At 74.7% G+C, this 57,671-nt stretch carries 48 protein-coding genes (2 of these 48 only partly in view); 21 read left to right on the plus strand and 27 right to left on the minus strand.

The window, feature by feature from the left end; genetic code table 11:
- From ACRAKJ_RS22745 to ACRAKJ_RS22755, 3 genes are all read left to right on the plus strand, one after another.
- Positions 1–177 carry the end of a medium chain dehydrogenase/reductase family protein gene (locus ACRAKJ_RS22745; RefSeq protein WP_438923680.1) on the plus strand. 861 nt of this gene lie to the left of the window's left edge, so 177 of the gene's 1,038 nt are visible here — the last part of the coding sequence; the start codon falls outside the window, past its left edge; it ends in the stop codon at positions 175–177.
- A 437-nt stretch (positions 178–614) separates the two neighbouring features.
- Positions 615–1,310, plus strand: a complete 696-nt coding sequence (locus ACRAKJ_RS22750; RefSeq protein WP_438923681.1) for a cyclic nucleotide-binding domain-containing protein — start codon at positions 615–617, stop codon at positions 1,308–1,310.
- Between the two features lie 533 nt (positions 1,311–1,843).
- Positions 1,844–2,083 carry a hypothetical protein gene (locus tag ACRAKJ_RS22755; protein ID WP_438925619.1) on the plus strand — a complete coding sequence of 80 codons (240 nt, stop codon included), beginning with the start codon at positions 1,844–1,846 and terminating at the stop codon, positions 2,081–2,083.
- Here the strand turns inward: ACRAKJ_RS22755 and ACRAKJ_RS22760 are convergent.
- The 5 genes from ACRAKJ_RS22760 to ACRAKJ_RS22780 form a co-directional block, all read right to left on the minus strand.
- Positions 2,073–2,873: a hypothetical protein gene (locus tag ACRAKJ_RS22760; RefSeq protein WP_438925620.1), complete on the minus strand. Its 801-nt coding sequence runs from the start codon at positions 2,871–2,873 to the stop codon at positions 2,073–2,075. The two genes, ACRAKJ_RS22755 and ACRAKJ_RS22760, sit on opposite strands and share 11 nt — an antisense overlap.
- A 60-nt stretch (positions 2,874–2,933) precedes the next feature.
- Positions 2,934–4,364 (minus strand): RICIN domain-containing protein, encoded by a 1,431-nt coding sequence (locus tag ACRAKJ_RS22765; protein ID WP_438925621.1) that lies wholly within the window; start codon positions 4,362–4,364, stop codon positions 2,934–2,936.
- A gap of 92 nt (positions 4,365–4,456) precedes the next feature.
- Positions 4,457–6,160: an alpha-glucosidase gene (locus tag ACRAKJ_RS22770; RefSeq protein ID WP_438925622.1), complete on the minus strand. Its 1,704-nt coding sequence runs from the start codon at positions 6,158–6,160 to the stop codon at positions 4,457–4,459.
- 101 nt (positions 6,161–6,261) lie between these two features.
- Positions 6,262–7,251 carry a polyphosphate kinase 2 gene (gene ppk2, locus ACRAKJ_RS22775; RefSeq protein WP_438925623.1) on the minus strand — a complete coding sequence of 330 codons (990 nt, stop codon included), beginning with the start codon at positions 7,249–7,251 and terminating at the stop codon, positions 6,262–6,264.
- Between the two features lie 43 nt (positions 7,252–7,294).
- Entirely contained in the window at positions 7,295–8,098 is an 804-nt protein-coding gene (locus tag ACRAKJ_RS22780; RefSeq protein ID WP_438925624.1) for a GNAT family N-acetyltransferase, read from the minus strand.
- A gap of 161 nt (positions 8,099–8,259) precedes the next feature.
- Between ACRAKJ_RS22780 and ACRAKJ_RS22785 the strand changes: the two genes are divergently transcribed.
- Genes ACRAKJ_RS22785 through ACRAKJ_RS22805 form a run of 5 tightly spaced genes read left to right on the plus strand, consistent with a single transcriptional unit; the run spans position 8,260 to position 12,565 of the window.
- Entirely contained in the window at positions 8,260–9,276 is a 1,017-nt protein-coding gene (locus ACRAKJ_RS22785) for an adenylate cyclase (RefSeq protein WP_438925625.1), read from the plus strand.
- Positions 9,277–9,278: 2 nt separating this feature from the next.
- Positions 9,279–10,262, plus strand: a complete 984-nt coding sequence (locus tag ACRAKJ_RS22790; RefSeq protein WP_438925626.1) for a hypothetical protein — start codon at positions 9,279–9,281, stop codon at positions 10,260–10,262.
- Complete coding sequence (locus ACRAKJ_RS22795; protein WP_438925627.1) at positions 10,259–11,464, plus strand: adenylosuccinate synthetase; 1,206 nt, start codon at positions 10,259–10,261, stop codon at positions 11,462–11,464. Before ACRAKJ_RS22790 ends, ACRAKJ_RS22795 begins: the two co-directional genes overlap by 4 nt.
- Positions 11,461–12,096 carry an NUDIX domain-containing protein gene (locus ACRAKJ_RS22800; protein WP_438925628.1) on the plus strand — a complete coding sequence of 212 codons (636 nt, stop codon included), beginning with the start codon at positions 11,461–11,463 and terminating at the stop codon, positions 12,094–12,096. Before ACRAKJ_RS22795 ends, ACRAKJ_RS22800 begins: the two co-directional genes overlap by 4 nt.
- A 49-nt stretch (positions 12,097–12,145) precedes the next feature.
- Positions 12,146–12,565: a PRC-barrel domain containing protein gene (locus ACRAKJ_RS22805; RefSeq protein WP_438925629.1), complete on the plus strand. Its 420-nt coding sequence runs from the start codon at positions 12,146–12,148 to the stop codon at positions 12,563–12,565.
- A 56-nt stretch (positions 12,566–12,621) separates the two neighbouring features.
- On the opposite strand, the gene ACRAKJ_RS22810 is transcribed toward ACRAKJ_RS22805, so the two are convergent.
- From ACRAKJ_RS22810 to ACRAKJ_RS22835, 6 genes are all read right to left on the minus strand, one after another.
- Entirely contained in the window at positions 12,622–14,226 is a 1,605-nt protein-coding gene (locus ACRAKJ_RS22810) for a trypsin-like peptidase domain-containing protein (protein WP_438925630.1), read from the minus strand.
- 7 nt (positions 14,227–14,233) lie between these two features.
- Positions 14,234–15,157, minus strand: a complete 924-nt coding sequence (locus ACRAKJ_RS22815; protein WP_438925631.1) for a hypothetical protein — start codon at positions 15,155–15,157, stop codon at positions 14,234–14,236.
- Between the two features lie 111 nt (positions 15,158–15,268).
- Positions 15,269–16,126: an alpha/beta fold hydrolase gene (locus ACRAKJ_RS22820; RefSeq protein WP_438925632.1), complete on the minus strand. Its 858-nt coding sequence runs from the start codon at positions 16,124–16,126 to the stop codon at positions 15,269–15,271.
- Between the two features lie 77 nt (positions 16,127–16,203).
- Positions 16,204–17,409, minus strand: a complete 1,206-nt coding sequence (locus tag ACRAKJ_RS22825; RefSeq protein ID WP_438925633.1) for a glycoside hydrolase family 3 N-terminal domain-containing protein — start codon at positions 17,407–17,409, stop codon at positions 16,204–16,206.
- A 10-nt stretch (positions 17,410–17,419) separates the two neighbouring features.
- Positions 17,420–18,154: a hypothetical protein gene (locus ACRAKJ_RS22830; protein WP_438925634.1), complete on the minus strand. Its 735-nt coding sequence runs from the start codon at positions 18,152–18,154 to the stop codon at positions 17,420–17,422.
- Positions 18,155–18,163: 9 nt separating this feature from the next.
- Positions 18,164–18,991 carry a peptidoglycan DD-metalloendopeptidase family protein gene (locus ACRAKJ_RS22835; RefSeq protein WP_438925635.1) on the minus strand — a complete coding sequence of 276 codons (828 nt, stop codon included), beginning with the start codon at positions 18,989–18,991 and terminating at the stop codon, positions 18,164–18,166.
- Positions 18,992–19,117: 126 nt separating this feature from the next.
- On the opposite strand from ACRAKJ_RS22835, the gene ACRAKJ_RS22840 reads away from it, so the two are divergent.
- Positions 19,118–21,097: an MFS transporter gene (locus ACRAKJ_RS22840; protein WP_447008648.1), complete on the plus strand. Its 1,980-nt coding sequence runs from the start codon at positions 19,118–19,120 to the stop codon at positions 21,095–21,097.
- Here the strand turns inward: ACRAKJ_RS22840 and ACRAKJ_RS22845 are convergent.
- From ACRAKJ_RS22845 to ACRAKJ_RS22860, 4 genes are all read right to left on the minus strand, one after another.
- Complete coding sequence (locus ACRAKJ_RS22845) at positions 21,087–22,226, minus strand: S1 family peptidase (protein WP_447008649.1); 1,140 nt, start codon at positions 22,224–22,226, stop codon at positions 21,087–21,089. The two genes, ACRAKJ_RS22840 and ACRAKJ_RS22845, sit on opposite strands and share 11 nt — an antisense overlap.
- 190 nt (positions 22,227–22,416) lie before the next feature.
- Positions 22,417–23,598, minus strand: coding sequence for a hypothetical protein (locus ACRAKJ_RS22850; RefSeq protein WP_447008650.1), 1,182 nt, complete (start codon positions 23,596–23,598; stop codon positions 22,417–22,419).
- Positions 23,599–23,881: 283 nt separating this feature from the next.
- On the minus strand, positions 23,882–25,204 hold the full coding sequence (locus tag ACRAKJ_RS22855) for a M20/M25/M40 family metallo-hydrolase (protein ID WP_438925369.1): 1,323 nt from the start codon (positions 25,202–25,204) through the stop codon (positions 23,882–23,884).
- A gap of 97 nt (positions 25,205–25,301) precedes the next feature.
- Positions 25,302–26,834 carry a glycoside hydrolase family 76 protein gene (locus ACRAKJ_RS22860; protein ID WP_438925355.1) on the minus strand — a complete coding sequence of 511 codons (1,533 nt, stop codon included), beginning with the start codon at positions 26,832–26,834 and terminating at the stop codon, positions 25,302–25,304.
- A 135-nt stretch (positions 26,835–26,969) separates the two neighbouring features.
- Here ACRAKJ_RS22860 and ACRAKJ_RS22865 point away from each other — a divergent pair, with 135 nt between their 5' ends.
- On the plus strand, positions 26,970–27,791 hold the full coding sequence (locus tag ACRAKJ_RS22865; RefSeq protein WP_438925356.1) for a GDSL-type esterase/lipase family protein: 822 nt from the start codon (positions 26,970–26,972) through the stop codon (positions 27,789–27,791).
- Here the strand turns inward: ACRAKJ_RS22865 and ACRAKJ_RS22870 are convergent.
- Positions 27,745–28,479 (minus strand): FCD domain-containing protein, encoded by a 735-nt coding sequence (locus tag ACRAKJ_RS22870; RefSeq protein ID WP_438925357.1) that lies wholly within the window; start codon positions 28,477–28,479, stop codon positions 27,745–27,747. The two genes, ACRAKJ_RS22865 and ACRAKJ_RS22870, sit on opposite strands and share 47 nt — an antisense overlap.
- Positions 28,480–28,590: 111 nt before the next feature.
- Between ACRAKJ_RS22870 and ACRAKJ_RS22875 the strand changes: the two genes are divergently transcribed.
- The 7 genes from ACRAKJ_RS22875 (at position 28,591) to ACRAKJ_RS22905 (ending at position 38,218) form a co-directional block, all read left to right on the plus strand.
- On the plus strand, positions 28,591–29,094 hold the full coding sequence (locus ACRAKJ_RS22875) for a gluconokinase, GntK/IdnK-type (protein WP_438925358.1): 504 nt from the start codon (positions 28,591–28,593) through the stop codon (positions 29,092–29,094).
- Positions 29,091–30,446, plus strand: coding sequence for a GntT/GntP/DsdX family permease (locus tag ACRAKJ_RS22880; protein ID WP_438925359.1), 1,356 nt, complete (start codon positions 29,091–29,093; stop codon positions 30,444–30,446). The genes ACRAKJ_RS22875 and ACRAKJ_RS22880 overlap by 4 nt, the downstream gene beginning before the upstream one ends.
- A gap of 118 nt (positions 30,447–30,564) precedes the next feature.
- The gene (locus ACRAKJ_RS22885; RefSeq protein WP_438925360.1) at positions 30,565–32,175 is read left to right on the plus strand and encodes a trypsin-like peptidase domain-containing protein; all 1,611 of its coding nucleotides are present in this window, start codon (positions 30,565–30,567) and stop codon (positions 32,173–32,175) included.
- Positions 32,172–34,388 (plus strand): tetratricopeptide repeat protein, encoded by a 2,217-nt coding sequence (locus ACRAKJ_RS22890; protein WP_438925361.1) that lies wholly within the window; start codon positions 32,172–32,174, stop codon positions 34,386–34,388. The genes ACRAKJ_RS22885 and ACRAKJ_RS22890 overlap by 4 nt, the downstream gene beginning before the upstream one ends.
- 28 nt (positions 34,389–34,416) lie before the next feature.
- Entirely contained in the window at positions 34,417–35,826 is a 1,410-nt protein-coding gene (locus ACRAKJ_RS22895) for a VWA domain-containing protein (RefSeq protein ID WP_438925362.1), read from the plus strand.
- On the plus strand, positions 35,823–36,980 hold the full coding sequence (locus ACRAKJ_RS22900) for a hypothetical protein (RefSeq protein ID WP_438925363.1): 1,158 nt from the start codon (positions 35,823–35,825) through the stop codon (positions 36,978–36,980). The genes ACRAKJ_RS22895 and ACRAKJ_RS22900 overlap by 4 nt, the downstream gene beginning before the upstream one ends.
- Complete coding sequence (locus ACRAKJ_RS22905; RefSeq protein WP_438925364.1) at positions 36,977–38,218, plus strand: carbohydrate ABC transporter substrate-binding protein; 1,242 nt, start codon at positions 36,977–36,979, stop codon at positions 38,216–38,218. The genes ACRAKJ_RS22900 and ACRAKJ_RS22905 overlap by 4 nt, the downstream gene beginning before the upstream one ends.
- On the opposite strand, the gene ACRAKJ_RS22910 is transcribed toward ACRAKJ_RS22905, so the two are convergent.
- From ACRAKJ_RS22910 to msrA, 4 genes are all read right to left on the minus strand, one after another.
- Positions 38,215–41,082 carry a beta-galactosidase gene (locus ACRAKJ_RS22910; protein ID WP_438925365.1) on the minus strand — a complete coding sequence of 956 codons (2,868 nt, stop codon included), beginning with the start codon at positions 41,080–41,082 and terminating at the stop codon, positions 38,215–38,217. The two genes, ACRAKJ_RS22905 and ACRAKJ_RS22910, sit on opposite strands and share 4 nt — an antisense overlap.
- Positions 41,083–41,199: 117 nt before the next feature.
- Positions 41,200–41,376, minus strand: coding sequence for a hypothetical protein (locus ACRAKJ_RS22915; protein WP_438925366.1), 177 nt, complete (start codon positions 41,374–41,376; stop codon positions 41,200–41,202).
- 10 nt (positions 41,377–41,386) lie between these two features.
- Positions 41,387–41,893 (minus strand): MOSC domain-containing protein, encoded by a 507-nt coding sequence (locus ACRAKJ_RS22920; RefSeq protein ID WP_438925367.1) that lies wholly within the window; start codon positions 41,891–41,893, stop codon positions 41,387–41,389.
- Positions 41,894–41,919: 26 nt separating this feature from the next.
- On the minus strand, positions 41,920–42,423 hold the full coding sequence (gene msrA, locus ACRAKJ_RS22925; RefSeq protein ID WP_438925368.1) for a peptide-methionine (S)-S-oxide reductase MsrA: 504 nt from the start codon (positions 42,421–42,423) through the stop codon (positions 41,920–41,922).
- Positions 42,424–43,014: 591 nt separating this feature from the next.
- Here msrA and ACRAKJ_RS22930 point away from each other — a divergent pair.
- On the plus strand, positions 43,015–44,001 hold the full coding sequence (locus ACRAKJ_RS22930) for a glycoside hydrolase domain-containing protein (RefSeq protein ID WP_447009106.1): 987 nt from the start codon (positions 43,015–43,017) through the stop codon (positions 43,999–44,001).
- A gap of 71 nt (positions 44,002–44,072) precedes the next feature.
- On the opposite strand, the gene ACRAKJ_RS22935 is transcribed toward ACRAKJ_RS22930, so the two are convergent.
- Positions 44,073–44,441 (minus strand): anti-sigma factor antagonist, encoded by a 369-nt coding sequence (locus tag ACRAKJ_RS22935; RefSeq protein WP_438927017.1) that lies wholly within the window; start codon positions 44,439–44,441, stop codon positions 44,073–44,075.
- 225 nt (positions 44,442–44,666) lie between these two features.
- Here ACRAKJ_RS22935 and ACRAKJ_RS22940 point away from each other — a divergent pair, with 225 nt between their 5' ends.
- Entirely contained in the window at positions 44,667–47,309 is a 2,643-nt protein-coding gene (locus tag ACRAKJ_RS22940) for an outer membrane protein assembly factor BamB family protein (RefSeq protein ID WP_438927018.1), read from the plus strand.
- 76 nt (positions 47,310–47,385) lie between these two features.
- Here ACRAKJ_RS22940 and lepB read toward each other — a convergent pair whose 3' ends face one another.
- The 3 genes from lepB to ACRAKJ_RS22955 form a co-directional block, all read right to left on the minus strand.
- A complete protein-coding gene (gene lepB / locus ACRAKJ_RS22945; protein WP_438927019.1) occupies positions 47,386–47,937 on the minus strand; it encodes a signal peptidase I in 552 nt (183 codons plus the stop codon).
- 209 nt (positions 47,938–48,146) lie between these two features.
- On the minus strand, positions 48,147–49,148 hold the full coding sequence (locus tag ACRAKJ_RS22950) for an alpha/beta hydrolase (RefSeq protein WP_447008651.1): 1,002 nt from the start codon (positions 49,146–49,148) through the stop codon (positions 48,147–48,149).
- Positions 49,149–49,165: 17 nt separating this feature from the next.
- Positions 49,166–50,515 carry a cytochrome P450 gene (locus tag ACRAKJ_RS22955; RefSeq protein ID WP_438926774.1) on the minus strand — a complete coding sequence of 450 codons (1,350 nt, stop codon included), beginning with the start codon at positions 50,513–50,515 and terminating at the stop codon, positions 49,166–49,168.
- 193 nt (positions 50,516–50,708) lie between these two features.
- Here ACRAKJ_RS22955 and ACRAKJ_RS22960 point away from each other — a divergent pair, with 193 nt between their 5' ends.
- Together ACRAKJ_RS22960 and ACRAKJ_RS22965 are read left to right on the plus strand one after the other, a co-directional pair.
- Complete coding sequence (locus ACRAKJ_RS22960; RefSeq protein WP_438926775.1) at positions 50,709–51,545, plus strand: SAM-dependent methyltransferase; 837 nt, start codon at positions 50,709–50,711, stop codon at positions 51,543–51,545.
- A 14-nt stretch (positions 51,546–51,559) separates the two neighbouring features.
- Positions 51,560–53,659 (plus strand): EAL domain-containing protein, encoded by a 2,100-nt coding sequence (locus tag ACRAKJ_RS22965; protein WP_438926776.1) that lies wholly within the window; start codon positions 51,560–51,562, stop codon positions 53,657–53,659.
- On the opposite strand, the gene ACRAKJ_RS22970 is transcribed toward ACRAKJ_RS22965, so the two are convergent.
- The 3 genes from ACRAKJ_RS22970 to ACRAKJ_RS22980 form a co-directional block, all read right to left on the minus strand.
- On the minus strand, positions 53,649–55,730 hold the full coding sequence (locus tag ACRAKJ_RS22970; RefSeq protein ID WP_438926777.1) for a glycosyl hydrolase: 2,082 nt from the start codon (positions 55,728–55,730) through the stop codon (positions 53,649–53,651). The two genes, ACRAKJ_RS22965 and ACRAKJ_RS22970, sit on opposite strands and share 11 nt — an antisense overlap.
- A 390-nt stretch (positions 55,731–56,120) precedes the next feature.
- Complete coding sequence (locus ACRAKJ_RS22975; RefSeq protein ID WP_447008652.1) at positions 56,121–56,963, minus strand: ABC transporter permease; 843 nt, start codon at positions 56,961–56,963, stop codon at positions 56,121–56,123.
- Positions 56,960–57,671 carry the 3' portion of an ATP-binding cassette domain-containing protein gene (locus tag ACRAKJ_RS22980; protein ID WP_438926992.1) on the minus strand. The gene runs 242 nt beyond the window's last position, so the window shows 712 of its 954 coding nt (coding positions 243–954); its start codon lies beyond the right edge, outside the window; the stop codon is at positions 56,960–56,962. The genes ACRAKJ_RS22975 and ACRAKJ_RS22980 overlap by 4 nt, the downstream gene beginning before the upstream one ends.

Below are 57,671 nucleotides of genomic sequence, written 5' to 3' on the forward strand. Positions count from 1 at the left end.
GACGCGGCGGGCTTCCGCGCGAAGGTCGCCCGCGACCTGGGCGCGGTGCTGGCGCTGGTGGCCGACGGCTCCCTGGCCCCGTTGATCGCCGCCCGCGTGCCGCTGGAGCGGATCGCGGACGCCGTGCGGCTGGCCGAGTCGGGCACGGTCACCGGCAAGGTCGTCGTCGTCCCCTGACGCCGCCCCGACGGCGGGCCGGGGTCTTCCCGAAGCCGGGCACCGGCGCGTGATCACCCGGGACCGGGGGCGGGGGCCCGGGGGAAGGCCGGGTCGAGGCCGTCGAAGGACACCCGCCGCACCAGCGCCGTGCCCAGGTGGCCGACCGGAGCACGGCCGGGCCGGTGTCGGTGGACACCGCGTCGGTGGGCACCGCGTCGGTGGGCACCGCGTCGGCGGGCACCGCGTCGGCGGCCCGCCCGTCCTGCCGCGACGGGGTCCGCTCGACCGGCCCGCGGGCGCCCGTCCGCCGGAGGTGGTGCGAGAGCCGGCTGCGGTTCGCGGGTGCGGTCCGCCGGACTACCCTGGGGTGACCGCACCCGCGACCGCGCGGTGGGATGATCCGGTCGGGAGGTCGTCCGTTCCGACGTGACGAACCCGGACCCTTGGGGGTGGGCATGATCGGCGGTAGGCGGTTTCGCGGTCTGCTGGGGCGCCTGTCGGAGCACACCGCCCAGGCGCTGCTCGACTCGGGCGCGCGGGTGGACTACGCCTCGGACGACGTCCTGCTCCACCGGGGCGACGACGCGGGCCACGTCGTGCTGCTGCTGACCGGCGCGGTCAAGGTGCACGCCGACGCGCCGGACCGGGCGCTGCTGGGGCTGCGGACGGCGGGCGACCTGGTCGGCGAGATGGCCGCGCTGGACGGCGCGCCGCGCAGCGCGACGGTCGTGGCCTGCGCCCCGGTGACCGCGCGGCTGATCGACCGGCGCCGGTTCCGCATCCTGCTCGACCGCCACCACGAGCTGTTCGTGGAGCTGGCCCGCACCGTCGTCGAGCAGATCCGCTGGTCCAACGAGCTGCGCCGGGTCGTGTCCGGGCCTGCTTCCGCCCGCGTCGGCCGGGTGCTGCTGCACCTGGCGCGCAGCCACGGGCACCGCGCGCCGGACGGCACGTGGACGCTGGCCGTCGGGCTGGGCAACGTCGAGCTGGCCTCGATCGCCGGGATGAAGCCCCGCACCGCCGAGAAGGGCTTCGCCGAGCTGCGCGACGCCGGCCTCGTGCGCACCCACACCCGGCGGGTGATCGCCATCCCGGACCTGGAGGGCCTGAACCACCTCGTCGCCGGCGGGGACCCCGCGGCGACGCGCTGACCCGGTCGGTCCCCTCCGCGACCCGGCGGTGCCACTCCCCGGTGGCGCTTCCCCCGGTGTCGCTCCTTTGATGTCGCTCCCCCCGGCCGCGGTGGGCCGCACCCCCCAGGCGGCCCACCGCGGCCATCCGGCCGTTCCCGGCGCGGGCGGCCCCCCAGTTCGGCCGCCCGTGCCAGGCGTGCCCACTGTGTACGGTCGCGTGTGCACACCGCTTGTGCGTTCCTGCAATCCGCAGGTGCGGGGCTTGCGCGGTGAACGTGGTGTGGCGGCGGTCACGCGTGTGATCATCCGGTCGTGATCACGTGGGTGGGTGGGTCGCCGTGCACGGGCAAGAGCACCGCGGCGGCCCGGTCGGGGTTGCCGGTCCACTCGTGCGACGAGCACGTCGAGCGGCACGCCGCCGAGGTGCCGGGCGGGGCGGCGGCGCGGGTGCTCGCCCCGGGCGTGGCCGAGCGGTTGGCGCAGCCGGTGGACGTGCAGGTGCGGCAGGTGCCGGCCGCCTACCGCGAGGAGTTCCCGCTGCTCGTGCGGACGTGCGCGCGCTGGGCGGGCCGGTGGTCGTGGAGGGGGCGGCGCTGCTGCCCGACCTGGAGGCGGCGTTCCGGCGGTGGATGGCGCGGGACGCCCGGTTCGCGCGGGTCGTGGCCCGCCGGGCGCGGGCGCTGGGCTACCGGGTGGAGGTGGCCGACGGGACGCGACCGGTCGTCGGCCTGCCGGTCGGCGCGGGACCGGTCGACCCGGCCCCGGTCGACCCGGACCCGGTCAGCCGGTGACCGGTCGGTCCGGGACGAGGATGCCGAGCGGGTCGCTGACCGGGAACGGGTCGGCGCGCCGGAACCGGTGGAGCACCAGCGCCGCCGCGCAGGTTCCCCACAGGCCGAACAGCGCGCAGGACGTCCCGGCGACGACCGCCACCCACGCCGGGAGGACCTCGCCGGTCATCCGCGCCACCGGGTAGGAGCCCGGCACCAGCAGGAGCGGCATCAGCAGGTGGAACGCCCTCGTCAGGAGCGGGGAGCCGGGCCGCAGCGACTGGAGGTCCGGCCGGCGGGGCTGCCGGTTCTCGTCGAGCAGCGACGTCCACCAGCGCGCGCGGTGCACCGGCACGACGTCCGCGCCGGCCCGGTCGACCCAGTCGAGCGCCCTCGCCTCGCCGGCCAGGCCGACCAGCTCCAGCAGGTGCCGCAGCCGGAGCAGGCCGCGGCCCTGCGCGCGGGCCAGGGCGGCGCGCAGGTCGTCCACGCGGAGCACCGCGGCCAGGTCGTCCAGCACGTCGTCGGGCGCGGTGGCGGCGAGTGCGCACCGCCGGACGCGGCCCGCCCGGCGCACGAGGAGCCACGCGGTGTCGTCGGTCCAGGCCAGGCCGACCGCGCCGGCGTCGTCGACGGTGGCGACCTTGAGCCCGTCGCGCAGGCCGTCGAACGTCTCGGGGGCGGGGCCGAGCAGCAGCGTGCCGCCGGGCGTGGGCACCACGCGACGGGGTCGGGCGGCCCGCTCCAGCAGCAGCTCGCGCACCACCTCCGGCCTCTCCGGCACCCACACCGCGGTCCGCACCGCCACCACCCCCGTCACCCCGAAGTCGGGCGCAGCGTAGACGCCGCGCCCGGCCCCGGGGTAGCGCGGTCACGCGCCGCGACGCGTCCACTGCTGGTTGTCGCCGCCGTTGCACGAGTACTGCTTGACCACGGCGCCGTCCGCGCTCGACGCGCTGGTCACGTCGAGGCACTTGCCGCTGTGCCGGGCCACCGCGCGGTGGTGCGAGCCGGTGGCCTGGAGCTGCCACTGCTGGTTCTGGCCGCCGGTGCACGCGTACTGGGCGACGGCCGCGCCGTCGGCGGTGGAGGAGTCGGCCACGCCCAGGCACTTGCCGCTGTGCCGGGCGATCAGCCGCGCGTACCCGCCGCCCGCGTCCTCCACCTGCCACTGCTGGTTCTGCCCGCCATTGCACGGGTACTGCTTGAGCGCGGCGCCGTCGGTGCGCGAGGAGCTGGGGATGTCGGCGCACTTCCCGCTGTGCCGGGCGACGAGGGTCTCGTAGGGCGTGCCGCCGCCGACGGGGTCCACGGTGCCGGTGGCGGTGTCGACGGCGACCTGCGGCGACCAGCTCATCGCCATGGTGGTGGCGGAGGGGAAGCGCAGCGGCAGCCACACGTAGCGGGACTCGGTGACGCGCCCGCCCCACGCCCCGGCCCACCGGTCGCCCAGGTAGAGGTAGGAGGTGGTCAGGCTGCCCTGCACGGGCAGCACGTAGGCGGCCTGCGAGCCGTAGGCGGTGCCGTCGCCGACGTCGCTCAACCCGCTCCAGGTGCCGGTGACGCTGCTCGCGGTGGCGTACTTCTGCTGGTTGGGGCTCCAGCCGGTGGCGCCGGAGGTGAGCAGGAAGTACACGCCGCCGCGCTTGAACAGCGCGGGCGCCTCGCGGTAGGAGCCGGGCCACAGGGTGCGCACCAGCGAGGCGACGCCCAGGTAGTCCGGGGTGAGCCGGTAGACGTGCAGGTCGGCGTTCTCCCGGGCGGCGGAGATCATGTAGCCGGTGCCGTCGTCGTCGCGGAACAGGGTGATGTCGCGGGACATGTGCCCCAGCGGCCGGAAGCTGCCCCGGTAGGAGTAGTCGCCGTCGACGGTGGAGGAGGTGGCGACGGCGGCGCGGGCCTCGCCGTAGTCGCTGCCGTTCTCCTTGTGCATCCACATGACGAACTGGCCGGTGGAGCTGTTGAGCACCACCTTGGGCCGCTCGATGTTGGCGTAGCCGAGTTCGGCCGCCGACGACCGGGTGAGCACGTCGCGGCGGAACTCCCAGGTGCGCAGGTCGGTCGACCGGTACGCGGAGACCGACCGGAACGTGTTGTCGGCGTTGCGGTTCTCGCCGAACCAGTAGTAGTAGGAGCCGACCTTGAGCACGCCGCCGCCGTGGGCGTGCACGACGGCGCCGGCGGTGTCGGTGAACTGGACGCCGTTGGTCACCGTGACGACCGCCGCCCTGGCCGGGACCGCGACCGCGGTGAGGGCCAGCAGGGCGGCGGTCGTTCCGAGCGCGAAGCGTCTGCGCAGCATCGCGACGCTCTCCTTCCTCGTTGAAAGAGATCGCCTCGGCGGTGAAGGCTCGTCGCCGACCGTAGTTGTCGAACGGGTTCGGCGGAAGGCGCTCAGCGCAGCAGCACCAGCGCCTCCCACGGGCCCAGCGCGGCGCGCCCGTCGGCCACGCGCGGCTCGTCGGAGTTGGCGAGCACGACGTGCCGCGCCTCCCAGCCCGGTTCCAGCCCGGCGGTCACGGGCTCGCCGCCGAGGTTGGCCACGACGAGCAGCCGCCGCTCCCCCAGCGTGCGCTCGTAGCAGTACAGGGCGGGGTGCTCGGGGTGCAGCATGCGGAAGTCGCCGACGGCCACGACGGGGTGCTCGTGGCGCAGCGCGATGAGCCGCCGGTAGTGGTTGAACACCGAGCGCGGGTCGTCGTACTGCGCGGCGGCGTTGAGCCAGGTGTGGTTGGGGTTGACCGCGATCCACGGTTGGCCGGTGGTGAACCCGGCGTTGGGGGTGTCGTCCCACTGCACGGGGGTGCGGGCGTTGTCGCGGCCCATGGCGCGCAGGCCGCGCAGCACGACCTCCGGGTCCACGCCGCCGGCGACCGCCTCGCGGTGGTGGTTGAGCGACTCGACGTCGCGCAGGTCCTCGGCGGAGGCGAACGGGGCGTTGGTCATGCCCAGCTCCTCGCCCTGGTAGACGTAGGGCGTGCCGCGGTGCAGGTGCAGCACGGTGGCCAGCGCGGTCGCCGACTCGCGCCAGTGCTCGCCGTCGTCGCCGAAGCGGGACACCACGCGCGGCTGGTCGTGGTTGTTCCAGTACAGGCTGTTCCAGCCGACCTCGCCGAGCGCGGTCTGCCAGCGCCCCAGGGACGCCTTGAGCAGCCGCAGGTCCAGCGGTCGCGGGTCGAACTTGCCGCCGGGGCCGTGGTCGAGGGAGACGTGCTCGAACTGGAACACCATGTCGACCTCGCGCCGCGCGGGGTCGGTGAACAGCACCGCGTCCTCCCACGTGACGCCGGGCATCTCGCCGACGGTGAGGAACTCGCCGTCGCGCCCGCCGAACACCTCGCGGTGCATCTCCTGGAGGAACTCGTGCACGCGCGGCCCGGTGGCGAAGTGCGGGAACCCGTCGCCCAGGCCGGCCACGCCGGTGGTCGCCCCGTCCGGCAGGGCCGGGTCCTTGGAGATGAAGTTGATCACGTCCATCCGGAAGCCGTCCACGCCCCGGTCGAGCCACCACCGCATCATGTCGTGGACCGCCTCGCGGACCTCGGGGTTCTCCCAGTTGAGGTCGGGCTGCTTGCGGTCGAACAGGTGCAGGTAGTACTCCCCCGTGGTCTCGTCCAAGTGCCAGGCGGGACCGGAGAAGAACGACCCCCAGTTCGTGGGCTCCGCGCCGGGCTGCCCGGCTTCGAACCCCTCGCGCGGCGGGCGCCACCAGTACCAGTCGCGCTTCGGGTCGTCCCGGGACGAGCGGGACCCGACGAACCACGGGTGCTCGTCGGAGGTGTGGTTGACCACCAGGTCCATGACCAGCTTCATGCCGCGCGCGTGCAGCTCCGCCACGAGGGCGTCGAAGTCGGCGAGCGTGCCGAACGACGGGTCGATCGCCCGGTAGTCGGAGATGTCGTAGCCGTTGTCGGCCTGCGGGGAGGCGTAGACCGGGGAGAGCCAGACGACGTCGACGCCCAGCCGTTGCAGGTGGTCCAGCCGCGCGGTGAGACCCGCCAGGTCGCCGACGCCGTCGCCGTCGGAGTCGGCGAAGCTGCGCGGGTACACCTGGTACACCACGGCGGACTGCCACCACGTGGCCTGGTCGGAAGTCATCGGCGTCCCTCGTGCGTCGGTGCGGGGCTGCTGATCAGTTCACCGTGGACGGCGGCGCGCGGCAACCCCCGACCGTTCGGGGGTTGCCGCGCGTCCCGGGATCAGGAGCCGTCGTCGTCCGGGTGGACGCCGGGGCCGTGGTCGGTGTCCCCGGGCGGCGCGATGGGCGTGGGGCTGAGCGACGCCTCGTCCTCGCCCTCCTCCAGCAGGGTGGCCGCCGCGCCGACGACGCGCGGGTCGGGTTCGCCGACGACCTCGACGTCCTTGTCGTCGTAGTCGATGCGGGCCAGGACGCTGCGCATGGCCTCGATGCGGGCGCGCTTCTTGTCGTTGCTCTTGACGACCGTCCACGGCGCGCTGGCCGTGTCGGTGGCGCGGAACATGGCGACCTTGGCCTCGGTGTAGGCGTCCCAGCGGTCGAGCGAGCGGATGTCGTTGGGGCTGAGCTTCCACTGCCGCACCGGGTCGACCTGGCGGATCAGGAACCGGGTCCGCTGCTCGGCCCGCGACACCGAGAACCACAGCTTGACCAGCACGATCCCGTCGTCGACGAGCATCTTCTCGAACGTGGGGGCCTGGCGCGTGAACCGCTGGTACTGCTCGTCGGTGCAGTAGCCCATCACCCGCTCGACCCCGGCCCGGTTGTACCAGGAGCGGTCGAACAGCACGACCTCGCCGGCGGTGGGCAGGTGGTTGACGTAGCGCTGGAAGTACCACTCGCCCTGCTCGCGGTCCGTGGGCTTGCCCAGCGCCACGACGCGCGCGCCGCGCGGGTTGAGGTGCTCGGTGAACCGCTTGATGGTGCCGCCCTTGCCGGCGGCGTCGCGGCCCTCGAACACGATGACCATGCGCCCGCCGGTGTCCTTGATCCAGTACTGGAGCTTGAGCAGCTCGATCTGGAGCAGCCGCTTGGACACGTCGTACTCCTCGCGCGACATCCGCTCGGGGTACGGGTAGTTCTCCCGCCAGGTGTCGATCGGCGTGCCGTCGGGGTGGCGCAGCACCGGGTCGTCGGCGTCGTCGTAGTCCACCACCAACTCGGAGATGTCGAGTCCGGGGAACCGGTCGGAGAGGTCGAACGCGCTGTTCACGCCCCCGGACGTACCCTGCGGCGGGGTGCCGCAAACTGCGGTGTCACCCGACGGGCGGGACGCGGTAGGCGACGAACGAGGTGCGCCGGCGCAGGGCGAACCCGAGCGACTCGTAGAGGCGGATCGCCGGGGTGTTCGCGGCGGAGGCGTGCATGATCGGGACATCGCCGCGGGCGCGGATGCCGTGGGCGACGGCCAGCACGAGGCGGGTGGCCAGGCCCCGGCCGCGCCAGGCCGGGTCGGTGCACACGGCGCTGATCTCGGTGTGGCCGGGCGGGCGGAGGCGTTCGCCGGCCATCGCGACGAGGGCGCCGTCGACGCGGACGCCGAGGTAGGTGCCCAGTTCGACGGTGCGCTCGCGGAACGGGCCCGGCCGGGTGCGGGCGACCAGGTCGAGCATCTCGGGGACGTCGTCGGGTCCCAGGCGCACGGCCTCGGGGTAGGGCCGGGCGGCGACGCCCGCGTCGACCAGCTGCACGCCCGCGATGCGGTCGACCGCCTCCCAGTGCGGCGGCGGGGTGAGCGCGGTGTTCATCGGCACGACCGCGCCGGGACCGGCGAGGACCGCGAGGTCGGCCCACGCGTCGTCGTCGGCGTCGGCGGGCAGGGCGTGGAACGGGGCGACGTCCTGCCGGTAGCGCAGCACCCGGCCGCGCCGCTCGGCGAAGTGGGCGTGGCGACCGGTCAGGGACGCCCACGACGGGTTGTCCAGCACCGACCACCCGTCCGGCACCGACCGCTCGTCTGACCCGGATCGCCCGCCCGGCACGGATCGCCCGCCCGGCGCCGACCGCTCGTCCAGCACCGACCGCACCCCGACCCGCCCGGGGCTGTCCGACGACGACATGCCGACCTCCACGCTTGTTCGTTGGCCGACGAAGAATGCGTTCGGCGGTGACGCCCTGTCCACCGCGCCCACATGGCGGACGCGCCGCCGAAATGCCGTGTGATGCGGAGCACACCGGTATTCCACCCCGCGACGCAGTTTGAGTCGTATAGACTCAAACCATGCTCACCAGGCAGGAAGCCCTCGACCGGGTCGAACGAGCCCGCGACGCGGCCGACCTGTTCGGCCCCCGCGACCTCACACGGCACACCGAGGCGCAGCGCCTCTACCGGTCACTCGCCACCGTCCTGCACCCCGACAAGACCGGCCCCCACGACACCAGGGCCCACACCGCCGCCGCCCGCCTCACCCGCCTCCACCACGAGTGGCAGCACACCCCCGCCACCGAGCTGCACAGCCCCACCGCCACCTACCGCCCCACCCGCCCGCACGCCACCGGCAGCGTCGCCACCCTCTACCTCACCGACGGCCCCCACGTCGTCAAGCTCGTCCGCAACCCCGCCCTCAACCCCCTCCTGCACGCCGAGTGGCACGCCCTCACCACCCTGCGCCGCCTCACCGACCGGCACCCCTGGCTGCGCCCCTACTACCCCCGCCTCCTCGACACCTCCGGCGACGTCCCCCGCGGCGACCGCGCCTTCACCGTCCTCGAACCCCTCACCGACGGCTTCACCACCCTCACCGAGGTCGGCAAAGCCTTCCCCCGCGGGCTCGACGGCCGCGACTACGCCTGGATGCACCGCCGCCTGCTGCGCGCCGTCGCCGGCGCCCACCTCGCCGGCCTCGTCCACGGCGCGATCACCGCCGACAACGTCCTCGTCCACCCCGAGCAGCACGGCATCGTCCTCGTCGGCTGGACCTTCGCCGTCGAGGCAGGCCAACCACCCCTCGCCACCGACCGGACCACCCGCTACCCGCCCGAGGTCCACAGCGGACACCCCCTCACCCCCGCCGCCGACGTCCACATGGCGCACGCGCTCATGCTCGACCTCCTCGCACCCGGCGAAACCCGCCACCGCGCCTTCGCCCGCGGCTGCACCCAGGACGACCCGCACCGCCGACCCGACGCCGCCGACCTGCTCACCGAGTACGACGAGCTGCTCGACGACCTCTACGGCGAACGCACCTACCGACCGTTCACCCTCCCCACCCCGACCACCGACACGACAGGAGCCTGACCATGGGACACGGCAAGTGGGACGACAACGCCTACGCGGCGGCCAAGACCTTCCGCGCCGCCAAGGGCATCGACGACTTCGGCTACACCGCCACCATGCGCAAGACCCCGTCCGCCAACTGGAAGGCCGACCCCTCCCTTGACCCCAAGGGCGTCACCGCCCGCGAGTGCCGCGACTCGCCCGACCACGCCGACTCCACGCCCATCGCCGTCCTCTTCGACGTCACCGGCTCCATGGGCCGCGTCCCGCAGATCATGCAGCGCAAGCTCGGCAAGCTGCACGGCCTCATCCAGCGCAAGGGCTACCTCACCGACCCCCAGCTCCTCTTCGGCGGCATCGGCGACGCCGACAGCGACCGCGTCCCCTTCCAGGTCGGCCAGTTCGAGTCCGACAACCGCATGGACGAACAGCTCCGCACCATCTTCCTGGAGGGCAACGGCGGCGGGCAGAAGAGCGAGTCCTACGAACTCGCCGCCTACTTCGTCGCCCGCCACGTCGTCACCGACGCCTGGCGGAAGCGCGGCCGCAAGGGCTACCTCTTCCTCATCGGCGACGAGCTCAACAAGCCCCGCCTCGAAGCGCGCCACATCCGCCGCGTCATCGGCGACGACGTCGCGCAGGACATCGACCCCGCCTCCGTCTACCGCGAACTCGCCCGCAAGTGGCACGTCTACTTCGTGCTCCCCAACCAGTCCGCCTACTACAACGACCCCCGGATCGCCGACCACTGGCGCGACCTGCTCGGCCAGAACTTCCTCAAGCTCGACGACCCCGGCGCCGTCTGCGAGCTGATCGCCGCCACCATCGGCCTCGAAGAACGCGTCGTCGACCTCGACCAGGCGCTGGTCGACCTCGCCGAGGTCGGCTCCGCCGCCGAGGGCGAAGCCGTCGGCAAGGCCCTCGTCCAGGTCGGCGCACGCACCCCCGCCACCCGCCGGAGCACCCCGCCCGCCCTCGACGGCCCCGACGACGTCACCCTCGCATGACCACCGACCTCACCGGCCACGTCATCGTCGTCGGGCTCGGCTTCGGCGACGAGGGGAAGGGAGCGGTCGTGGACGCCCTGTGCCACGACCGCCCCACCACCGCCGTCGTCCGCTTCAACGGCGGCGCCCAGGCCGCGCACAACGTCATCGCCGACGGCCGCCACCACACCTTCAGCCAGTACGGGTCGGGCACGCTCGCCGGCGTGCCCACCCACCTCTCCCACCACGTCCTCGTCGAACCCATCGCCCTCGCCGCCGAGACCCGCGAACTCGAAGCCCTCGGCGTCCCCGACCCCCTCGGCACCCTCACCGTCGACGCCGACGCGCTCCTCACCACCCCGCTCCACGTCGCCGCCAACCGCGCCCGCGAGGACGCCCGCGGCACCGCCCGCCACGGCTCCTGCGGCAAGGGCATCGGCGAAACGGTCTGGTACTCCCTCCTGCGCGGAGCCGCCGAAGGCGACCTCGTCGAACACCAACGCGTCCTCGGCACCCCCGGCCCCGCGCCCACCGTCGGCGACTGCGCCCACCCCGCCGGCCTGCGCCGCAAGCTCGACGCCCTCGCCCGCTTCTACGAACCCCTCATCGGCGACGGCACGGACGTCGACGGCCTCGTCGCCCTCTACCGCGACTTCGCCGCCGCCGTCCGCACCACCGACCGCCACCACGTCGCCCGCCTCGCCGACACCGACACCGGGAAGGGCCGGCTCGTCCTCGAAGGCGCCCAGGGCGTCCTGCTCGACCAGCACCACGGCTTCCACCCCCACACCACCTGGTCCACCACCACCCCCCACAACGCCCGCGCCCTCCTGCACGGCCGCCCCGCCACCACCCTCGGCGTCACCCGCACCTACCAGACCCGCCACGGCGCGGGCCCCCTGCCCACCGAGGACCCCGCCCTCCTCACCCGCTTCCCCGAGCGCCACAACGACACCGGCCACTACCAGGGCGCCTGGCGCACCGGGCACCTCGACGCCGGACTCCTCACCCACTCGGTCGCCGCCTGCGACGGCCTCGACGGCCTCGCCGTCACCCACCTCGACGCCACCGGCCTCCGGGTCGCCACCGCCCGGGGCACCCGCGACATGCCCGACCCGCAACGGTGGATCTCCGACCACCTCGACCTGCCCGTCCTGGTCACCGGGCACGGCCCCGACCGCACCGACTACACCGTCCGGGAGTGCGCGACAATCACCCCATGATCGAGTCGACCCCGGTGTCGGTGGACGTGCTGGCCCTGCGCTTCGACCCGACCGCGCGCACCGTCCTGCTCGGCACCGCGCCCCGCGCCGCCGAACCGTTCGCCGGGGACCTCGCCCTCCCCGGCGTCCTCCTCGGCCTCGGCGAACGGCTCCGCGACGCCGCCCGCCGCGCGGTGACCGACAAGCTCGGCCTGCCCGCCGACGCCGTCTCCGCCACCGGCCAGCTCGCCACCTTCGACGAACCCTCCCGCGACCCCCGCGGCCCCACCCTGTCCGTCGCCCTCTGGGCCACCCTCGACCCGGCCCGCCTCACCGACGGCCCGACCCACTGGGCGTTCCTCGCCGAGGTCCCGCCCCTGGCCTTCGACCACGACCGCATCGTCGCCGACTGCCGCCCGCTGCTCGCCGACAAGCTCTGGCGCGACCCCGCGTTCACCGCCGGCCTGCTCGGCCCCGAGTTCACCACCGCCCAGGCCCTCGACCTCACCGAGGCCCTCACCGGCGACCGCCCGTACCCCGCCAACCTGGGCCGCACCATGGAACGCGTCCCCGGCCTCCGGCGCACCACCCAGCACGCCGCCGCCCTGCCCAAGGGCGGCCGACCACCCTCCGTGTGGCGCTGGGACTCATAAGGCACCCGAACGGGTACCCCTCCCCCGTCACCGGACAGAGGAGGACCACATGCAGCCACACCCCTTCCCCTTCGCACCCTGGGTCTGGCGCGACGCGGTGACCGTCCTGGACGACCCCAACAGGCAGACCGCCCAGGACCGCGACCGCCCCGACGTGGGCCTGCTCGGCTACGAGGTCGACGCGGTCGACGGCCGCATCGGGCGGATCGACGAGCACAACGCCGAACTGCCCGCCGACTGCCTGCTCGTCGACACCGGCACGTGGCTGACCAGCCACCGGGTGGTGCTGCCGGTCGGCGCGGTCGCCGAGGTCGACCACGACGCGAAGCAGGTCCGCGTCGACCGCACCAAGAAGCAGGTCACCGACGCGCCCGGCTACCAACCGGACGACTTCGACGCGGACGACTACCGTCGCCGCCTCGGCGAGTACTACACCGACAGCTACCGCACCAGTCACACGAACCAGTGATCTTTTTTAAGAAACACTGAAGTCATAAAGGTCCTCGAACACTCGACGCCGCGCGGTCACTCCCCCCGCGCGGCGTCGAGCGCGCGGGACAGCTCCTGGCGCACCCGGTCGAACCAGATGCCCTCGTTGGCCGGGTACAGGCCGGGGTGGCCGTTGAGGCGCGCCATGCGCTCGCCGCCGGCGTGGTGGATCGCGATGAGGTCCCACTGCCGGTTGAACACCGGGCTCCCGGAGCTGCCCCGCTCGGTGGGCGTGCGGTAGTGCAGCCGGGTGTCGTCGGCGTCGAGCAGCCGGTTGTCCTGCACCGACAGCATCACCTGCTCGCGACCGCGCGGGTGGCCGATGACGTAGGCGCGGGTCGCCTCGTCGGCGCGCACCACAGGGCGGCGGCGGGCGGGCGGGCAGCGGGTGGCCTGCGCGGGCACGCCGTCCAACTCGGCGACGGTCACGTCCAGCCGGTCCACCGGCGAGGACCACAGCACCCGCCTGATCCGGTGGCCGGGACCGCCCTCCAGGGCGCGGAACGTCACCAGCGCCCGGTCCGGGTGCAGCGCCTGCGGGTGGTCGGCGGACACGACGTGCGCGTTGGTCACCAGCACCACGTCCGGGCAGGACGGGTGCAGCGCCTTGCCGTCGACGAGGAACCCGGTGCCCACTCCCCCGTCGACCGGGTCCTCCACCAGCGCCACGGCCCGGCACCTCTCCAGCGCCGTGCGGAACCACCCGAGGGTCTGGAAGCCGTCGTCGCCGAGCAGCTTCTGGAGGTGGTCGAGCCGGTCGAGGACCTCGTCGCGCATCTCGGCGGGGCCGACCGAGACGCCGCCCGCCGGCCTGCGGTCGAGCAGCGCGCCCGCCAGCACGGGCAGCAGCGACAGGCCGGGCTCGCCCGACGTGTCCAGCTCCCACACGTCCTGCAGCTGCCGCAGGGTGCCGGCGATCTCGAACGCGTCGGCGCCCGCGCCCAGGTAGGCGTGCAGCCGCTCCACGGCCTCGTCGTGCCGGCCCAGCGCCACGCACGCCTCCAGCGCGGTGCCGTGGTCCCACACGCCGGCGGCGTGCCCGAGGCCGGCGGTCGCGGCCAGCACGTTGCGCGCGATGAGCACCGGGTCGCCGGGCAGGTCCACGCCGTCCCGGCGGGCCCGCACCAGCAGGGCGACCAGGTTGATGCCGTGCCAGGCGAGCCCGGCCTGGTCGTAGACCCGGCGGTAGTGCCCGACGGCCAGCTCCAGCAGCCGCCGCCTGCGCCGCGGCGCGGACGGGGCGGTCGCGACGTACATCTGCTTGTAGGCCCGGCCGAGCAGCCCGCGCGCCTCGGTCGCCTCGTACGGGCTCGCCGCGACGTCCTCCAGCAGGCGTTCGAGCACCGCGACGGCGGCGGTCAGCACGCCCTGGTCCAGCAGCGCCTGCGCGTACTGGCGGCGGATCGTCGGGTCGGCCTCCCCGGACTGGAGGAACGCGTCGGCGACCTCGCGCAGCGGCGCGAAGCACCTCTTGCGCCGCAGCTCGCCCAGCACGCGGTGCGCCTGGTCGAGCGGGTAGGGGCGCTCGTCGACGCGCAGGTGCTCGACCAGCTCCGCGCACAGCGCCGCCACCCGCGGCCGGTCGAGCGCGTCGATCGCGCGGAACAGGTCTCGGGCCGACGTGCGGCGGTCCCAGGTCACCCGGTGGTCACCACTCCTCGTCGAGCATCCCGGCCAGCGCGTCGCGCAGCCCCGCGCCCGCCAGGTACTTGTCCGCGCCGTGTCGCCAGGCGCCGCGGTTGGGCGCGCCGACGTCCACGAGCGCCTTCACGCCCCCGCGGCGGAAGTCGTTGGCCAGCAGCGCGTCCACGCCGGCGACCGGGTCGAGCCGGTCGTAGACGTTCACCCACCGCCGCAGCCCGGCCGGGAAGCCGTCGTCGCGGCTCCACTCGGGGCGGAGCCGGTCCTGCACCTCGTCGATGCCCAGCGGGCTGCCGAACGTGAGCAGGCCGTCCACCGGCGGGCAGCCCGGCAGCCGCTTGAGGCAGTCGTAGGCGATGACGCTGCCCAGGCTGTGCGCCACGACGACGTGCGGGCCGGACCGGTCGGCGCCCTCGGCCAGCGCCCGCAGCACCCGGGAGCGGATCTCGCGCCGGATCGCGTACGACTCGCCCTCGCGCGGGCTGAACTCGGCGTCGAAGAGGTAGTGGTGCACGTCGCGCAGGAACACCTTCATCAGGCGCCGTTTCACCGACCACGGCAGCAGCACGCGTTCCCGCGTCGGGTCGGGTTCGCCGACCGCGGGCAGCGCCGGGTCGTCGGAGGCGAATTCGTCGAGGCCGACCCGGTCGGCCAGTGCCGCGATGAACGCCGCCTCCGCGCCGGTCGAGCGCACGAGCCACCGCATACCGATCTCGGGCGCCTGGCCCTCCAGCGACGAGCGGGCGTTCTCGTGCTCGGCCTCCTCCAGCGGCGCGGGGTGCAGCAGGTCGGCCCAGTAGACGAACGTGCTGGTCACGCCGGACGCGTCGAGGTCGAGTCCGTTCTCGGCGAGCACGCCCCGCCAGCTGCGGCCCAGCCTCGCCGCGGGCGGTTTGTTACCGATGCCGTGGATGAACGTGACGTGCGGCAAGACCGTCCACCCTTTCCCGCGCGAATCGTGCCCAGTGGTACTTCGCCACCGGTCGACACGGCGTTACCAATGGCGAAGTACGTCATCCGGGTGAATTCAGCGGAAATGAACCTATTCGTCCGCGGCGAGCAGCAGGATTTGCGCGGCGACTTCCGCGGGCGCCTCCAGCGGCAGCATGTGACCCGCGTCCTCGACCACGACCGACTCGCCGCCGACCGAGGCGGCGAGGGCCTTGGCGTCGCCCTCCGGGACGAGCCGGTCCTCGTCGCCGACGATCGCCACGACGGGCCGCTCCCCCGCCACGGTGAGCGCGGCCTCCCGGTCGTAGCGGTCGACGGCGGGCCGGAACAGCGCGATCGTCCCGGGCCAGTGCGCCCACACCATGTCGGCGGTGAGGTCGACGTCCTCCCGGCGGGGCTCGTCGCCGAACAGCCACCAGCGCAGGCCGGCGGTCTTCGCGGGCTCGATCTTCTCCCGGATGGTGCGCACCAGCGGCCCGAACGCCCGCTCCAGCTCGCGGACCAGCTTGCCCAGCGCCTTGGGCCACGCCAGCGAGGTCTCCGCCAGGCCGGTGGCCGCCGTGGACACGAACACCACCCCGGCCACGCGCTGCCGGTACAGCCTCGGGCGCCGCTCGGCCATGGCCATCGCCGCCATGCCGCCCATCGAGTGGCCGGCGACGACGACGCCGCCCTCCGGCACCAGCCGCTCGATCAGCTCGCCCAGGTCGTCGCCCAGCTGCTCGATGGTCGCCGTCGCCTTGTCGGCGGGCGTGGACGAGCCGTGCCCCCGGTGGTCGTAGCTGATCACCGCGAGGTCGGGCGGCAGCGCGGCCACCACCCGGTGCCAGCTGCGGTGGTCCAGCGCGTAGCCGTGCGCCAGCACCACGGTCAGCCGCGCGTCCGCCGGACCGCTGCGCACCACGTTGAGCTCGGCACCGTCTTCCAGCCGCAACCGCTCGGTCGCCATCCCCGCTGCCCCTTCCGTCGGCCATGTTGCTTTACCAACGAGTAGGTAGGCGGTTCGTCACGCGGCGGTCGGCGCGCTCAGCAGGAGCCCTTCGAGGCCAGCACGCGGCGGGCCGCCTCGTCGACGCGCGCCGCGGGCAGCGTCCCGGTCGCGACCGAGACCTCCAGGTGGTCGAGCACCTGCGCGACGCGCCCGCCCGACGACCACAGGGCGAGGTCCGCGCCGGCGGCGAGCGCCTGGCGCACCGCCTCGGGCAGGTCGACCAGGTCGGTGACGGCCTTCATGGCGCCCAGGTCGTCGGTCATCGCCGGGCCGGTGAAGCCGAACTCCTCGCGCAGCAGCCGGTACGCCTCGCCGCTGAGCGTGGCGGGCCTGCCGCCGGTGAGGCCCGGCACGTCGATGTGGCCGAGCATCACCACGACCTCGCCGTAGCGGCCGATGTCCCGGTACGGCACCAGGTCCGTGCCGCGCAGCGCGTCCAGCGGCGGCGACCGCACGGCGCCGAGGTGGGAGTCGCCGCTGGTGTTGCCGTGGCCGGGGAAGTGCTTGAGCACGGGCGTCACGCCCGCGTCGTGCAGGCCGTCGGCGAACGCGAGCGCGTAGCGGGCGGCCACCTCGGGGTCCGGGCTGAACGAGCGGTCGCCGATCACCGTGCGGTCGCCCTGGCCGCTGGTGTCCACGACGGGCGCGAGGTCCATCGTCACGCCCCGGTCGCGCAGCCGCGCGGCCCGTTCGCGGGCCAGCGCGCGGACCTGGTCCGGCGACAGGTCGGCGGCCATCCGCCGGGCGCTGGGCAGCTCGCCGTCGAGCTGGTCGACCCGCTGCACCCGACCGCCCTCGTCGTCCACGGCCACGATCAGCGGCAGGGTCGCCGCGGCCCGCACCGCCTCCAGCGCGCCCCCGCTGAGCAGGCCGGGGGCGTCGCCGCCGACGAAGATGCCGCCGACCTGGTCGCGCTGGACGATGCCGAGCGCGTCGGCGGGACCGCGCGGGTCGACGCCGACGACGAGCAGCTGGGCCAGGCGGGCGCGCAGCGGCAGCGCCCCGGCCGCGACGGCGCACGGGTCGGGCGCGGGCGCCGGTTCGGGCCGGGGCGCGGCGGTCGCCTCGGGCGAGGACGGGGAGGAGGAGGGCGCGGGTCCGGCGACGGGGCGGCCGGCCACCGACGTGCCCGGGTCGTGCAGCACCGCCGCGAGCAGCGCGCCGACCGCCGCGAACACCAGCAACGCCCTCGTACCGGCGTTCCGGCCGCCGTGTCGCCTGCTCGGCTGCTGGTCCCGCACGGCACCCAAGTTACGTCATGGCGCCGGTGGTCGCCCGATCGGCACACCCCTGGTCGTAGCGGTCCTGGTTGAGGAAGCGCGCGACGGCGCGCCACGAGTTCGGGCCCCTCACGCCGTCGATCGGCCCCGCGTACCCGGCCTCCCGGGCGAGCCGGTTCCGCACGCGCTGCCGGAAGACCGCGCCCGGGACGCCGTCCTGCTCGGTCGAGGTCTTGGGCAGGCCGGGCGGGTCGTCCGGCGGCTCACCCGGCGTCACGACGTCGAACGCGGCGGGTCGCGCGACGCTGAGGTCCACGCGGACCCCGCCGACCGCGCCCACCGACGTGTACTGGTGCGCGCTCCACGCCGGGTAGGCGCCGCCGAGGTCCGGCTCGCCCGGGTAGCCGCCGTCGTTCGCGCCCCACGACGCCACCCACAGCTTCGCGCCGAACGCGATCGTGCGCGGCCACGTCCCGGACCTCAGGTCGGCCGCCCCCGGGTAGAGCCACGGCACGTGGTCGCCCACGCGCTCGTGCACGCGGGTGAAGAACGCGGCGACCTGCTCGCGGTAGCGGGAACCGGTGCAGGGCCCCCCGGACAGCTGCGAGCCGCCGGTCTTGACGACGACGAAGCCGTGGCCGTCGGCGCGGACGCGGGCGAAGTCGATCCCGGCCTGCCGGGTGGCGACGTCGATCCCGGTGACCACACCGGGCGGTACCGGGGTCGCGGCGGCGATCACCGCCGCGACCAGTGCCTGGACGAGCACGGCGTCCCCCTAGTCGTACTCGTCCTGGTTGAGGAAGCGCGCGAACCCGCGCCACGAGTTCGGGCCCATCACGCCGTCGATCGGCCCGGTGTAGCCCCACCTTGCGGCGAGTCGCTGCACGCCGGCCCACGAGTTCGGGCCCATCACGCCGTCGATGGGTCCTGTGTAGCCGTAGCCGCGCACGCCCCGCTGGAGGGCCGCGTAGGTGTTCGTGCCGGGCACGCCGTCGATCGGGCCCGGGTAGCCGTGCTCCAGGCGCAGCCAGTTCTGGGCGCGCTCCCACAGGACGGTGCCGGGGACGCCGTCCTGCTCGGTGGAGGTCTTGGGCAGGCCGGTGCCGGGGCTGCTGCCGAGGAAGGTGAGCGGGTTGATGCGGGTGCCGCTGGGTTTGATCATGTGCCAGTGCACGTGCGGGCCGGTGGACGAGCCTGAGCCGGGGGCGCCCGCGGCCCCGCCGGACAGGCCGACCACGGCGCCCATGCCGACGCGCGTGCCGTTGCCGAGCAGGAACTGCGACAGGTGCATGTACTGGCTGCGGTAGCCGTTGTCGTGCTGGATGGTGACCGTGTGGCCGCCGGTGCCGTTGTAGGGGGTGTTGGTGACGACACCGCCTCCCGCGGCGGGCAGCCGCGTGCCGACGGCCATGCCGTAGTCGATGCCGCCGAGCGAGCCGCGGTTGAGGTGGTCCTGCCAGCTGCCGGTGACGGCGTAGCCGCTGAAGGGGTTGTAGAACCCCGGCACGGCCGCGAGCGCGGCGGTGCCGCCCACCGCGGTGACGACGCCCGCCGCCACCGTGCCCTGTAACAGGGTCCGCCTGCTGATCCCGCCGTTGTCCATGGTGAACTCCCCGGTCGGAGGTGCGTGCCCAGGACGCTAGGGACGACGCCGGGGGCTCGGCATCGTTCGTTCGACCGACGGCCGTTCGGACGGCAGGTAGTAGTTCGTAAGGCTAAGCTTCCGGGCGTGAACCGTGCTCCGGGTGTGAGGCGTCCGGTCGGCCTCGTCATCGCCGTGCTCAGCCTGTGCGGGACCGTGGTGTCCCTCATGCAGACGCTCGTGGTCCCGCTGCTGCCGGAGCTGCCCGAGCTGCTGGACACCACCGCGGACAACGCGTCCTGGCTGGTCACGATCACCCTGCTCACCGGCGCGGTGGCCACCCCGATCCTGTCGAAGGTCGCCGACATGGTCGGCAAGCGCCTGGTCATGGCCATCGCGCTCGCCGTGCTGGTGGCCGGCTCGGCGGTGTGCGCGGTGAGCACCGGCCTGACCTGGATGATGATCGGCCGGGCGTTGCAGGGCTTCGCCGCCGCGCTCATCCCGGTCGGCATCAGCATCATGCGCGACGAGGTGCCGAAGGAGCGCGTCGGCTCGGCCGTGGCGCTGATGAGCGCGACCCTCGGCATCGGCGCGGCGGCCGGCCTGCCGCTCGGCGGGGTCATCGCCGAGGTGCTCGACTGGCACTCGCTGTTCTGGGTGTCGGCGGGCATGGGCGCGCTGATGCTCGTCGCGGTGCTGGTGGTCGTGCCGGAGTCCCCGGTGCGCAGCCCCGGCCGGTTCGACGTGGTGGGCGCGGTGCTGCTGTCGGTGTCGCTGGCCTCGCTGCTGCTGGCGATCTCCAAGGGCTCGGCGTGGGGCTGGACGAGCCGGGAGACGCTGGTGTGCGCCGCGGTGGCCGCGATCGGCTTCGCGATCACCGCGCCGTGGGAGCTGCGCACCGGCAACCCGCTGGTCGACCTGCGCACGTCCGTGCGCCGGCCCGTGCTGCTGACCAACGTCGCCTCGCTGCTCGCGGGCTTCGCCATGTACGCGAACCTGCTCGTCGGCACGCAGGAGCTGCAACTGCCCACGTCGACCGGCGTCGGCCATGGCCTGACCCCCACCGCCGCCGGCCTGGCGATGCTGCCCGGCGGCGCGGTCATGGTGTTCCTGGCCCCCGTGTCGGCGGCGCTGACCCGCCGCTACGGCGCGCGCATCACGCTCATGGCCGGCTCGCTGGTCATCGCGCTCGGCTACGCCGGCCGCGCGCTGGTCACCGGCGGGCTCTGGCAGCTCATCACCGCCACCACGGTCATCTCCGTCGGCACGGCCATCGCGTTCGCCGCCATGCCGATCCTGGTCATGCGGTTCGTGCCGATCACCGAGACCGCGTCGGCCAACGGCCTCAACACCCTCGTCCGCCAGATCGGCACCTCGACGTCCAGCGCGGTCGTCGCGGCCGTGCTCACCGCGGGCACCACCACCGTGGCGGGGGTCGCCGCGCCCGGCGCCGGCGCGTTCGCGCTGACCGCGTGGATCGCCGGGGCCGCCGCCGTGCTGGCCGCCGCCCTGGCCCTGGCGCTGCCCGGCCGCAGCGTCACCACGGTCAACGCCCCGGCTCGGGACGTGGCCCCGGACAGCGACGAGGTCGTCGTCACCGGCGACGTGGTCACCCCCGACGGGCACCCGGTCCGGCTGGCCGTGGTCACCGTGCTCACCCTCCAGGGCGAGCACACCGACTGGTCGCGCGCCGACAGCTCCGGGTCGTGGTCCGCCGCGCTGCCCGGCCCCGGCCGCTACCTGGTGGTCTGCTCCGCGGACGGCTGGTCGTCGCGCTCCCAGGTCCTCGACCTGGGCGACCGGCCGCAGCGCATCGTGCTGTGCGACCGGCGCGAGCTGGCCGGGATCGTCAGCGACGGCGGCGCGCCCGTGGCGGGCGCCCTGGTCACCCTCACCGGCGCGGGCGGCGACACGGCCGAGCACACCCGCACCGACGCCGAGGGCCGCTACGCGCTGCCCCTGCCGCCGCTGGGCGGCTACGTGCTGACCGTGCTGCCGCCCGGCGGCGGGGCGCACGCCACGGACGTGGTCGTGACGCCGCAGCGCCGCACGGTGGACCTGGACCTGGCGACGGGCGGCCCGCTCGTCGACGAGCGGGCCGCCCACCCGGTCCGGGTCACGCGGTGAGCAGGCTCAGCCCGTAGACCGACAGGATCTCGTTGACCGGCTGGAACCAGGTCCGGCCGCCGGACGAGCAGTTGCCGTACCCGCCGGACGTGACGCCCTGCGCCTGGTCGCCGGTGATGAACGAGCCGCCCGAGTCGCCGCCCTCGGCGCACACGCTGGTGCCCGCCATCTGGTACACGGCGCCCTGGGCGTAGTTGATGGTCTCGTTGCGGGACTGGACGACACCGCAGTGCCAGCGCGTGGTGGAGCCGGAGCGGCAGACCGACGTGCCGACCGGGGCCTCCCACGAACCGCGCACCAGCGCGTCGCTCACCGTGCCCCAGCCGAGCACGACCGGCGCGTTCCACCAGCCGCCGCCGGTGCGCACCCACGCGTAGTCGTTGCCGGGGAACGACGAGCCCGCGAACGTGCCCTGCCAGGAGCGGTCCCAGCCGTACACCTGCGCGCCCGTGCCGCCGCAGTGACCGGCCGTGACGTACCCGCCGTGCACCGAGAACCCGATCGAGCACCGCACGTTGCCGGTGTAGTACGGGTCGCCGCCCACCGTGCCGGCCGCGAACGGCACGGGCGCGGTGACGCCCTCCGTGTTGACCTCGACGGGACCGAACTCCTTCACCCGGTCGAGGAAGGCCGCCACCTCGCCGGCCTGCTCGCCAGCGCGCAGGTTGACCACGACGGCCCCGCTGCGCGGGTCCGGGTGCCAGCTCGTCACCGCCGACGGCACGGCGCCCGCCCTCGACAGGGCGTCGACCCGGTCCTTGACCCGGTCCAGCTCGGCGGCCGTGCGGGCCACCAGCCGCGGTTCCGCGCCGGTGCCGCGCACCCGGTCGGCGGCCTTCTCGTCGGTCACGCCGACCACGAGCACGCCCCGGTCCGAGTCGAACCAGCTGCCGCCGAACGCGCCGCCCGCCGCGGTGCGCGCGGACGGGGCCAGGCGGGTGGCCGTCGCCTCCTGGGAGATCCTGGCCAGGGCCTGCTGCTCGGTCAGGCCGAACGCGGCCCGCATCGAGGAGACCAGGCCGGGCGACAACTGGCCCGCCGTCACCGGCGCCGCCTGCGCCGCGGGCGCGGCCACCAGCCCGGCCACCGTCAGCGCGACGGCCGCGCCGACCTTCGTCAACGTTGTCATGTTCACGCGGTCCTCCTTGTCCACAGGGCGGGCACGCGGCCGGACAGGGAGGTGGCCGCGCGCCCGGGGCAAGATCCTGAGAGCGCTCTCACAACCGATCTGGTTCAGACCATGCCAAGGTCTCGGCCCGACGTCAATCCCGCGGGGCGCCGCCTCCCGGCGACGCCCCGCGCCGATCTCACACCCGGTCTCACACCCGGTCGGGCACCGGACCGCCCGGCACCGAGCCGCCGACCACCGGGCCGCCCGACACCGGACCGTCGACCACCGGGCCGTCGGGCGCCGGTCCCCCGAGGACCGGACCGTCGAAGACCGGCCCCCACTCGCGCGCCAGCTCCACCGCCAGCTCCATGTTGGCCGCGGCGGCGTCGACGGTGCGCCGACCGTGCCCGCACGCGGCGGCGATCCCGGCGATCGGCCCGCCCAGGGCGTCCGCGGTCAGCGCGAGCGCCCGGCGGGTGGCGCCGGGGTGGGCCTCGGCGACCGCGCCGACGATGACGTCGACCCCGCGCCGCAGCCGCCGCAGCGGGGCGTAGAACACCGGGTCGATCGGCGGGGCGCTGTCGCCGCAGGCGACCGGCAGGTGCACGGTCGGCATCGGCAGCCGCCGCTCGGCGAGCACGTCGGCGAGCCCGTTGAGGAACTCCACCGGCGGCTCCAGGTCGGCGGGCGCGAACACCGGCGCGTGCTCCAGGTCGCCGTAGCACAGGTGCAGCACCCAGGGGACGTGCGGCGCGGCGCCGAGCACCCCGGCGACCTGCCGGGACAGCTCGTGGGTCAGCTCCGGCCAGTGCGACGGCGGCGTCCGGTGGTAGGACACCAGCACGGCCGGGGTCTCCAGCTGGAGCTGCACGCGGTCGCCCCACCGCGCGGCGACCCGGGCGACCTCGCCCACGACGGCCGCCTGCACGACCGGCATCCACTCGCGGGCCGCCTCCGGCCCGAACGCGAACACCGCCAGGTCCAGGGCGTTGGGGATGCCGACCTGGAAGCGCAGCGGACCGCCGGCGTCGACCGCCTCCAGCGCGGCGGACGCGGCGGCGGCCTGCTCCAGCCTGCCGAAGGCCACGTCGTCGGGGGCGAGCCGGTGGCCGGGGCGCACCCGGTAGCACGGCATGTCGTGGTAGCCCCGGCTCTCGCCGCCGCGCACCCGGTCGAGCGCGGGCACGGAGGCGAGGTCGTGGGTGAGCCACTCGATGATCCAGCGCGGGTCGCGGTCGTACGGCAGGGCGGTCAGCGCCGCCCCGCCACCGTGCCGCAGGACCCAGCCCATCGCGGTGGCGGGGTCGTCGCACAGCGGGCGCGGCAGCGAGCCGACGAGGTGCACGGGCAGGGGGCGGGGCGTCCAGCGGGAGCGCGCGGGGGGTGGCATGACGGTTCTCTCCAGGCGTGTCGGGCAGCCGCCGGGGCGGCGAAGTCGGAGCGGCGAAGTCGGAGCGGCGAAGTCGGGGCCGCCGACCGGTGCGCGGGCGCGTCACCGGCGGGGGCGGCGCGCGGGATCGCCGCGTCAGGCCGCCCTGTGGCCACCGGGGATTCTGCCGACGCGCGCACCTGCACGTCCACTTAGGATGATCAATTACACCCGCCGCGACCGATCCTCCACGCGAACGTGTGAACCCGCGCACCGGCCTGGACCCGGTGCGCGGGGGCGCGGCTCAGGAGTTGCGCAGGAAGCGGTCCAGGACGCGGACGCCGAACTGGAGGGCGTCGACCGGCACGCGCTCGTCCACGCCGTGGAACAGCGCGGAGAAGTCCAGGTCGGCGGGCAGGCGCAGCGGGGCGAAACCGAAGTTGCGGATGCCGAGCTGCTGGAACGACTTGGCGTCCGTGCCGCCGGACAGCATGTAGGGCAGCACCCTGGCGCCCGGGTCCTCGGCGGTGATCGAGGCGGTCATCGCGTCGACCAGCGCGCCGTCGAACGTCGTCTCCACGGCGGGCAGGCCCAGCCACTCGCGCTCGACGTCCGGGCCGAGCAGCTCGGCCAGCTCGCGGTCGAACGCCTCCTCGCGGCCGGGCAGGATGCGGCAGTCCACGGTGGCCTCGGCGGACGACGGGATGACGTTCGTCTTGTACCCGGCGGACAGCATGGTCGGGTTGGCGGTGTCGCGCAGCGTCGCCCCGATCATCCGCGACAGCGCGCCGAGCTTGCCGACCGCGCCCTCGACGTCGTCGTCCGGGAAGTCCAGGCCGGTGATCTCCGACACCCCGTCGAGGAACTCCCGCACCGACGGCCGGATGACGATCGGGAACCGGTGCTGCCCGAGCTTCGCCACCGCCTCGGCGAGCTTCGTCACGGCGTTGTCGCGGTGCAGCATCGACCCGTGGCCCGCGGTGCCCTTCACCCGCAGCTTGAGCCAGTGCACGCCCTTCTCGGCGGTCTCCACCAGGTACGCCCGGACGTCGTCCTTCAGCGTGATGGAGAACCCGCCGACCTCGCTGATGGCCTCCGTGACGCCCTCGAACAGCTCGGGCTTGTTCTCCACGAGCCACTTGGCGCCGAACAGCCCGCCCGCCTCCTCGTCGGCCAGGAAGGCGAACACGATGTCGCGGGGCGGCACGATCCCGTCCCGCTTGAGCCGGCGGGCGATCGCCAGCGTCATGCCCACCATGTCCTTCATGTCGACCGCGCCGCGGCCCCACACGTACCCGTCCTGCACCGCCCCGGAGAACGGGTGCACCGACCACTCGGAGGCGTCGGCGGGCACCACGTCGAGGTGCCCGTGCACCAGCAGCGCGCCGCGCGAGCGGTCCGCGCCCTCCAGCCGGGCGAAGACGTTGCCCCGGCCCTTGGCCCCGGACTCGACGTAGGTCGTCTCGTAGCCGACCTCGGCCAGCTTCTCGGCGACCCACTCGGCCGCGGCCCGCTCACCCACCAGGGTCGAGGCGTCGCCGGTGTTGGTCGTGTCGATCCTGATCAGCTCACTGGTGAGGGACACGACCTCGTCCTGCGCCAGCCGCAACCCCGCCACGTCATCCACGTTGCTCACGCGCCCTTCCTACCACCTGGTAGGCCGATCGGTGGGAGCCGTGCGCGCTTTCGCCGGCTCCGGGGTCCGGGCCGCGGGGGCGGCGGGGTCAGGGCGCGGCGTTCATCAGGTCCACGGCGCTGTGCTGGCGGGCCGCGTCGCTGAACCGGAACGGCCCGGCCCACGGCTGGTCGTAGGAGTCGGCGCCGGAGCGGTCCCGGGCGTGGGCCGTGTCGGCCTGGCGCTTCAGGTAGGCGCTGTAGGGGCGGTCGGGCAGGGCCCGGTCGAGCTGTCCCAGGCCGCGCGCGTAGGCGCCCTTGAAGGACGGCACGTCGCCGCCGCCCCCGTCGTCGAAGAGGACGCCGCCGGGGTTGAGGACGGCGCTGGTGGTGGAGGCGTCGGCCAGGGCGCGGGCCCGCGCGAGGTACGCCTGGTCGCCGGTGGCGCGGTGCAGCTCGGTCAGCGCGGCCAGCGGCACGCCCTGGTTGTAGCTCCACGGCGTCTGGCCGTTGTTGCGGCACGTGGACGTGGTGAGGCCGTCGTTGACCAGGTTCGAGCCGTTGATCATCCCGCTGGCCTCGAACCACCGCCAGCCGTCCCGGGCGCGCCGCACGTGGGTGGTGTCGCCGGGCAGCCGGTTGTGCAGGGCGGCGTTGAGCTGGACGTACAGGGAGTTGGCGATGGCGTTCTTGTAGGTCCGGCTCGACGTCCACCAGATGCCGCCGCCGCACGTGGCGTCCCAGAAGCGCTGGACGTGCTCCGCGCCCGCGCGGGCGGTGTCGAGGTAGCGGCGCTCGCCGGTCAGGTCGTAGGCGGCGATCCACGCCAGGCCCCACCACGCGACGTCGTCGTTGTACTCGTTGACGAAGTCGCCCTGCCAGGCGGTGCGGTTGAGGTCGTAGGTGCGGGCGATGGCGTAGCGGTAGCTGCCCATGCCGCTGACCCGGGCGTTGTCGATGACCGCGGTCAGCGCGTTGGCCGAGTTCCACCAGCCGGTGGTGTCGAACAGGCCGGTGCCCCGGTTGTACCGCTGCATCAGCGCGGTGGCGGCGGCGGTGCGGCGGTCGCCCGCGTTCCAGGTGGTGCGGTACCAGCCGGTGCACGCGATGCCCGACGACCCGGCCGGCTGGCCGCAGGCGCGCAGCAGGCCGACGCCCTGGTTGTTCCAGTCGTCCACGTTGTGCATGAGCGTGCGCCAGCCGCCGCGGCCGGCCGGGACGGTGGTCGCGCCGACCTTGGGCTCCCAGGTCGCGCCGGCGTCGAAGGAGCGGTCCAGCCAGACCGCGTCGCCCTGGCCGCCGCCGGAGATCACCGCCCAGCCCATCGTCTCCGTGCTGTCGAAGCGCAGCGACACCTGGCGGGTGCCGGCGGGCGTGCTCTGGGCGACCCGCTCCCCCGCCGAGAGGGCCGGGTCGCGCGCGTCGCAGTGCAGGTTGCAGACGATGGCGAGGGCGGTCGGCGGCGGTGCCGCGGCCGGTCGGGTCGGCGACCGGTGCGCGCTCGGCGGCAGGGCGGGGTCGCGGGTGTCGCAGTAGGCGTCGCAGGCGGGTGCCGGGGGCGAACCCGGGGGCGGGGCCGGGTCGGGCGCCGGGACGGTGACGAGGGACAGGAGCAGGGACGCGAGAACGACGTTGTTCAGCACGGGCACCTCACCGCAGGGAGTGTGAGAACGCTCTCACAGCGAGGCTAGGAGTGGCCGCGACGAACCGTCAACACCGCCGGCCCTGACAAGCCGGACAGAACGGGTACCCCCGGACGGCGCAGGAGGAGGACGACCGTGCGACGCACCTGTGCGGCACTCGCCGCCGCGGCACTCGGGGCCGCCCTGGTCACCGGGACCGCCGGGGACACCGCCGTCAGCGGGGACACCGCCGTCACCAGGGACACCAGGGACACCAGGGACACCGCGGCGGAGCCGGCCGTGCGCGTGCTGGCGCTGGGCGACTCGATCACCGACGGCTTCTCCGTCCCCGGTGGCTACCGCACCGGCCTGTGGCGGCGGCTGGTCGCGGACGGGCACGCGGTCGACTTCGTCGGGGGGCTGTCCAACGGGCCGGCCGAGCTGGGTGACGGCGACCATGAGGGCCACTCGGGGTGGCGGATCGACCAGCTCCACGCGAACGCCGCCGACCTGGTGCGCGCCGCCGCGCCCCGCACCGTGCTGCTGCACATCGGCACGAACGACGTGGGCCAGGGCGTCGACCCGGCGAACGCGCCCGCCCGGCTGTCCGCGCTCCTCGACCGGATCAGGACCGCCGAGCCGGCCGCCGAGGTGTTCGTCGCCCGGATCGTCCCGGTGGACAACCCGGTGCTGGAGGCCCGGGTGCGGGCGTTCAACGCCGCGCTGCCGGCCGTCGTCGCGGAGAAGGGCGCCCGGACGCACCTTGTGGACATGCACACCGGTTTCACCACCGCCGACCTCGTCGACCGCGTGCACCCGACCGGGACCGGCTACGACGAGATGGCCGCGCGCTGGTACGCGGCGCTGAGGTCCGTGCCCGGCAGCCTCACCGCGCCGACCACCCTGCCGACCACCCTGCCGACCACGCCCGTCACGCGTCGCCGGGCGCGCCGCGCAGCGCGGCGGTCGCCTCGGTGATGATCTCCCGCATCGCCTGCTCGGCCGCCGCCGGGTCGCCCGACTGCACGGCCTGGGCCACGTCCGCGTGCAGGCGGACGGCGGCCGGGTTGGGGCGCTCGGGCATGAGGCCGTGGTGGGTGCGGCCGATGAGCACCTCCGAGACGACGCCGGTCAGCGCGGCGAGCATGTCGTTGCCGGACGCGGCCAGCAGGGTGCGGTGGAACAGCAGGTCCGCCTCCAGGTAGGCGGCCAGGTCGCCCGCCTTGCCGTGCACGGACATGCCCACCACCGCGCGGGTCAGGTCGCCGCACTGCTCCGGGGTCGCCCGCAGCGCGGCCAGCGACGCCGCGACCGGCTCCACGCCGGCGCGCAGCTCGCCCAGCGACGCGAGCTGGGGTTCGCGGTCCCCGCCCGCCAGCCGCCAGCGGATGATGCGCGGGTCGAACAGGTTCCAGCCGGAGCGGTCGGCGACCGTCACGCCGACCCGGCGGCGGGTGGTCAGCAGGCCCATCGACTCCAGCACCCGGACCACCTCGCGGATCACCGGCCGGGACACCTCGCTGCGCGCGGCCAGGTCGTCGATGCGCAGCACGTCGCCGGGCGCGATCGCACCGGACGTGATCAGCGCGCCCAGCTCGTCCAGCACCGTCTCGTGCAGGCCCGGTTTGGATGGCTCGGAGGTCCCCACGAGCCGGAATCCTCTCATGATTGGCGGCCCACAGGGCGCTGACACGATAAAGAACAGGTTTTCAGGCTCGATACGTTGTAAAAGTCAGATTAATGGTTCACGCTGTGCGGCACGAGGAAAGGGGCAGCCGTGCCGCAGCTGATCGTGGTCATGGGCGTGTCGGGATCGGGCAAGACCACCACGGGCACGGCGCTCGCCCGGCGGCTGCGCGTCGCCTTCGCCGACGCCGACGACTTCCACCCGCTGGCCAACATCGCCAAGATGTCCGCCGGCGTGCCGCTGGACGACGAGGACCGCGCGCCGTGGCTGAGCGCCATCGGCGACTGGCTCGCCGCCCACCGCGACGTCGGCGGCGTGGTCACCTGCTCCGCGCTGAAGCGGGCGTTCCGCGACGGGCTGCGCGCCGCCGCGCCGGCGGTCCGCTTCGTCCACCTCTCCGGCGACCCCGACGTGGTGCGCGCACGGGTCGCCGCCCGGCCGGACCACTTCATGCCTGCCACGCTGGTGGCGTCGCAGTTCGCCGCCCTGGAACCACTCGAACCGGACGAGCCCGGCATCGTGCTCGACCTGGACCAGCCCGTCGACGCCCTCGTCGACGCGTGCCTCACCGCCGAGGAAGACGACCTGACATGACCATCGCCATGGACACCCTGTCCGCCGGGCGGCTCGTGCCCGCCGCCGTCGTGGGCATCGCCCTGCTCGTCCTGCTGATCACCCGGTTCAAGCTCAACCCGTTCCTCGGGCTCACCGTGTCGTCCCTCGTGGTGGCCGCCATCGCGGGCCTGCCCATGGACGCGGCCGTCGCGAGCTTCACGAAGGGGTTCGGCGACACCGCCGCCGGCGTGGGCACGCTGATCGCGCTGGGCGCGATGATCGGCAAGCTGCTGGCCGACTCGGGCGGCGCGGACGCCCTGGTGGACACCATCGTCGGCCGCTCCAGCACCCGCTCCCTGCCGTGGGCGATGGCCGTCGTGGGCGCGCTGATCGGCCTGCCGATGTTCTTCGAGATCGGCCTCGTGCTGATCATGCCGGTGATCCTGCTGGTGTCGCGGCGGTCCGGCATGTCGCTGATCCGCCTGGGCATCCCGGCGCTGGCCGGCCTGTCCGCGATGCACGGCCTCGTGCCGCCGCACCCCGGCCCGCTGGTCGCGGTGACCGCGCTGAACGCCGACCTGGGCATCACGCTGGCCTTCGGCGTGCTGATCGCCGTCCCGACCATCGCCGTCGCCGGCCCGCTGTTCGCCCGCTACGCCGCGCGCTGGGTCGACGTGCCCGCGCCCGACCTGTTCGAGGGCGAGGACCGCGACGAGTCGAAGCCCCGGCCGTCGTTCGCCGTCACGCTGGCCACCGTGCTGCTGCCCGTGGTGCTGATGATGGGCAAGGCGCTGGCGGACATCGTGGCCGACAAGGGCAACCCGGTCCGGTCGGTGCTGGACTTCCTCGGCACGCCGGTCATCGCGCTGCTGATCGCGGTGATCGTCTCCATGGTCACGCTGGGCCGCGGCGCGCGGATGTCCGGCCGCGAGGTCGCCAAGAGCGTCGAGTCGGGACTGCCGCCCATCGCGGGCATCCTGCTCATCGTGGCCGCCGGCGGCGGTTTCAAGCAGACGCTGATCGACACCGGCATCGGCAAGCTCATCGCCGGGTGGGTCGCGGGCAGCGGCCTGTCGGTCCTGCTGCTGGCGTGGATCGTGGCCGTCCTGATCCGCCTGGCGACCGGGTCGGCGACCGTCGCCACGGTCACCGCGTCCGGCATCCTCGCGCCGCTGGTCACGACGCTGAGCACGGGCGAGACGTCGCTGCTGGTGCTCGCGATCGGCGCCGGGTCGCTGTTCTTCTCGCACGTCAACGACGCGGGCTTCTGGCTCGTCAAGGGCTACTTCGGCCTGACCGTCGGGCAGAACGTGAAGACGTGGTCGATCATGGAGACGTTGATCTCCGTGGTGGGCCTGGTGCTGGTGCTGCTGCTCGACCTGGTCGTCTAGGACCGGGCCCCCGGCCCGACCGCGCTCTCCGCAGGAGCGCGGTCGGGCCTTACCCCGTTCGAGTCACGTGCGGTCGATCGCCGACGTTCCGCGACGATCACCGCATATCGTCCGACTCGTGGTGACGGGGCACGCACGGCCGCTGGAGTCGTGGCGGGCACGGGTCCGGAGCCCCGGGGGTGAGGTGCTCGGCGCCGGGGTCCTGCTCGGCGACCGGCACGTGCTCACCTGCGCCCACGTCCTGACGGGCGCGGACGGGCACCCGGGCGTCGACCTCGTCGGCCCGCGCGGGTGGCTGGTGCGCCGGGCGCGGCCCGTGCCGGGGTGCGTCGTGCCGCCGATGGCCGACCAGCGCGGCGACGTCGCCCTCCTCGAACTCGACGAACCGGTACCGCCCGGCTCGGGCACCACGCTGCGCCGGGCCGCGGTGAGCTGGAACCGGCCGGTGCGCGCCTTCGGCTTCCCGGGCTCCCTGGTGGACGGCGTCTGGACGCAGCTCACCCTGGCCGGCGAGGCGGGTCCGGGCCGGGAGTGGATCCAGCTGAACCTCCAGCCCGGCTGGCCGCCGGTGCGCACCGGGTTCAGCGGCGCCGGGGTGGCCGCGGTCGACACCGGCGAGGTGCTGGGCGTGGTGGTGAGCACCCTGGGCCCCACCACCGGCGTGTCGTGGATGCTGCCCGTGGAGACGATCCTCGCGCACGTGGAGCGGGTCGAGCGGTGGACGGTCGGCGACCGCGGCGTGGACCCGCACTTCAGCGAACCCTCCGCCGAGCGGGTGGACGTGCCCACCACCCGGCACGTGGTCGCGTGGCTGTCCGACGCGCGCCGGACGATGCCGCTGCTCCTCGTCGGCGCCGACCTGGCCGCGCTGAGCCGGGTGGTCCTGCTGGCCAGCCGCGAGCTGGGGCCCTCCGCGGTGGGCGGCGGCGTCGCCCCGCAGGGCACCGTGCCGCCGCTGGGCAGCGTCGACCTGGCGGTGGACGCCACGGGCAGGACGGCCGACGAGGTGACCAAGCGGGTGGTCGAGCGCGCCGCGGTGCGCGCCGACGCCGGGTCCCGGCTCCCGCCGATGACGGTGGTCATCGGCGCGGTGGACGACGCGGGCGACCCCGAGGCGGTGGTCGAGCGGGTCGCCGTCCCCCTGGTGCGCGACGGGACCAGGGTGATCCTGGCCTTCACCCGCGACAGCTCGCCCGCGCTGGACGCGGCCCGGCGGTGGCGCTCCGGGCTGCACCGGGAGCGGCTGGGCGTGCTCGCCGAGCGCATCGCCGGGCTGGACGCCGCGGAACGGGCCGCCGCCGCGCTGTGCGCGAGGGTCGCGCCGGCCGGCCTCGTGGTCCCCCACCGCGCGTCGCGGATGCGCTTCACGCTGTCCGCGCTGCGCCGCGCCCCCGAGGACGAGGCGGCGGTGGTGGACCTGGAGCACCGGGTGGAGCGGGCCGCGCGGTTGGCGGGCGAGGCGAGGGCGTGGCTCGACGCCGCCCTGACCGAGGTGCGCGGGCTGGGCGGCGGCAACGGGCGGGGCGGGTTGCTGTCGGCGCACAAGGCCCGCGCGGTGGGTGCCGGGCTCGCCGAGGACCTGGCGCTCAGCGGGCTCTACCGGACGGCCTTCGAGGTCCTCACGACCCCGCCGGTCGACCCGGCCGCCGCGGCCGCCGCCGTCGACGCCTACGGGCGCGCGGTGCAGGACCGGCTCGACGGTACCGACGACGAGGAGGACGGCGCATGACGGCGTGCGCCCACCCGGCCTGCCCGGGAGCGGTGGAGGACAGCGGCTTCTGCGACACCTGCGGGCGGCAGGCGCCACCGCCGTCGGCCCGCACCTCGTCGTTATCGGCGGCGGCGCCGTTATCGGCGGCGACGTCGTCGGCGTCGGCTCGGCAGAGCGGGCGGGAGAACTACCTGTCGCTGCCCGTCTTCGCGTTGACCGAACCGTCGAGCCGGCTGCCGCGCAACCCCGACGTGCCCACCAGCGGCCGGGCCTGCGGCCACGACGGCTGCACGGCCGAGATCGGCGTCGGCTACGCGGGGCAGCCCGCGCGGGCGGAGGGGTTCTGCCCGACCTGCGGGCACCCGTACTCCTTCCTGCCCAGCCTGCACGAGGGCGACCTGGTCGCCGACCAGTACCGGGTGCTCGGGCCGCTCGCGCACGGCGGCATGGGCTGGGTGTACCTCGCGCAGGACACCCGCCTGGACGACAACCTGGTCGTCCTGAAGGGCGTGATCAACGAGGGCGACAGCGCGCTGGCCGAGGCCGAGCGCCGGGCGCTGACCGCGATGGACCACCCGAACGTCGTGCGCATCTACAACTTCGTCACCCACCCCGACCGGCGCACCGGCCGGCCGCGCGAGTACATCGTGATGGAGTTCGTCGACGGCCGGGTGCTCAACGAGGTCAAGCTGGGCGCGCACGCGGGTGCGCAGCCGCTGGGCGAGCAGCTGCGGGTCGAGCACGTCATCACCATGGGGCGGCAGGTCCTGGAGGCGCTCGACCACCTGCACCGCCGCGGCCTCGTCTACTGCGACATGAAGCCGAACAACGTGATCCTCTCCCCCGGCAGCACCGGCGACGGCCTGGAGAGCCGGGTCAAGGTGATCGACCTGGGCGCGGTGCGCCGCATCGGCGACAAGGGCCCCGGGATCATCGGCACGCGGCCCTACCAGGTCACCGGCGAGGAGATCGCGCGGCGCGGCGTCACGGTGCAGTCGGACCTGCACACGCTGGGCGTCACGCTGCGGCAGCTCTACCAGGCCACGGTCGACCACGTCGAGCTGCTCGGCGCCCCCGGGTCGCCGGTCGCGGCCGGGGTCGGGTCGTTCCTGCGCGTGCTGGCGCGCGCCGCGCACCCCGACGCCGACCGCCGGTTCGCCTCCGCCCGCGAGATGTCCGACCAGCTCGGCGGCGTGCTGCTGGAGATCGCCTCGCTGCGCGACGGCAAGGACCGCGCGGTGCTCTCGCCGCTGTTCGCGCCGACGGCGGCCCTGCTGGACGCCGACCTCGGCGCCGTGCCGCCGCTGGAGCGCTGGACCGACGCGGTGACCGCCCCGGAGCTGCCCACGCCGAAGGACGTCGCGCTCGGGCTGCCCCCGGTGCGCCCGGTCTCCGCCGACCCCGCTCTCGAACTGGTCGCCGACGCGCCGGACCCGGCCCGGGTGCTCGACCTGCTGCGCGACGACGACGACCCCTCCCCCGACGTGCTGCTGCTGCGCTGCCGCGCGCTCCTGGGGCTGGACCGCCACGACGAGGCCGCGCGCTGCCTGGCCGACCTCCGGTCGCCGGGCCCGACGACCGACTGGCGGGTGGTGTGGCACTGCGGGCTGCTGCACCTGGCCCGCGGCCGCGTCCGGGCGGCGCGGCGCCACTTCGACGCGGTGTTCGCCGACCTGCCCGGCGAGGTCGCGCCCAAGCTGGCGCTGGCGCTGTGCGCCGAGCGCGAGGGCGACGCGGTGGTGGCCCGCCGCTGGTACACGGCGGTGTGGCGGCGGGACCGGTCGCAGGCCGCGGCGGCGTTCGGCCTGGCCAGGTTGCTGCTGCGCGACGGCGACCGGCCGGGCGCGGTCGCCGTGCTCGACGAGATGCCCACCGTGTCGCGGCACCACGACGCGGCGCGGATCGCGGCGGTCGACGTCCTGTGCGGGCCGGGTGCCTCGGCGGGCGAGCTGGAGCAGGCGGTCGAGCGGCTGGAGCGGCTGCGCCTGGACCGCGACGCGGCCGACCGGCTGGGCGCGGTGGTCCTCGACGCGGCGCTGCGCTGGCGGCGCTCGACCGCGCACGCGGAGATCGACGGCGGCGGGCTGTTCGGCCGGTCGCCGTCGGAGCGGGCGCTGCGGTCGGCGCTGGCGAAGGGCTACCGCCGCCTGGCCAGGCAGGCGCGGTCCGCCGACGAGCACGGGGTGCTGGTGGACCTGGCCAACGGCACCCGACCCCGGACGACGTTGTGACCCGGAGGACACCGTGACAGGGAGTCGCATGAACACCCCCGCCGGCTTCGGCGTCGCCGTGAGCCAGAACGAGTACCTGTCGCACGGCGACACCGACATGCACGCCATCGTCACCGTCACGGCCACCGGCCTGCGTTCGGCCGACCGACCCGTCCCGGCCGCGGCCGAGGTGATCGCGATCGACTGCTCCGGCTCGATGGACGCGCCGCCCACCAAGATCGCCGCGGCCCGGCGCGCGACCTGCGCGGCGCTGGACGTGCTGCGCGACGGCGTGCTGTTCGCCGTGGTCAAGGGCACGCACCACGCCGAGGTGGTCTACCCCCGGGAGGCGGGGCTGGCGGTGGCCGACGAACGGACCAGGGCCGAGGCCAAGGCCCGGGTGAACGGGCTGATCAGCGACGGCGGCACCGCGATGAGCACGTGGCTGGCCCTGGCGGCGCGCCTGGTCGAACCCCACCGGAAGCTGATCCGGCACGCCATCCTGCTCACCGACGGCCACAACGGCGAGCCGCGCGAGGTGCTCGACTCGGCGCTCGCGCGCTGCGCGGACGCGTTCGTGTGCGACGTGCGCGGCATCGGCGCCGACTGGTCGCCGCAGGAGGTGCGGCGGATCGCGGAGGTGCTGCACGGCGACGTGGACGCGGTGCGCCGCCCGGCCGACCTGCCCGCCGACTTCACCGGTCTGATGGAGTCGGCGATGGGCAAGGCCGTCGCGGACCTCGAACTGCGCGTCAAGCCGATGCCGTTCGCGCGCCTGCGCCAGGTCAAGCAGGTGCTGCCCACCGAGGTGGACCTGACCGGCCGGGGCACGCGGCTCGACGACGGCACGGTGCGCTTCCCCACCGGCAACTGGGGCGAGGAGACGCGCGCGTTCCACGTGTGGCTGGAGGTGGACACCGACGAGCTGGCGGTGGGCGAGTCGCGGCAGGCGGCCCGGGTGGTCCTCGCCGCGGACTCCGCCGAGGTGCCGTCCGGGTCGGCGACGATCCGGGCGACCCGGACCGAGGACCCGCGGCTGTCCAGCCGGGTCGACCCCCACGTCGGCCACTACACCGACGAGGGGGAGCTGGGCGAGCACATCGACGCGGGCTGCGAGGCCTACGACGCGAACGACCTGCCGCGCGCCGCCGAGCGGTGGGGCCGGGCCGTCGCGCTGGCCACGCGGCTGGGCAACCAGGACTCGCTGCGGCGGCTGCTGCGGCTGGTGGAGGTCGACGGCGACCCGGCCGACGGGCGGGTGCGGGTGCGGCCCGACCTCGTCGCCGAGGACATCCTCTGGGCGGGGATGAGCTCCACCCGGTCCAGCGCCGCGCCCAGTCGGGGTGCGGTCGGGGTGGCGGTCACGGGCCCGGACCGGCGGTGCCCGGAGTGCTCGTACGTGTCACCGCCGACCGCGCGGTTCTGCGGTCGGTGCGGCCACCGGCTGGTGGAGCCGTGAGCGCGGCCCGGCCCGGCACCACCCGGCGCGGCACCACCCGGCGCGGCACCCGTCAGCGCAGCACCACCCGGCGCACCCTGCTGGGCCTGCTGACCGGCGTGGTGCTCGCGGCGCTCGTGGTGACCGGCGCCTCGTGGGCGGTGGGCGCCGACGTGCGGGCCACCGCCGACTCGGTGCGCGACCGCAACGCCGCCGCGGTGCTGGAGACCGCCACCGCGAGGGCGGCGCTCGCGCAGGCCGACCGCGCGGCGGTGGAGAGCTTCACCGGCGCCGAGCACGTGCTGAGCGGGCCCGGCGACCGGTACCGCGACCGGATCGCGCTGGCCGGCCAGTACCTCGCGCAGATCGCCGAGGACAACACCGCGGGCGTGGTCGTCAGCAGGCGGTTGCAGCTCGTGGAGGGGCTGCTGGTCTCCTACAACGCCGCGATCGGCCAGGCGGACGTGCAGCTGCGGCAGCCCGGCGGCGAGGCACTGGGCGCGGCGGACCTCTGGCGCGCCTCGCAGCTGCTGCACGCCGAGGGGAAGGGCGTCCTGGCCCAGCTCGACGTGCTGATGGCGGACCAGCGGCGCGCGCTGGACGCCCGACTGGCCGAGAGCGCCACGACGCCGTGGCGGACCGCGTCGTGGCTGGTCCCCTCGCTCGTCCTGCTCGGGCTGCTGGTGGCCACCCAGGTGTTCCTGGTCCGCCGGTTCCGGCGCCTGGTCAACCCGCTGCTCGTGCTGGCCACGGCCATCGCGCTGGGTCTCGTGGCCCTGCCCGCGGTCGGCCTGGCGACCCAGTCGCAGGTGACGCGGTCGGTGGAGGCGCTGGACCTGCTCGTCGAGCGGTGGCAGCGGCACACGACCGAGACCGGGGCGAGCGCCCGGCGGGAGCTGCTCGCACTGGTGGGCGGGCACTGCGGCACGGTGCCGGCGGGGTGCGGCGACACCGTGGACCGGGCCCGCCTGGCCCTGGGCCCGCCCGGCGGCGGGTCGTCGACCGACGAGCGCGAGCTGACCGAGGAGGCGGAGTTGATCAACGCCGAACTGGCGGACGCCGCGGACGAGGGCGGCCTGATGCCCCTCGTGCCGGTCGGCGGGGCCGCCGTGGTCCTGTCGGCGCTGCTCGGCCTCCTGGGCCGGCTGGAGGAGTACAGGTACCGCGTCCGATGAGGCTCCTGGTGGTGATCCTGCTGCTGAGCGCGGGCCTGACCGGGTGCGCGACCTCGGCGGCCCCCGAGCAGGTGGTGGTCCTGGGCCCGTGGACCGGCGAGACCGACGTGGCGCGGTTCGAGGAGGTGCTGGCGGCGTTCGAGCGCACGAGCGGCGTCGAGGTCGAGTACATCGGCGCCACCGCCCCCGACCAGGTGCTGCGGGCGGACGTGCAGAAGGGCACACCGCCGCACGTGGCGGTGCTGCCCAGCCCGAACGACCTGGCCGGCTACGTGCCCTACCTGACGCCGCTGGACGGGGCCCGTGCCGACGAGTACCCCCGGCGGTGGACGGAACTGGAGCAGCTGGGCCAGGACCGGCGGTACGCGGTGGTGGTGAAGGCGGACCTCAAGAGCATGCTCTGGCACGCCGCCGACGCCCCGCCGGACCCGCCGCCGACGACGAAGGCCGGGCTGCTCGCCCTCACCGGCGCGGAGACCGCCGCCGGGCGCGCCGCCTGGTGCCTGCGGGTGGCCGCGCAGACCAACGCCGGGTGGCCCGGCACCGACTGGGTCGAGGACGTCCTGCTGCACGAGGCGGGACCCGACGTGTACCGCAGGTGGGCGGCGGCGGAGCAGCCGTGGAACGAGGGGCCCGTGCGGCAGGCATGGCAGACGTGGGGCGAGCTGATCGGCGGCGGCACGACGGTGCGCGGCGGCCTGCGCGCGGCGCTGCTGACGGACTTCGACGACCCGTCCAAGCCGCTGGTCGACAGCCCGCGCGGGTGCCGGCTGGACCACCAGGCGTCCTACGTGACCGGCCTGTACGGGGAGGCCGCGGACTTCGTGCCGTTCCCGTCCCTCGGCGCGGCGGAGCCGGCGTCGGAGGTCTCGGCCGACCTCGCGGGCCTGTTCCGCGACACGGCGGAGGCCGGCGCGCTGATGGACTTCCTGGCCTCGGCGGAGGCGCAGCGCATCTGGCCGGCCCGGGGCGGGGCGTACTCGGTGAACACGCGGGTCGACGAGGCGGCGTACCGCAGCGACGTGGAACGGCGGGTCGCGCGCGTGCTGACCTCGGAGGGCCGGTTGTGCTTCGACGCGTCGGACCTGATGCCCGCGCCGCTGCGCACCGCGTTCCAGCGGGCCGTGCTGCGCTACCTCGACGACCCGAGCGGCCTCCAGGCCGTGCTGGACGACCTGGAGGCGGTCCGCGCGCAGGTGGCCGGCGAGGGGCTCGTCCGGCTCGACCTGCCCTGCTAGAAGTTCCCCGTGCGGTGGTTGCCCAGGGTCACCAGGCGCGGTGGGGCGGGGGTCGCGCTCCCGGTGGCGATCACGGCGAGGACGAGGGTGTTGTCGCGCCCCAGGACGCCGCGCGGCAGCACGAAGTCGCGTTGCGGGGACAGGTCGCCGAGGTACTGGCCCACGTTCCAGCCGTTGAGGTAGACCAGCACGCGGTGGCCGCGCGCCTCGGCGAAGCGCAGGCCGAGCGACGCGTCGTGGTCGCGCGGCAGGTCCAGCCGGAACGCCGTGCGGTACCAGGAGACGCCGGGGCCGACCGAGGCGGGCGGTCGCCGCCAGTCGCCGGGCGCGTCGGGCAGGTGCCGGTCGCCGGACGGGTCGGGAAGGTACCGGTCGGGCGCGTCGGGCGGGTAGCGGTCGGGCGGGTCGGGCAGGTGCCAGCCGGACAGCTCGCCGTGCAGGCCGCCGGTGTTGAGAGGGCCCCGCTCGTCCATCCCGCGCGACCCCCTGACCTGCCACGAGATCGGCCCCGAACCGCCCTCCACCACCACGCCGAACAGGCCGCGCGGCTGCTTGAAGCGGGTGTCGTCGGCGGTCCAGTCGTCGTTGTGGCCCATGTTCTCCACCAGCACGGTGAGGGTGGCGCGGTCGCCCGGCGCGAGCAGGCCGGGCGGCACGGCGAAGTCGCCCCGGCCCGGGTCGGGGTTGACCGGCTCCGCGTCGGACTCGGTGCCGCCGGCGGCCGACCCGAGGTAGTGGCCGTCGAGCCACACCAGGTAGACGCCGCGCCGCCCGGTGATGGCGTTGACGGCCACCGACGCCTCCGCGCCGGTCGCGGTGAACGAGCCCCGGTACCAGACCGCGCCGTTGTGGTGGCCGTACTCGTCGGAGTACAGCACCGGGAGGGTCTTGGGCTTGATCGGGCTGGCCGTGGTGGTCTTGTCCGCGGTCGTCCAGCCCGTTCCCGCGCCCGGCGGTTCGGGCCGGTACCGCCAGGACGTCAGCGCGGGCAGCTCCACCGGCTGCGGTCCCGCCAGGCGCGCGACCAGCGACCCGCTCCCCGTGCGCCGCGCGGGCACCGACCGGCCGCCGACCGACAGGCGCGACACCGGGGCGAACACCTCCACGTCGCCCGCCCGGTCGGTGTCGGCGCGCAGGTGCAGCCGGTCGCCGCGCACCTCCGCCGACCGGACCAGCCCGGTGCCGCGCACCAGGACCGGCCCGGCGGGCGTGGGCAGCCGCCAGAACTCCGCCACCGCCTCGTCGGTGCCGAGCAGCAGCAGCGCGGGCGGCCGGCCGCCGCCGGTCACCAGCACGCGGGCCAGCCCGGTGTGCGCGTAGTCCAGCCGCAGGTCACCGCCCGCGTACGACGACCGCACGTCGCCCGCCAGCACCCGCACGGACGGCGCGGACGCGTACCGCAGCACGGTCGAGCCGGGCTCCCCCTCGCGCCCGTAGAGCACGGCCACGTCCCGGCCGCCGTCGTCCACGTGGGTCAGGATCTCCGACGACGACCACACGAGCCGCTGGCCGCCCAGGTCGTACCCGGCGACGAGCACCTTCGCGTCCCGCCCGGAGAGGCTCACCGGCACGTCGTAGCGGCCGTCGGGGGTCGTCCAGGCCAGCGTCGTCGACACGTCGGCGGACGTGCGGCGGTCGGCGTGGCGCACCAGCGCGAACTGCGTGCCGGTGTCCGGGTTCGCGCGGGCCTGCGTCGCGATCGCCGGGTCGGCGGGCGCGGGCGCGTCGGTCGGATCGGTCCTGGTCAGCGGCGCGACCGTGGAGGCGAAGTAGCCCTGCCGCTTGAACTCGTCGTACTTCGGCGTGAGGTTGCGGGCCTCGGTGATGGCCGCGCCGTAGTCGTAGGAGGTGTAGACGTCGTTCGGCTGCGGCAGCCAGCCCCACGACGTGCCGCCGAACGTCATGTAGTAGCCGAACATCGTCGCGCCGCTGCCGACGAGGTTCGACTTGTAGAACACCTTCATGTAGTCCGGGCCGGTCAGCTCGCGGCACGCGTCGTAGCCGGCGTCGTGCAGGTCGATGGCCCCGGCCTGGTACTCCGCCGCGTACACCGGGGCGTCCTCGCGCAGCCGGCGCGTGACGCCGTCGGACTCGCCCCAGGTGCCCGGCGCGCGGCAGTCGAAGCCGACCGGGTAGTCGTCCACGCCCGGGACCTGCACCGCGCCCCGGCCCGACGCCCAGTTCGCCAGGTACCCGCCGCAGCAGTTGTTGTGCACGATCGGCACGTCGACGCCCGCCGCCCGCGCCCGCTCCTGGAGGTCGACCATGTACTCCGGGTCGACGTTGACCGCGTACTCGTTCTCCACGTTGTAGGCGATCACCGAGCCGCCGCGGGTGACCTGGTGCCGGGCCAGGACCGGGTTGATCCGGTCGAGCCACTCGCGGTACGCGCGGGTGTAGCCGGGGTCGCTGGACCGCGCGCGGCCGTCCACGGTCTTGAGCCACGCCGGGAACCCGCCGCCGGTCGTCTCGGCGTTGATGTACGGGCCGGGGCGGGCCACCACGTAGAGGCCCAGCTCGTCGGCCATGCGCAGCAGCCGGTCGACGTCGCGCACGCCGGTGAAGTCGTACACGCCGGGCGCGGGCGAGTGGTAGCCCCAGTGGAAGTACAGCGAGACGCCGTTGAAGCCGGCGGCGCGGATCTTCTCCAGCACGTCGCGCCACAGCTCCTGGCTGGGCAGCCGGAAGTAGTGGAACTCGCCCGCCCACAGCAGGACCCGCCGCCCGTCGACGGTCAGGGAGTACCGGTCGTAGCCCACCTCGTGCCGCTCGATGCCCGCCGTGCGCGGCCCGCGCGGCCCAGCGGCGTCGACGGGGGTGGCGAGTGAACCGAACAGCACCAGCAGAACCGCCAAGAGCCTCATCGCACTCCCCGTCCGGTAAGCGCTTTCCGGCTCGATCGTGTCGGTCCGCCCGGTGCCGCGCAAGGGGTGCCCGCCGTTCGACGGCGCGTTCGACGGACCTGGTCCCCCGGAGGCGTCCTAGCCCTCGAACGCGTCCTGGACCAGCTGCACGAGGGGGCCGACCAGGTCGGCGAAGAACTCCCGCACCGCCGGCACGAAGATGATCACCGCGATCAGCAGTGCCACGTACGGCGCCACGCCGCCCTTGCGCTTCTTCGCCATGCCCACCCCCTGGTGCGTCGACTCCCCCAGCATCGCACGCCGCTCAGGTGACCAGCGTCGCCGGGCCGAGCCCGAGCACCCCGTCGTCGAGGGGCACGCACCGCACCCCGCCCCGCCGGCGCAGCCCCCGGAACGCGCCCGGCGCGATCACCGCGTCCATCCAGGCGCACGGGTTCGCCGGGCGGCCCACCTCGAACCGCACCGGGCCGTCGCCCGAGTCGAGGGTGAACACGTCGTGTCGGGCGAGCGCGTCCACGTCGAACCCGCGCAGCACGACGTTGCGCCGCACGACCAGCGGGCTCGGCGCGGCGGTCAGGCCGAGGTCGGCCGCGACGGCCTCCAGCGACTCGACGGCGAACACCGTGACGGCGGCCCGCCGGTGCGCGGGGTGGTTGAAGTAGCGGTCGCCGACCAGGCCGAGGCCCGCCCGGACCACGACCCGATCGCGGGAGACGGGCTCCGGATCGGGTCGCGGCCCGTCGGCGGGCCGGCCCTCGTAGGCGTGCACCGGTGACACGTGCAGCGCCACGACCTCTACTGCCGTGCTCACGGCGGGCGTGCTCACGAGGGGCTTGCTCAGCGCTCCCCGAGCTGCCACTCGGGCCGCACGTAGTGGCAGGTGTACCCGTTGGGGTAGCGCTCCAGGTAGTCCTGGTGCTCCGGCTCGGCCTCCCAGAAGTCACCGGCCTGGGTCACCTCGGTCACCACCGGGGCCGGCCACTTGCCCGAGGCGTCCACGTCGGCGATGGTCGCCTCCGCGACCTCCTTCTGCGCCTCGCCGTCGTAGAAGATCGCCGAGCGGTAGCTGAGGCCGATGTCGTTGCCCTGCCGGTTGCGCGTCGTCGGGTCGTGGACCTGGAAGAAGAACTCCAGGACCTGCCGGTAGCTCAATTGCTCGGGGTCGAAGACGATCTCGATGGCCTCGGCGTGGGTGCCGTGGTTGCGGTAGGTCGCGTTGGGGACGTCACCCCCCGTGTACCCCACCCTGGTGGAGATGACGCCGGGGTGGCGGCGGAACAGGTCTTGCATGCCCCAGAAACACCCGCCCGCGAGGACGGCCTTCTCGCTCGCAGTGGCCACGTGGTCGCTCCGCTCCTCGGTCTCGTTCGTACCTGACCAGGTCAACGCTCCCACGTCCCCGGGTCATCCCCGAACCGGGTGTGATCCACACCCGGTTCGCCCCCTATACCGCCCGGCGCGGAATCGGCAACGGCCGGAGGTCGGGTTCCGGGCGACCGGCCGCCGCTATCACCCGTTCGGCTCGCGACCGAACAGGGTGGTCCGTCCGCGATGCCGCCCCCCAACGGGCTACCGCACGCCAAGGTGATGGTGCAGCGGGACGAGTCCAGGACCCGCCGGGGGGATTAACCGCCGCGTTCGCCGGGCACCTGCCGGGTGGACGCGCGACACGCGCGCCCGAGGTCGGCACGACCGGGCACGCGGCCCTCCAGCGCACCACCGGCCGGGCGCGGCCGGGAGCGACGAGCGGAGGAGGTGCTGATCCACCCGGTCACGTGATCCGTACTCCTCGACGGGATCTCCACCCCCGAGAGGCGTCCGGTCCCCGTAGGACGTGCACCGGGACGCAGGTCCCGCGGAAGGAGAGGACATCGCGCCGGTTCCCGCCGGTGCCGCGAAACCCGTGCCGCTAGGAGGCTTTCGTTGCCTGCCGTGACCGCCTACGGGCTCGACTACTCCGCACGCGAGCTGTCGCCCGCCGAGATCGACGACTACAACCGACGCACACCGAACCAGCCGATCAGCTTCCTGATCAGGTACATCGGCTACCCCGGCAACCGCAAGTGCATCTCCGCCTACCCCGGCGCGCTGCGGGCGCACGAGGCCGGCGGGCGGGTCGTGCTGCTGGTGCACCAGATCGGCTACACCGACTTCCACGGCGGCCGGGCCGCCGGCCGGGCGCACGCGAACACGGCGTGGGCCGACGCGAGGGCGCAGGGCTACCCCGACACCAGACCGATCTTCTTCGCCTTCGACCGGTGGCTGTCGGGCAACCCGCAGGCGGGGCCGCTGACGCTCGGGCAGGTGTGGGACTACCTCCAGGGCGCCATCGACGTGCTCGGCTTCGACCGGGTGGGCCTGTACGGCTTCTTCGACGTGGTCCACCCGGCGGTGCGCGAGGGGCGCGTGCGCTGGACGTGGCTGTGCGGCGCGGAGTCGAACGTGATCGACGGGGTGTCGTTCTACCAGTGGAACAACGGCCGGGTGTACCCCGGTGGGCTGGAGTGCGACCTCAACAAGGCGTACGTGGACCTGTCGACCCTTGGAGGAGAAGACATGAACGTGTGGGACCTGGTCGGGTTCCGGCCCAACCGCAACCAGAACCTGTGGGACGGGTTGGAGCAGATCCAGCAGAACCAGGCGGTGCACACCGAACTGCTGGCGGCGATCGTGAACGACCCGGACATCACGCCCGAGGCGCTGGACGCCGTCGTGGACAAGGCGGTGGCCAAGCACACGCCGACGGCGGAGCAGGTGGCGCTGACGCAGCTGCCGCACCTCCAGGCCGCCGTGCGCGAGGTGCTCGGCGAGGGGTCCGAGGACAAGGCCGACGAGATCGTCGTCAAGCTGGTCCAGCGGCTGACCGCCGAGCAGGACGGCGAGCAGGACGGCGAGCAGGACCGCACCGGCCGCCGCTGACAGCGGCGGCCGGTGCCGACACCGGTCCGGGGGCGGTGGGTACGACGCCCGCCGCCCCCGGACCGGGCGCCTCAGGGTGCGGCCAGCGCGTGGTCCAGGGACGGGTGCACCACCAGCAGCTCGTCGAGCCCGCTGAGCTGCACCGAGCGCAGCGCGGGCGTCGTGTCGCCCGCCACCACGCGCAGCGCGGTGTCCGGCAGCGCCTGGTCGTGCGCGGCGATCAGGGCGGCCAGGCCCGCCGAGGCGAGCAGGTCCACCCCGCGCAGGTCGACGACGATCACGCCCGGCCGGTCGTCCAGCGCCGTGTCGAGCACCTCGCGCAGCCGCGGCGCGGTCGCCTGGTCCAGCTCGCCGACCACGGTCACGACGACGGCGTCGGTGAGGCTCTCCACGTCGAGCCGGAAGGGCCGCGGTGCGGGGTGTTGCGTCGAGGCGTGCACGGTGTGGTCGCCTTTCGTCCGGGGTCACGGCCCGCGGCCCGCCCACCCGGTGGCCCACGGACCGCAACCCCCATCGTCACCCGGCGGGCCCCGTCCCGCCATTCAGCGGCACGCGCGGCCCCCTCGGGCGGCCACCCGGCCGGACCCACCCCGCCGGGGTAGGCCATCCGGGTCACAGCGGTGCTCCGCAGGACGCAACGGGTGCGCACGGGGCAGGATTGGGTCGTGCAAGATCACGACCCGGGCGGCTACGACGCGTTCCTCTCCTGCGGCCATTCGGACGGTGACCGGATCGCCCCGGCGCTCCGGCGCGAGCTCCAGCGCATCGCGAGGCCCTGGCACCGGCGGCGGGCGCTGCGCGTGTTCCTGGACCGGTCCGGCCTCGACGCGGACCCCGACCTGTGGTCGGCGGTCACCCCGTCGCTGAGCGGGTCGCGCCACTTCGTGCTGCTGGCCTCGCCGGAGGCGGCGGCCTCGCCGGCGGTGGGTCGCGAGGTCGCGTTCTGGCGGGCGCGGCACGGGCACGACCGGTTCCTGATCGCGCTGACCGGCGGCGAGGTCGCGTGGGGCGACGGCGACTTCGACTGGGGACGCACCACGGCCCTGCCGGAGCAGCTGAGGGGCTGGTTCACCGCCGAACCGCCGTGGGTGGACCTGCGCTGGGCGGCGGGGAGCCCGGACCCGGCCGCCGACCCCCGCTTCCGCGCCGCCGCGGGCGCGCTGGCCGCCGCCGTGCACGGGGTGCCCGAGGAGGTGCTCGACGCCGAGGACGCCCGGCGGCACCGGCTGGTCGCGCGCCTGCGCCGGGCCGCGGTCGTCGGTGCGGCGCTGCTCGCCGTGGTGGCCGTGGTCCTCGGCGTCACGGCCCACCGCCGGCACCAGGACGCCGTGACCAGGGCCGCGGCGCTCGACCTGGTGGCCCGGGGCGCGGCCGTCGGCAGCGCGGACCCGGACCTGTCGCGGCTGCTCGCCGTGGCCGCGTGGCGGCTCGACCCGACGCCCCGGGCCCGCGCCGGGCTGGTCGACGCGCTCGTGCGGCCCGACCTGTGGACCCGCGAGGTGCCGGACGTGCGGGCGCTGTCCGGGGACGGGGCGACCGTCGCCGGGGTGCGGGACGGCGCGGTGCGGCTGGCGGCCACCCGCACCGGTGACGCGATCGGCGACCCGGTCACCGGGGCCGACGGCGTGCGGGCCGTCGCCCTGAGCGGGGACGGCCGCGTGCTCGCCGTCGCCGCCGACGACGGGGTGCGGCTGTGGGACACGACCCGGCGCGAGCCGCTGACCGGGCCGTTCGCCGCCTCGGGCACGCCGCTGCTCAGCCGGGGCGGCGGCGTGCTGGCCGTGGCGGGCGCGACCTCGGTGACCCTGTGGGACGCGGTGACCGGCGGACCGCTCGGCGAGGTGCCCGGTGTGCCCGCGTCGGTCGCGCTGAGCCCGGACGGCGGCCTCCTCGCGGTCGGCGGCGAGGACGGCTCCGTGCGGCTGTGGGACGTGCGGTCCGGCGTGCCCGGCGAGCCGCTGACCGGGCCCGCCGGACCGGTGCGGGCGCTCGCGTTCGGCCCGGACGGCGGCGTGCTGGCCGGCGGTGGCGAGGACCGCGCGGTGCGGGTGTGGCGGGTGGCCGACCGCTCCCCCGTCGGCACGCCGCTGGACGCCGGCGCGCCCGTGCGCGCGGTGGCGTTCAGCCCGGACGGCCGCACGCTCGCCGCGGGTGCCGGCGACGGCGCGGTGCGGCTGTGGGACGCGGTCGCGCGGCAGCCGCTCGGCGACCCGCTCACCGGCCACGCGACGCGGGTGGCGTCGCTGGCGTTCGCCGCGGACGGCCGGACGCTCACCACCACCGACGAGGGCGGCACGGCGCGCGGCTGGTCGGTGGCGGACCGGGTCGACGAGGGCGTGGGGTTCCCCGGCGAACCGGGCCCCATCGGCGTGGTCGAGTACCTCCCGGACGGCCGCACGGTCGTGGCGGGCACCCGCGCCGGTCAGGTCCACCTGTGGGACGCGGCCACCCGCGAGCCGATCTCCCCGCCGCTGACCGGGAACGTCGGCCGGGTCTACTCGATCTCGCCGAGCCCGGACGGCCGGACGCTGCTCGTCGTGGACGAGGGCGGCGCGGTGCGGCTGTGGGACGTGGCCGGGCGCCGGCAGACCGGCCAGCTGACCGAGGCGGGCACCGGGTACCCGGCCTACGCGGTGTTCAGCCCGGACGGCCGCACCATCGCCGTCGGCGAGGACGGGGCCGTGCGGCTGTGGGACGCGGAGACCCTCGACCAGCTCGGCGACCCGCTCGACGCGGGCACCACGTCCGTGCGCACGGTCGCGTTCAGCCCGGACGGCCGCACGCTCGCCGCCGCGGGCCACGGCGGCCCGGTCCGGCTGTGGGACGCCGCGACCCGCGAACCGCGCGGCGACCTGCGCGCCGACGCCGACGACGCGCTCACCGCCATCGCGTTCAGCCCGGACGGCCGCACCCTGGCCACCAGCGGCGTCGACGGCTCGGTCGCGCTGTGGGACACCGCCGAGCGCACCCGCCTGGGCGAGCCGTTCGGGCGGGGCGAGGGCGAGGTCGTCTTCGAGGTGGCCTTCAGCCCGGACGGCCGCACCCTGGCGACCGCGGGCACCGGCGTGCGCCTGTGGGACGTGCCCTCCCGCCGCCCGCTGGGCGTGCTGCGCGCCTACGCCATCGCCGTCGCGTTCAGCCCGGACGGCCGCGAGCTGGCGACCGGCGAGTCCCGGCTGCGCGCGTTCGGCGTGCCGAGGACCGACGACCCGGCCGCCGACCTGTGCCGCCGCGCGGGCCGCTCGCTGACGCGGGACGAGTGGGCGGCCCACGTCCCCGACGTCCCGTTCCGCGAGGTGTGCCCGTGAACCGGACCGGTGGGCGGCGGGTGCGCTCTCGACCGGTGCCGCGGGATCGGGGTGCTCGTGGCCAGCCCCGTCCGCCTCAGGGACCGTCGACCACCGACAGGGCGGGCACGGCGACCGGCCCGAACCGCGGCACCGGCCAGACCCGCCGCCACACCACGCCGGTGAGGTCGGACTCGGGCACGAACCCGTAGTTGCGCGAGTCGGTCGACACGGTCGGGTTGTCGCCCAGCACGAAGTACCGGCCGGGCGGCACCTCGGCGACGCCCTCGGTCCCGCCCTTGCCGTCGGGGCCGCAGCACACGCCGGGGTCGCCGGGGCCGCGCGCGACGGACATCCACTCGCCGGACGCGGGCCGCACGAGGACGTCCGCGCCGGTGATCCGCACCTGGTCGCCGGGTACGGCGATGACGCGCCGGACGACCTCGACGCCACCACCGGGTTGACGGAGGGTCACGACGTCGAGGCGCTGCGGAGCGCCGTCGAGGGCCAGGACCCGATCCCCCGAACGCAGGTCGGGGTACATGCTGTCGCCGGACACCGGCGAGGACAGCGCGAACACCGCCAGGGCGGCGGCCAGCAGCAGGGAAACCCCTCCGCCGAGCACCGCGGCGACCAGTCGTCCGCGCACCCGCCACCCCCTCCGCCACAGGCCGGACGGCCTCGTCCACCCCCGTCCGGGGGCGGTGAAAACTCACGCACGGTAACGCACCGGGAGCGGGTCGACGGGCACGAAGAGGTATCGGTACCCAGCGGCACGGCGGTGACGCGCTGCGTGACGCGTCGGCGGCCGGACCGGTGGTGCGGGGTCCGCGGCGCGCGCGGACCCCGCACCACCGGTCAGCGGCCGACCTCCTGGACGGCCCAGTCGGCGACCGCCGCGTAGTAGTCCCGCGCGTTGGGCGCGAGGTTGATGGAGTGCCCGTAGCCCGGCAGCACGTAGGTCCGCAGCGGCGCCCGGAAGTACGGCGCCTCCGCGGCGTGGACCGACGAGGCCGACGAGCAGTCCGTGGCGAGCAGCCCGCACACCGCCGCGTCCCGCGCGCCCACGGCGGACAGCACCGGCACGTTGATCAGCAGGCTGTACGGCAGCAGCACGGCCACGCCGAGCCCGTCCGCGGCCTCGGCCGGGGAGAAGACGTCCTTCGTCCTCTCCTCCACCGACATGACGTCCGACACGAGCGGGCCGGGCGCGTGGAAGCTGTCGTAGCGGCTGCCGGGGGCGGTGGTCAGGTAGCCGAGCGGGTGCAGCAGGCCGAACTTCGGGTCGAGGTTGGCGGGTCGGAAGTTCGCGAACGCCGCCGCGACACCGGCCGGGTTGACCGCGTGCGTCATGCCGGTGAGCAGCACGCCGTCCACGTCCTGGTAGGTGCCCGCCTCGACGACGCTGATCGCCGCGCCGAGCGAGTGACCGCCGATGACCACCCGTCCGAACCGGGGGCCGTACGCGCCGGACCGCAGACCTTGCACGACCTGGTGCACGGCGTCGGCCTGGGTGAACGCGGTGAGCGTGGCGGCGAGCGGTTTGGAGCTGCGGCCGGTGCCGAGCCGGTCGACGGCGAACGTGGCGAACCCGGCGGCGTTCTGCGCGGCGCGGAACGAGTGCCTGCCGTCGGGGAAGTCCCAGTAGGAGCTGTTGTAGGTGGCGCCGGGGATCAGCACCTGGACGGTGGTGGCGCCACCGGCCGGCGTGCACAGCGTGCCGTGCAGCACCTCGCGCTGGGCGAGGACGGTCACCGGTGCGTCGACGGGGCGGCACGCGGGACCGGCTTCGGCGGAGGCCGACGTCAGCGACGACGCCACCACGAGCGCGACCAGACCGGCGGCGAGTGAGTACCGCAAGGAGGACTACCTCCAGTTCATCGGGGACGGGACAGGACGGTCATCGGCAGCCGGTTGGGGTACAGCAGGCCGATCACCCTGGGGCGCACGGGTTTCCCCGGCACGGGTGCGAGCCGCCAGCGGGCGGCGAGGGTGGCGGTCGCGATCGCGACCTCCAGGTGCGCGAACGCGTGCCCCGGGCAGTGGTGCAGGCCGCCGGCGAACGGCACGTACGCGCCCTTGGGCAGGGCGTCGGCGCGCTCGGGCAGCCAGCGGTCGGGGTCGAAGCGCTCCGGGTCTGCGTGGTAGCGCGGGTCGTGGTGCAGGGCGTGCGGGCTGAGGCCGACCTCGGTGCCCGCGGGCAGGTCGACGCCGCCCAGCGAGACGGCGGTGTTGGTGCGGCGCAGCGTCAGCCACAGCGGGTAGGCGCGCAGCACCTCGGTGACGACGCGGCGCAGGTGCGGCATGCGCGCGACGTCGTCGGCGGTGGCGACGGGCCGTCCGGCCAGCACCTCGTCCACCTCGGCGTGCACCCGCCGCTCGACGTCGGGGTTCCGGGCGAGTTCGTGGAACAGCCAGGACAGGGTGATCCCGGTGGTCTCCGTGCCCGCGGTGAGCAGGGTGACCACCTCGTCGCGGACCTGCCGGCGGCTCATCGGCTCGCCGGTGACCCCGTCGCGCGCGGACAGCAGCGCCGAGAGCAGGTCCTGCCGCTCGCCGCGCGCGGAGTCGACCACGTCGTCCACGACGCGGTGCACGTGGGCGAGGGCCTCGTCGAACCGGCGGTTGGCGGGGACGGGCAGCCGCTCCAGCACGGCCGGGGACAGGGCGCGCGCCACGCCGAGCCGGATCAGGACGGGGACGTGCGCGCGCACCTCGGCGGCGACCCCGGGACCGAATTCCCGGGAGAACAGCGTGCGGCCCACCACGGAGATCGCGAAATCCTGCATCACCTCGTCGAGGGCGACGACCTGTCCAGGTCGCCAGGAATTCGCCAGGTCGGACGCCAATTCGCCCATCATCCCCGAATACACCCGCAGCGGTCCGCGATGGAACGCGGGTTGGATCATCCGACGTTGTCTCCGGTAGAATTCACCATTGGTGCTGACCAGGCCATCACCGAACACACCGCGCAGTTTGTCGACGAAGACGCCCTTGTCGAACCGGTCCGTCTCGGCGGTGAGCACCTGGTGCGCCAACTCGGCCGTGGTCACGAAGTAGACGGGGAGTTTTCCCAGGTAGACCCGCACGACGGGACCACGTGATCGCAGTTTCGCGGTGAACGCCAGGCGTTGTCCCAGCAGGGCCGCGGTGTGCCCGAGCAGGGGTAACCGCCCCGGAGCCGCGGGGGGCTCGCGTTTTCCGCCGGATTTCGCGTCCGCCGTCATCGGCGCACCGCTCCTCGACTCGACGCACCGGTTCCGGCCGGTGGTGGACGGCGTGCACTCTATGCGCCGTTCGGACGTCGGCGGCATCACGCGTTAGAGTTAACTTGATGGATCGGCTGGTGCCTGACAGCCACACGGGGTTGGATATCGTCGTCCAGTTCCGACCCCCGAGCGTGACATTGCCGGAGAACAGATGAACGACCTGGACTGGGTCCCCGAGGGTGTGGACACCACCGTGCCGAGCATCGCGCGGACCTACGACTACCTGCTGGGCGGTGCCCACAACCTGGCGGTGGACCGGGCGATGGCGGAGAGGGTGGTCGCCGCCCTGCCCGGCGCGCGCGACCTGGTCCGGCTGAACCGGGCGTTCCTGCGCCGCGCGGTCGCCCACCTCGTCGAGAGCGGCGTGCGCCAGTTCCTCGACATCGGCTCGGGCATCCCGACCGTGGGCAACGTCCACGAGGTCGCGCGGGCGCTCTGCCCGGACGCCCGGGTCGTCTACGTCGACAAGGACCCGGTGGCCGTCGCGCACAGCCGCCTGCTGCTCGCCGACGACGACCGGACCGCGGCCGTGCAGGCCGACCTGCGCGAGCCCGACGACCTGCTGGGCAGGCCCGAGGTCACCGGGCTGCTGGACCTCGACGAGCCGGTCGGCCTGCTGATGCTGCTGGTCGTGCACTTCCTGACCCCCGACGAGCGGCCCGCGCGGCTGCTCGCCCGCTACCGCGACCGGCTGCCCGCCGGCAGCTACCAGGTGATCTCGCACGCGACGGCCGACGACCGGGCCGAGACCATGCGCCGCGCGGCGGACCAGGTGCGCCGCAGCAGGGCCGAGGACAACCTGGTCTACCGCACCCACGAGGAGGTGTCGGAGTTGTTCGACGGCTACGACCTGGTCGAGCCCGGTGTCGTCGGCTGCGCCCTGTGGCGCCCGGCGGGCGTCGGGGACATCGCCGACCGGGCCGAGGACAACACCCAGGTGTGGGTGGGCGTCGGGCGCAAGCCGGCGTCGCCGGACGCGAGCCGGTGACCGGGGCAGCCGGGATGACCGCTCCACTCCCCCTGGACGCGGACGGGCTGCGCGCCCGGACGAGGCTCGCCAAGAAGTGGGCCTACCTGCTCGGTTCCCGGACGTTCGTCCCGATGACCGCCGTCGAGCTCGAACGGCACCTGCTCGGCCTGGTGGAGCGGCTGTGCGCGGGTGTCGCGACCGAGGCGCTGGCGGGCCGCGCGGGCCGCGAGGTGGGCGCCGGGCTGGTCGGCCTGAACTGCACCACCGCGGACGCGCTCCAGGTGTCGATGGAGGCCGTGGCCAAGGGCCTGCTCGGCATGGCCTCGCTCGCCCCGGCCGACCGGATCGCGGAGCGCGTCGCGAACGTGACCGCCGCGCTGGCCGCCGGCTTCGCGGACCGGGTCAGGACGAGCACGCTGGAGCAGCAGGAGCAGCTCGGCCGCTCGATGTACCGGGCGATGCGGCAGTCGCAGGCCGAGCTGGAGGTGCTGCGCGCCAAGCAGGACATCGTGGAGGAGCACACCTCCACCGGTCTCGCGGTCGCCGACCACGAGGGCGTGCTGGTGGAGGCCAACGCCGCGCTGGCGCGGATCGTGGACCGCCCGCCCGCGGAGCTGGTGGGCCTCGGGCTGGTCGACCTCGCGCACCCCGACGGGCGGGTGGCCCTGCGCGCCGACCTGGCCGAGCTGGTGGAGGGCAACACGGAGGCCATCACGCAGCCGCACCAGCTGCTGCGCGGCGACGGCGAACCGGCGTGGGTGGTGCTCACGCTCGCGCCGCTGCGCCAGGCGGACGGCTCGCGGCGGGTCGTGGTGCTCGCCGAGGACGCCACCGACGTGAACCTGCTCCAGGGCCAGCTCAACAACCAGGCGCTGCACGACGTGCTGACCAGGCTGCCCAACCGGCAGTTCTTCACCAGCAGGCTGGAGCAGGCGCTGCGGACCGCCGACCCGAGCTACGGCGTGAGCGTCTACCACCTCGACCTCGACGGCTTCTCCCGCATCACGGGCGGGTTGGGCCGCCGGGTCGGCGACCACGTGCTCAAGGTCGTCGCCGGCCGGTTGCAGGACCTGGTGGCCGGGGAGAACGCGATGGTGGCGCGGTTCGGGCACGACGAGTTCGCGATCCTGGTGGAGAACACGGCGAGCACGCCGGACGTGGTGAGCACCGTCCGGCGCGTCAACGACCTGCTGTCCGCGCCGTTCACCTCGGGGGGCAACCGGGTCGCGGTGTCGGCGACGATCGGCGTCGTGCACCGCCCGCCGCGCGACTCGTCGCCGCTGGACCTGCTCGACTCGGCGGACCTGACGCTGCGCCGCGCCCGGGAGAGCGGGCGGCGGCAGTGGGAGCTGGCCGACCCGGCGCAGGACGGCCGCGACCGGCGCACGTTCAGCCTGGCCGCGACGATGCCGGGCGCGTGGGAGCACGGCGAGCTGGAGCTGCTCTACCGACCGGTGGTGCGCCTGGCCGACGGCGAGGTCGAGTCCGCCGACGTGCTGCTGCGGTGGGACCACCCGAGGCTGGGCGAGGTGCCGCACGAGCAGTGCCTGGCACTGGCCGACGACACCGGCCTGATCGTGCCGCTGGGCGCGTGGGTGCTGCGCGAGGCGTGCGGGCAGGCCCGGGCGTGGCGCGAGGAGCTGGGCCGGGACGTGCCGGTGCGCTGGGCGCTGACGGCGGGCCAGGCCGCGGACTCCGACCTGGTGGGCGTGGTGCGCGAGGCGCTGGCCGACACCGCGCTCGCGCCGTCGTCGCTGCGGCTCGGCGCGCCCGCGGAGGCGTTGTTCGGCGGTCGCGGCGAGGCGGCGGACAACCTGGAGGTCCTCGCCGAGGGCGGGGTGGGCGTCGAGGTGGAGGACTTCACCGCCGCGCCCGGCGACCTGGTGCGGGTGGTCGAGGGGCTGTCGGTGCGCGCGGTGCGGGTGCCGCAGTCCGCCGCCGCCGAACCGGCGTCGGCGGTGTCCCGCGCGCTGGCGGGGGTGCTGGGGGTGGTGCGCGACGCCGGCCTCGGCCTGACCGCGACCGGCGTCACGACACCCGAACAGGCCCGGTGGTGGCGGGAGGTGGGTGCGGACACCGCGTCCGGTCCCCTGTTCTCCCCCGCCGGTCCACCGGACGCGATCACCCGATAGCGCAAGTCAAGGCAGGCGCTGTCGGGGAACCCGTGGCCAGGAAGCCGAAGGTGGTGCTCTCCCCCGGCTTCACGGCGGCGTTCCAGGCCAGGTTGGTGGCCGTGGCGGTGGTGCCGCTGGTGGTGATGCCCGCGCTCCACCGCGCGTCGATCCGCTGGCCCTCGCCGAGCTGCCAGGTCACCGCCCACCCGTTCGACGGGGCGTTCTCGGCGTGGCGCAGGGTGACCTCGGCGTGGTAGCCGCTGCCCCACCGGGCGACCACGCGCATGGTCGCGGTGCAGTCGCCGGGGGTGCGCTTGAAGTCGGGCAGCTCGTCGAGCGTGATCACGCCGGGGTCGTGGTAGACGCGGCGCACGAAGTCGAGCGGGTTGGTCACGCCGTCCTGGATGAACGAACCGGACCAGGTGACGAACCAGCTCCACCGGGCCTCGTAGGCGCGCACCAGCTCCGGGTCCGGGATGGACCCGACCTCGCCGAGCGCGACGAGCTTGCGGTCCCCGCCCAGCTCGACCAGCCGCTCGTAGGGGCCGATGACGGGGCCGTGGTCGCCCACCGGCGGGTAGGAGTCCACGCTCACCACGTCGACGACGTCGTCACCCGGGTACCACTCGGGCGCGACCGAGTTCCACACCCAGACCAGGTTGTGCAGGCCGTGGTGGCGCACCAGCCGGTCGTACAGGACCCGGTACAGCGCCTTGGCGGGCTCGGGTCCCTTGGCGCCCCACCAGAACCAGCCGCCCTCGGCCTCGTGCAGCGGTCGCCACAGCACCGGCACGTTCGCGTCGGCGAGGCGCTTGAGCTGCACGGCGATGGCGTCGATGTCGCGGATCAGCAGGCCGTGGTCGGTGGAGGCGGGGTCGGCGAGCGCGGCGGCCACGTCGAACGTCGTCGCGTCGGTGTAGAAGCCGCGCCACCACTCCTTGCCCGGCTGGTCGATCAGGCCGGACGGGGCGTTCCAGTGCCAGGCCAGGGTGACGATGCCGCCGCGGGCGTCGTAGGCGAGGGCTTGGTCGACGTCGCGGCCCGTCGTCCCGCGCTCGACCCGGCTGGGCGAGTAGTCCATCAGGTCGAGGCCCGCGATGGCCGGGGCCTTGCCGGTGTTCTGCTCGACCCAGTCGATGCTCGGCTGGTCCTGCTGGCCGGAGAGGGTCTTCTCGCCGTAGTTGTCGGCGAGGTAGCGCATGAGGCCCTTGGCGGCGGGGGTGGCGGCCGGGTCGGTCAGGGCGCCGGTCACCCCGTGCGGTCCGCGCGGCGCGCTGGGCGTCACCCGGATCGAGTCGATCAGGTACCAGCCCCAGTTGTTGGTGATGGTGACGGTGTTGTCGCCCTCGCTCAGCAGCACCTTGCCCGCGGCGATGCCGGTGAACGTCGGGTTCTCCGGGAACGCCACGTCGCCGAGGCCGGCGCCGTTGAGCGACAGCGACGCGGTCTTCGGGCCGTAGGGCGTGGCGTAGGAGATCGACAGGTCGTGCAGGCCGCCGGGGCTGTCCGGGACGGTGATGGTGACGTGGTCGGTCGCGGCGTCGAAGCCCGCGACGTAGCCGCGGCCGGAGAAACCCGGCACGGTGGACTCGACGACCGTGCCGGACAGCTCGCCGTCCTCGGCCTCGTGCGTGCCCGGCGCGGGCGGGGCGCTCGGCGTGAGGCTGATGGCGTCGACCAGGTACCAGCCCCACCCGGTGCCGAAGGTGACCGTGTTGTCGCCCTCGACGAGCTGGAGCTTCGCGCCGGTCGCCTCGGTGAACCCGGCGCTCTCGGCCAGCGGCACCTCGCCCACCGGGCTGCCGTTGAGCGACAGCGCGGCGTTCTTCGGGCCGTGCGGGGCGGCGTAGCGGACGGTCAGGTCGTGCAGGCCGCCCGGGCTGTCCGGCACGGTGATGGTCAGCGCGTCGGCGGGCTCGTCGAACCCGGCCACGTAGCCGGCGCCGGAGAAGCCCTCGACGGTCGACTCCACGACGGTGCCGGAGAGGGTCCCGTCCTCGGCCTCCAGCCACGGGCCGGGCGCCGCGGCGGCGGTCGCGGGCACCGCGAGCGTCGACGCCATCAGCGTGACGAGCAGCAACAACCTCACGTCGTGTGGTCCCTTCACCGTCGTTGGCAGGGGCACTGGCCGCGTCCATCGTTCTGGGAGCGCTCCCAGAAGCATAGGGTGCGCGGCCCGATAGACAAAGGGGGTCCTTCGGCGGGGGTGCTGCGCGCCGCCGCCGGCCTGCGGGCCGCAGCCGCCGACCTGGCGGGCCGCAGCCGCCGGCTGGGCGACGACGCCGAACGCACCCGCGAGGCGGTCACCGCCCGCATCCGCGACACCCTGCGCAGGCGCGACGCGCGCCACCCCGACCTCGCGGCCCACCCGCGGGGGACCGTGTCGACCGGTGCGTCGTGCGCCTGCCCGGGGCACGAGCGCTTCCGCCTGCGGCGCCGCGGCCGGCGGGCCGCCCGCCCACCGGCCGCGCGCCCCGCGTCACTTGCGGTTGTAGAGCCTCATCGTCCAGGTGCCGAACACGACCGTGAACGCCACGCCGTAGCCCAGCGTCCACAGCAGCGCACCGCCGTCGAAGCCGCCCGCCATCAGCGAGCGCACCGCGTCCACCAGCTTGGTCACCGGGTTGACGTTGACGAACGCCTGCAACCACCCCGGCATCGTGGTCGGCACGACGTAGACGTTGGACAGGAACGTCAGCGGGAACAGCACGAGCATGCTCACGCCCATCACGGACTTCTCGCTGCGCAGCAGCAGGCCGAACGTCGTCCAGATCCAGGAGAACGCGAACGAGAACGCCACCAGCACGGCCACGCCGAGCACCACGCCGACGACCCCGCCGCCGGGCCGGAACCCGAGGACCAGGCCGACGACCACGATGGTGGTGGACGCCAGCACGTAGCGCAGCAGGTCGCCGAGGATGTAGCCGACCATCGGCGCGGGCCGCCAGATCGGCAGCGTGCGGAACCGGTCGAACACGCCCTTCTCGATGTCGGTGTTCACCGCGACGCCCGTGTACATGGTGATCATCACGACGCTGGTGACCGTGATGCCGGGCAGCAGGTACTGGAGGTACTCCCCCGGCGAGCCCGCCAGCGCGCCGCCGAACAGGTAGGTGAACATCAGGACCATCATGATCGGGAACGCGGTCACGTCGAAGAGCTGCTCGGGCACGTGCTTGATCTTCAGCACGGCCCGCCAGCCGAACGTGAGCGACGCGGACAGCGCGCCGGGCGGGGGCGGGCGCTCGGTCTCCAGCAGGACCGCCGCGAGGTCCTCGGGCTTGGGCGCGGCCAGGAGCTCGGCTTCGTCGGTGACGGTCACGCCGCCGCCCCCTTCGCGTTCTTGTCGGTCAGGGCCAGGAAGACCTCGTCGAGGCTGGGCTGGCCGAGGGAGAAGTTGTCGACGGTGATGCCCTCGCGGGCGAGCCGCCCGAGCGCCTCGGCGGCCTGCTCGGTGGCGCGGCCGGTGAGCCGCGCGGTGAGGGCGACCGGGTCGTGGTCGAGCAGCACCTCGGCGTCCAGCGCGGCGACGAGGACCTCCCGGGCGCGGGGCCGCTGGTCGGCGTCGCGCAGCCGCAGGTGCACCGTGCCCGCGCCGACGGACGCCTTCAGCTCGCCCTTGGTGCCCTCGGCGATGACCTTTCCCCGGTCGACGACCGCGATGCGGGAGGCGAGCTGGTCGGCCTCGTCGAGGTACTGGGTGGTCAGCAGCACGGTGGTGCCGTGCGCGACGACCGCGCGGACGATGTCCCACACCTGGTTGCGGCTGCGCGGGTCCAGCCCCGTGGTGGGTTCGTCGAGGAACAGCAGCTTCGGGGTGTTGAGGATGCTGGCGGCGATGTCGAGCCGGCGGCGCATCCCGCCCGAGTAGTGCTTGACCTGCTTGGCCGCGGCCTCGCCCAGGCCGAACGCGTCGAGCAGCCGCGCGGCGCGCCGCCGGGCGTGGGCGCGGCCGTGGCCGAGCAGCCTGCCCAGCAGCACCAGGTTCTCGGTGCCGGTCAGGTCCTCGTCGACGGAGGCGTACTGGCCG

This window comes from Saccharothrix sp. DSM 118769 (assembly GCF_052936295.1).

Coding starts and splice junctions, on each gene's coding strand:
- ACRAKJ_RS22750 (WP_438923681.1), top strand. CDS start 615: ATGATCGGCGGTAGGCGGTTTCGCGGTCTGCTGGGGCGCCTGTCGGAG.
- ACRAKJ_RS22765 (WP_438925621.1), bottom strand. CDS start 4,364: ATGCTGCGCAGACGCTTCGCGCTCGGAACGACCGCCGCCCTGCTGGCC.
- ACRAKJ_RS22770 (WP_438925622.1), bottom strand. CDS start 6,160: ATGACTTCCGACCAGGCCACGTGGTGGCAGTCCGCCGTGGTGTACCAG.
- ACRAKJ_RS22780 (WP_438925624.1), bottom strand. CDS start 8,098: ATGTCGTCGTCGGACAGCCCCGGGCGGGTCGGGGTGCGGTCGGTGCTG.
- ACRAKJ_RS22785 (WP_438925625.1), top strand. CDS start 8,260: ATGCTCACCAGGCAGGAAGCCCTCGACCGGGTCGAACGAGCCCGCGAC.
- ACRAKJ_RS22790 (WP_438925626.1), top strand. CDS start 9,279: ATGGGACACGGCAAGTGGGACGACAACGCCTACGCGGCGGCCAAGACC.
- ACRAKJ_RS22795 (WP_438925627.1), top strand. CDS start 10,259: ATGACCACCGACCTCACCGGCCACGTCATCGTCGTCGGGCTCGGCTTC.
- ACRAKJ_RS22800 (WP_438925628.1), top strand. CDS start 11,461: ATGATCGAGTCGACCCCGGTGTCGGTGGACGTGCTGGCCCTGCGCTTC.
- ACRAKJ_RS22805 (WP_438925629.1), top strand. CDS start 12,146: ATGCAGCCACACCCCTTCCCCTTCGCACCCTGGGTCTGGCGCGACGCG.
- ACRAKJ_RS22820 (WP_438925632.1), bottom strand. CDS start 16,126: ATGGCGACCGAGCGGTTGCGGCTGGAAGACGGTGCCGAGCTCAACGTG.
- ACRAKJ_RS22835 (WP_438925635.1), bottom strand. CDS start 18,991: ATGGACAACGGCGGGATCAGCAGGCGGACCCTGTTACAGGGCACGGTG.
- ACRAKJ_RS22845 (WP_447008649.1), bottom strand. CDS start 22,226: ATGACAACGTTGACGAAGGTCGGCGCGGCCGTCGCGCTGACGGTGGCC.
- ACRAKJ_RS22850 (WP_447008650.1), bottom strand. CDS start 23,598: ATGCCACCCCCCGCGCGCTCCCGCTGGACGCCCCGCCCCCTGCCCGTG.
- ACRAKJ_RS22870 (WP_438925357.1), bottom strand. CDS start 28,479: ATGAGAGGATTCCGGCTCGTGGGGACCTCCGAGCCATCCAAACCGGGC.
- ACRAKJ_RS22880 (WP_438925359.1), top strand. CDS start 29,091: ATGACCATCGCCATGGACACCCTGTCCGCCGGGCGGCTCGTGCCCGCC.
- ACRAKJ_RS22890 (WP_438925361.1), top strand. CDS start 32,172: ATGACGGCGTGCGCCCACCCGGCCTGCCCGGGAGCGGTGGAGGACAGC.
- ACRAKJ_RS22895 (WP_438925362.1), top strand. CDS start 34,417: ATGAACACCCCCGCCGGCTTCGGCGTCGCCGTGAGCCAGAACGAGTAC.
- ACRAKJ_RS22905 (WP_438925364.1), top strand. CDS start 36,977: ATGAGGCTCCTGGTGGTGATCCTGCTGCTGAGCGCGGGCCTGACCGGG.
- ACRAKJ_RS22910 (WP_438925365.1), bottom strand. CDS start 41,082: ATGAGGCTCTTGGCGGTTCTGCTGGTGCTGTTCGGTTCACTCGCCACC.
- ACRAKJ_RS22915 (WP_438925366.1), bottom strand. CDS start 41,376: ATGCTGGGGGAGTCGACGCACCAGGGGGTGGGCATGGCGAAGAAGCGC.
- ACRAKJ_RS22955 (WP_438926774.1), bottom strand. CDS start 50,515: ATGACGGCGGACGCGAAATCCGGCGGAAAACGCGAGCCCCCCGCGGCT.
- ACRAKJ_RS22960 (WP_438926775.1), top strand. CDS start 50,709: ATGAACGACCTGGACTGGGTCCCCGAGGGTGTGGACACCACCGTGCCG.
- ACRAKJ_RS22965 (WP_438926776.1), top strand. CDS start 51,560: ATGACCGCTCCACTCCCCCTGGACGCGGACGGGCTGCGCGCCCGGACG.